Here is a 57,541-nt window from a genome sequence, read left to right on the forward strand (position 1 = left end):
GTCGCTGAAATCCGCGCACTGACCGCCGACCTCAAGAACCGGGGAATTGGCGTCCTGATCACCGATCACAACGTCCAAGAAACGCTGCAGATCGTTGACCGTGCGTATATCCTTCATGATGGACAAATTCTGATGTCTGGAACGGCCGAAGAAGTCGTAAAGGACGAAAATGTGCGCCGCGTCTATCTCGGGGATTCATTCCGCGTTTCGTGATCTTCTGACACAAAGCATTGACAGACACCCCCATTTTGTCGCCAACTAACAGGGATGACAGAATCCTTTTCCAGCGCGGTTCGGATCACGCCTTATGGGCGCAGTCGGCACACACGCAAGACGCTGTCATCAATCCTATCTTTTCAGGCGTAAATTCAACAAACCTTAACGGTTTGTGCGCCCGAATTGCATGCGTTGAATAATAAAGGAGATAAGATGCGCTATCAGATCACAGGAAAGCATATTGATATTGGCGAAGCTCTGCAGACACACGTGCAGACTGAGCTTGGCGAAGTTGTTGGCAAATATGCTGGCCGTCCAACCGACGCAAATGTCATCTTTTCAAAGAGCGGGCATGAATATGTCTGCGAAACTGTTGTCCATCTTTCTACGGGTTTGACCGCGCAAGCCAAAGGCCATGCTACTGAAATCTATGCAGCTTTTGATAGTGCTACCGAAAAAATGGACAAACAACTCAGGCGGTACAAACGACGCCTTAAGGACCACCATAAGGAACGTTCACAACCCGTTGAACTTTCAGACGCAGGGTCGTATATCCTCGCCTCAAATAGCGAGTCGGAAGACAGCGAGCCTGAGGGCGTGACTTCGATGATCGTGGCTGAAATGGAAACGAAGATTCCAGAACTCTCCGTCGGAGAAGCAGTCATGCAAATGGAAATTGCGAACTCGCCGGTCTTGGTCTTTCGAAATGAAGGACATAGCGGTGTCAACGTGGTATACCGCCGCGAAGACGGCAATATCGGTTGGATAGACCCGCGTAACACAGGCTGATTGGGCAAAGCCCGATTTGTATTCATTATGACCATTCAAGGTATCCTTCCTTTAGAAGGCATCAAAGTGATTGCTGCTGCCAGCAGCAAAAAGCGGCTGTTTCACGACATTGGAAACATGGCTGAGTCTTGTTTTGGTCTGGATCACACGATGGTCGTGGATGCATTGGTCGAACGCGAAGGCCTTGGCCCCACAGGTGTGGGCCAAGGTGTCGCCCTACCACACGCACGCCTGCCCGCTTTGGGTCAGGTTTGCGGGCTATTCGTACGGATCAAGAAACCGCTCGACTTTGATTCAGTCGATCGCCAACCTGTTGATCTGGCATTTGCCCTATTCGCGCCTGAAGATGCTGGCGTTGAACACCTAAAGGCACTGGCGCTTGTTTCTAGGACACTTCGTGATGAAAACATCCGCACCAAATTGCGGGCAAACGAAGACCCATCAACGATTTACACAATTCTGACTGAAGCAGTGACAGCGCAGGCCGCTTAAGCGTAGGGTCCAAACCCGAAGGCGTCATAATCGCGCTGGTAAACCTCTTTGACAGCCGCCTCGACCTCTGCGTCGTACATTCCGGCCAGCTTATCGGAATATGGATCAGTCTCCGAGATCACGGGCATGATGTCTTTCCCGATTTGCGCGGCGATAATGCCAAGGTCGTCTTGCAGCCGATCTTCCCTCAAAACCAGATCAGGGGTCACAAACTCGGCGAAGCCTTGCAGAGCATTCGCCTGAGTTGCCCAGTGCGAGTCCACACGGATCGCTGTTTGCCCGCCCAAATTGGACTTCACAAAACGCAAGAAACCCAAGAAGGCGGCCTTATGGTCGGATGGCGTATAGGAATCCTGGGAGGCGTCTTCGGGCAAGTTCCATTTGAACTGTTTCGACAAGGTCTGTCTGATGCCGACGTAAGTCCCTTCACCTGTCTGGAGGATCTTACTACAGAACGCTGCGTGAGCACGGGCAACCGGATGACGGACGACAGTAAAACTACGGTGCCCGATGTGCTGTCGCTTCCAATCGCGCAGCGATTTCTGCGTAAATCCTGTAATCAGACTGCTAAGGTTTGCATCATCAAGTTCGGACAGCCAATTGGTGACAGCACTTTCTGGCCCTGATCGGATCGGCATATACAGCAGGGGTGACATTGGCGCGGCAACGAATGTTGGCACAGACGGCCCACGGCGGGGTTCAAAATTTGGGGTACGGTTCAAGTTGAACCGGTCTAGACGCGCAAGCGCATCTTCCATTTCGTCAAAGTTAACGACTTTGTCCGACATCGGGCTTGGGTTTTGCTTTTTCAGCGACTTATCAAGTTCGCTGAGCCGTGCATCCGAGCCGAGGAATGCGGCAAGGCCATTCATAACGTCGACGTCCTGCAAGTCTTCGTAATCGATATAGAACGCTGTTTGGCCGGATCGCTGTAGCCCACCCATTAACCGCACCTGAAACGCCTGCATCTTGGCAACATGTTTTTCGAACTCCGGTGCGGAAAATTCGACCGTATCTTCCCGCAAGCGCTTCACGTCCATGAGCTTCCATTGACCCGTGGCCTTCGCGATTTTCCAACTCACGTAGCTTTCGATGGGATTACGCGTCAGGATAATTTTGGCGCAGCGCGGGTCATCCAGCATCGTGTCGCACACACGATCATCATGACTGTTAAAATAGCGAAAACCGTTCAGCCCATCCGCCGCCTTAACCCGGTCCAACAGGTCAGTCGGGTTGGTATCCCGGTCCTCTTGTGAAAGCCCAAGAACTTCATCGCGGCTCGGATAGCCAATAAAGTTCGGATTGAACGCTTCGCCGTGGCAGGTCATCCCTTCGAACGCGTTAATGTTTGCTTCTAGGAAATTGGACCCTGTGCGCATTTCAGCGAAGACAACAAAATAGTCAAACTCAGCCATAACTTATCTAACCAAATAGGGTTTTCGCCGCGATGGGCGGTCGTTGACAGGCGAGCTTTCGGTTGGAAAGTCCCCCATTAGGTACGGGTGCATCCCTTGGTTCTTAAGGTTCTGAAGGAATTGACCAAACCCATTAAGGTCCGCCATTTTTGGCGCTTCGGTCACGCGCCGCAGGTTCTTGGCGCCCATTTCATCCAGCACCGTCTGCAAGGCTTCCATCGGTGTCTCAATGAAGTCAGCCAATGTCCAAATCCTGATACGGGCCTTCGTCCAAGGCGATCGCAATGCATCCAGATGTTCGCTCTCGATTCGTTGCAACTCTGCGGCTTCTGCACGGATTTCTGCAAAGTTACGGTTCGACTGGAACAGCGGGATCGCCCATGCGCCAGAGATCACACTGATCTGCGCATTCGGGTCCTTGGCCAGATCCCAACTCACAAACTGACTGTCCGTCGGGCCAAACTGGAAACATTGGCGTTCCCCGCGCGTGTTCCAAATGAGGTTAATCAAGAACGACTGGGCATGGTGATCGCGCAGCTTGGCATTGCTGGACATAGCGCCGCTAAACGTCTTTTGTCGCCCTTCAAACTCAACCCCAGCCTTGGAATACAATCGCCCGTGAACACGCGTTCCCGTCATCCTTGCAAGCCATGGTTCAAAATCTTCAAACAGATCGGCAAAGCCTTCGAACACGGAATAAGGTGCCGAAGTGAACCCGTTTTCATGGCCGGCCCTTGGCAAGCGGCTTTGCATAAAGAGACCCGCACGCCCACGCGTTCGACGTTCAACAGCTTTGGCGAAGATACGGTCAATCTTGCCTGGGTTAGGCTCGGCACCTTTGAGAGGGTATTCTTCGTTTAGGAAGTTTTCATACAGCCGGTCAGCGTTGGGCCAGATCTTCCGCGCCACAAAGCAATCCGAACGACGCAGAAGCTGCAAGTGGTCATCGTAAAAGATATGCGGCTTACCTTGATAATCGAATTTAGACAGCGTCAATGACCGGCTTTCGATATTTTGCGAATACAGGCGAACGAGCGTCTGAAAATAGCTTTCATCCGGAATCCAAACTCGCCTGAAGTAGGCGTCATAAACGCCACGATCGGGGTCTTCGAGGATCGCGGATAAGGTTTGCCGCGTCAGGCACCACCACTGCGACCCCATGTGCGGCACGATGCCGTCGGGCACGCGGCGGTACATTTTGAAGCGCCGTTGAAATTCAACGTAGCGGTCAAAAAGAAAGCGGTGCTTGCGCCATGAAAACGGAAACCGCAGCGTGAAGCGTTCGAAATCGAGGCCGCCCTGGGTCCAGGGAACATCCGCTGTCGTCGCACTTTCGATGAAATCGGTGCGCGGGCGCTTGGCGAGATACTCTTGTAGGTCTTTGATAGGCCGCAACGGCAAACAGGACCCCGACGCCAGATAGACGTGGCGCACATCAGGGAACTTTTCCAGCATCAGGCTAGACGCGGACTGCGAGGCCGCGACAATGCCCCATGTCCCCCACTCACAGCGATGGCGTTTGGAAAACAAAACGTCGGGCAGGTCCGCAACACTGTTCACGAAGTCATCGTAAACAGCACGATCTACATTCTTGTCCACATGGATCACAACGGGACAGCCCGCCGCCGACCAATGACGGATCACCTGTTCAGCACGGTGCAATGCAGTGTGCACCAACATGACCACACCCACGCTCATGCCCAGTTGCCTTTCGACATGAGACCCAAGATTTCGAGCTGCCGCCAATTGATGTATTTTTCAGACCATTTGCACCACAGATCAGGATGCTGCGAGATACCTTCGGCGTAGGCTTTGTATTCTTGGGAACTGGCGTAGTGCTGGCCCCGAGACAATTCTTCTGCAGCCTTTTCGCCGAACGTGTCTAGGAACTTGGCGTGCAGTAGCATCCCTGACGCTTTCTCGCCGCCCCATTCATCATAGACGAGGTTTAAGCCGCGCGGCAAAACCATATGGGTCGAGCTCACGTATGCGTAGTTCTTGTCCCACTTTATCAGAGGTGTCTTGTTCAACGCAGGTGCACGCCACGGCTCATCCTTAAAAAACATACGAGCGCGCGGGCCACCTTGGATCCACAGATTGTAATACAGATGGTTTTTGGAGAACGTATAGTTCCCGCTATCGAACCAAGACGCGATCTCCATCGGGTCTTGGCCCTTTTTATAGGGCACCGCATCCAAACGGCCCTTTGGGTACATGTCCAATAGCATCGCGCCGAAACTGCGAATGTCGGACGCATCCAACCAGTCCGTTAACGCACGGATAGGGCGCGTGTCACAGAACGGGTAAACAAAAAACTCATCCGGATCGACAACGAGCGTCCAATGTCCATCGGCGTACTTGCGTTGCAAGTAGTTCAACCAGTCGACGCCAAATCTGGATTTGCGATAGCTGCCTTTGGCCGTCCACACGGACACATCAGGTTGTTTCGCGGCGTACTCGCCACCGCCATCGTCGCTTTCGTTATCAACCATGATGAAGTGGTCGACACCTAAGTCACGGTAATATTTGAAAAAGTACGGGAGACGGACATCTTCGTTGCGAAAGGTCGAGAACAACAAGATATCGCCGCGTTTGATTTGATCGGTGCGATCCTTATGGACCGTCAACTCACGACTTTTGCGCCGGGCACGGATATGCCAGCGCTTTCGCTGAATGCGAAGCCGATAAGATGTCCAAGCGCCCAAAATCATCCTTCCCGTAGCAGCGGTATTACGTGCCTATGTTACTAGCGACTTATGCTTAACACACCATTGAAAATATGGGGAATTATCGTTCATTGTTTCCATTCCTTAAACGACGATGAGAATTTGGCAACTGTTCTAAAGGTCAGCTGGCAGAGTTCCACGTCCCGCGTGACATCAGGCCCATAGCTTCCAGTTGAGCGGTCCCTTGGTATTTGATCGACGTTTCGACCCAGAGATCCGGGTCAGCGATCAAGGCGTTGTAGTAAGGTTGATACAATTCGCTGTTCTCGAAATGCTGTGCACGGACCAGCTCTTCTTCGGATTTTACAGCAATGTTTGGCAGAAACTTGGTGTGGAGCAAAACCCCGGACACCCGATCTCCCTGCCCCATGTCGAACACATCATTCAATCGCCTCGGCAATATTTGGTGAGTGGATGTGACATAGGCATATTTCCGACGCCATTTCACCAAGGGCGTCTTGTTCAATGTCGGAGATCTTTCTGGTTGGCCGCCAAAGAACAAGCGATCCCTAACGCCGCCCTGGATCCAGAGGTTTCCAAAGACCGGATGTAGTTTTGCGCGGTAATTGTCCCCGTCAAACCAAGGAAGCACTTGAATGGGGTCTTGCCCTTCTTTGAACGACACCTGCCCCAAAGGGCCCTTTGGGTACATGTCGAGCATTAGCGTGCCAAAGGCATCGTGTCCCGTTGCCTCAAGATGGTTTGTCAGGGCATCTAGGTCGCGTGTTGCACTATCGGGATAAACCAGTAATTCATCTGCATCGACCGTTAAGCACCAGCGTCCGGCACCGAAATTGATTTGCAAACATGTCAGCCAATCGACACCAAATCGCGATGCTTTATAGCTGTCAGTTGTGGACCAAACAGACACGTCAGGCTGTTGAGCTAAGTAGTCCTCAGTGCCATCATCACTGTTGTTGTCCACGATAAGAAAGTGTGTGGCGCCCAATTTTCGATAGTGCGACAGCCAATGTTCCAGTCGCAACATTTCATTGCGCATCGTTGAAAAGACCAAGACGCCATCAGATGGAACCTCACCGCCTGACACCTGCGACATCTCATGCCGACGTTTCCACGATCTCAACAAAAGCCGCCGGCGCTTCCAGCGCATCCGATACGCGAAGAGTGCTAGGGAAACCCGCGACCTCGACACACGACCCCCGCTGGCGTCAAATGGGAACATATGCTCGTTTACTGTGCTGCCTGCTGCATGGCCATCAGCTCGCTCAGATAAGAACCAAACTCATCTTTAAGTTCTTCCCGAGCGAGCCCGAAAGCAACCGTTGCTTGCAGGAAGCCCGCCTTGGAGCCGCAGTCAAACCGCTGACCGCGGAACCGGTAGCCGAATACATCGCGATCATTCTTAAGCTCAGCATCAATGGCATCTGTTAATTGAACTTCGCCGCCAGAACCCGTCTTCATCTTGTTGAGGTTTTGCATGATCTTCGGAGACAGAATGTAGCGCCCAATAACAGCAAGGTTTGAAGGAGCCTCTTCTGGTGTTGGCTTTTCAACCAGTCCTTTTACGGACACCATGGACCCGAAATCTTCTTTGATGTCGATGACACCATAAGATGACGCTTTGTCGGCTGGAACTTCCATCGCCGCGACCATACTTCCGCCGGTTTCTTCGTAGGCTTCAACCATCTGCTGAAGGCACGGCTTTTCTGCCGCAATAACGTCATCGGGCAGGATCACCGCAAAGGGTTCGTTGTGCACCAAACGTCGTGCGCACCAGACAGCGTGACCCAGACCAAGCGCGCGTTGCTGCCGGATATAGGCGATCGCGCCGCTGTCCATGTTTGTGGACTTCAAGACATCCAGAAGCTCAGTTTTGTCCTTCTTGCGCAACTCATTTTCTAGGTGAGGCGCAATGTCAAAGTAGTCTTCTAAAGCTGACTTTCCGCGAGACGTTACAAAGATAAACTCTTTGATCCCAGCGGCACGGGCTTCGTCAATCGCATATTGGATCAACGGGCGATCCACGAGCGTCATAATCTCTTTCGGGACGGACTTCGTGGCAGGAAGGAAGCGTGTGCCCAAACCAGCGACCGGAAAAATTGCTTTCGTTACTCGTTTCTTCATATCGAATCCATCATTTCCCCTCAGACCGAGGCTTAAACTTTATGCACATATTAACATCAAAAAACATGTCAACAAAGTGAACAAACCCTGACTTTACGGGGGGAATGTTTAATAAGAATCATCAAGAATGCCCCATCTCGGTCAGCATCGCCTCAATCTTAGGCACATCTTGGGGATTATTGAGTTCCCAAAACTGCCGCCCACGGGCTTCAACCTCGACACACAGCATGTGCGCGCCTCTCTCTAGGAAGCGCAATTGTTCGAGTCCTTCTAAGTGTTCCAGCGGACCGGACGCCCAGCGCGGATAAGCCGCCAACGCAGATGGACGGTAAGCATAGACACCGACGTGATGAAAAACGGGGGTTTCATCATCATCTGCGTAGGTTTTCCCCGTGAATGGTATCACTTCCTTAGAGAAGAACAATGCATTGTGATCCGCGCCAAATACTGCCGTTGTGCCACCAACACGGCCCTGTCGACGGTCCTCTAGTAAGCCGTTCAAAGCACGTCCATCGCACCGCAAGACAGGCGTGGCGACTTCTGCGACCGGATCCGCAGAAAGACCTGCGATCAACTCCTCAATAAACCAAGCAGGCGTGAGCGGTGCATCACCTTGTAGATTCACAACAATTTCATAGCCGCCGCCAAATGCGTCCAGTGCTTCGGCACAGCGTTCCGTACCGTTCTGACACTCAGTCGACGTCATCACGACCTCAGCCCCAAACGCCTCGGCTGCGTCTTTGATCCTGTCGTCATCCGTAGCAACCACAACTCGATCGACACCTTTGACCTCCATCGCTGCTTCCCATGAGCGACGGATCAGGCTTTTGCTATCACCGGTCGCGCCGCGCAATTCAACAAGCGGCTTTCCAGGGTATCGGGTCGATGCATATCGAGCCGGGATAACAACCAGAACAGCCACTATGGCAACTTCAGATCAACGCCTGGTGCATAGGCAATGAAGAATGGATTGGCGAAATCTTCTTTACCGTAAGACAATGGCATGTGGTCATCAAACCGCACGACATGGCCACCTGCCCCTGTCAAAACCGCATGTCCCGCAGCCGTGTCCCACTCCATCGTGCGACCCACGCGAGGGTAAATGTCGGCTTCTCCAGTAGCGACAAGACAGAACTTCAAGGACGACCCCGCGCTCTTCATGTCGTTGACCGAATACTTGTTGATATAGTCGTCCGTGGCCTGATCGCGGTGCGATTTTGACGCAACAACCATCAGCCCATTGTTGTTTGGATCACTGACGGAAATAGGGACTGTCGTGCCGATAGAAGCCTTGTCCAAATCACCAACCTCTTCGACGGAAACGCCCGCCGCGTTGGTGTAGAACAACCGGCCCTTGGCTGGTGCATAGACGACACCTCGCCGAGGCGCACCTTCTTCGACATAAGCGATATTCACCGTGAAATCGCCGCGACGGTGAATGAACTCTTTTGTGCCATCGAGGGGATCGACGATCAGGAAGGTGTTCGCGTCAACTGTATGGCTATCGGCCTGTTCTTCAGTGACCAAAGCCACATCCGGGAATTCAGCGCGCAACCCAGCGGAGATATGTGCGTCCGCAGCTTCGTCAGCAGCCGTAACAGGGCTGTCGTCACTCTTGGACTTCACATCAAAATCATCGGATTCATAAATTTCCATAATGATGTCGCCCGCTTCCAACGAAAGGCGCCGCATCACTTCAGCTAATTTATTAAAGTCCATCACACTCTTCCTCTAAAAATGGGCTTCACGGGTGTTTTAATTGATCCGTGGTAATAGGACCCTTATGCTGTGATGCTAAGAGATCGGCAAGATTAACGTGCCAAATAAGCGCCACGACCGACTGAGCAGACTTAAACCAACGACAGACAGGCAACCCATGTTTGAAGCAAGACGCCAAACGACACATTCGCGCACCGCATTCAACATGCTGGGGTTGATCTATCACTCCATCGTTCGGGAGGTCCGCAAGGATCACCGAAATGCAGTTGTCGGCCTTATCATGAACATGATGCAAACCATCGTGTTCGTCACAGCCTTTTACTTCATGTTCACAGTTCTCGGACTGAAGGGCACAGCAATCCGAGGTGACTTCCTGCTTTACATTATGTCGGGCATCTTCCTTTTCCTGACACATACAAAAGCGATGGGTTCCGTTCTAAAAGCAGAAGGTCCGGCGTCCGCGATGATGAAACATGCTCCGATGAACACCATCGTTGCAATTACGTCGTCAGCCCTAGCCTCCCTGTACATTCAACTTCTGTCGATGTCCGTGGTCCTTTACCTCTATCACGTCATATTCGGGCCGATAACGATCCATGATCCGATTGGTGCTTTTGGTATGGTTCTGTTGGCTTGGTTCTCGGGCGTGGCTGTCGGTATTATCTTCTCGTCCCTCAAGCCCTGGTTCCCGGGCTTCACGTCTATCGCGTCTTCGATTTATGCCCGCGCCAATATGATCGCGTCAGGCAAAATGTTTGTTGCAAACACGATGCCCGGTTTCTTGCTGGCTATGTTTGATTGGAACCCACTGTTTCATGCCATCGATCAGGCGCGCGGCTATGCCTTTATCAACTACAACCCACACTACAGTTCGATAAGTTACCCGATGAAGGTCAGTATTGTGCTGATCATGATTGGGTTGATGCTTGAATTCTACACCCGCAAGAATGCGTCTGTCAGCTGGAATGCCGCGCGATGAAATGGGTCTTCGCGGTACTTCTTTCGATAGTCGCCACGGTGGCGTTCGCAACCGTTGACGGATGGCCCGCGTTGTATGACGTCACTGGCGTCGCAGCTGACGACAACCTGAATGTCCGAGAGCAGCCCAACGCATCTTCTATCGTCATTTCCACCCTGCCGCCCATGGCCGAAAATATCGAAGTCATCGCCGTCAATGAAGATGAGACTTGGGGTCTCATTAACATAGACGGTGGCACCGGATGGGTTTCGCTCCGTTTCATGGCCCGCCAGCCAGAACAGTTTGCGGGCTATACCCCTGCGATCACGGTCTGCCACGGAACTGAGCCTTTTTGGGCGCTCGAAATAGAGGACGATAACTTTGCATTTTCAGCGCCCGATGTCACCGGCACCCCAACACCGCTCACCGTCCTGAGGTCCGCGAACAGGATTGATCGGTTCGCTTTGATTTCTGATGGGATAACTGGCGTCGTTTCAACACAAGCCTGCAACGACGGTATGTCCGAGATGCAGTTTGGGCTCTCAATTGATCTACTGGCACCGCTCTATGGCGAAACTCAATTACTATCCGGCTGCTGTTCGATCCAACCCTAGGTCACCACCCGCATCGTCAAGCTCAGCCGCCCACCGCCATCCAGTAGCGTCGACGACCCTGCCCGCGTCTTGTCGATTCCGTGATACACAAGACGCGCGTCCCCGCCCATGACCACAACATCCCCCGATTTCAGCCAGATCGACTCGGTCTTACCGCCGCGGGATAGGTTTCCAATGCGGAACAACCCCTCATCCCCCAGTGAAATGGAAACAACTGGGTAGGAAAAATTCGTTTCGTCGCGGTCTTGATGCAGTCCCATCTTTGCGGCCTCACGGTAAAGGTTCACCAAGCAACATTCTGGTGCGCGGTCCGATTCTGAAACGTCATCCCAAACGTTCAGGATCGAATCCGGGATGACAGGCCACGGTGTGCCCTTTGGGTGCGCTTCGGAATAACGATAACCAGATCGGTCCGACACCCAACCAAAACGCCCAGCGCTCGTCATCTTCACTGTCATCGGCTTGCCGTAAGGTGTCATCGGTGAGAACAAAGGTGCCTGCGCCACGACGCCCCGAATGTCATTCACAATTGCGTCCTGAGCAGCCCGATCGAGCAGTCCTTGCCAGACTCGAACGCCCCTTATCTCCATCGTCGGACGTAACTTAACCATTTCATCACCATTTTTGCGCATTCAGCGCCCTGTCACCGCTTGCAGGGCATGTTTTGCACACCTATATACCCTTCGATCCGAATGAGGCTTCTCATTCATACGTTAAACCATAGGCACGGGTGCCGGAACGGGTTCGTGCCGCCTCACATCGCCTGAAAGGGATTTGAAACATGGCAAAAGTAATTGGTATTGACCTCGGGACAACAAACTCCTGTGTCGCAATCATGGACGGCTCGCAACCACGCGTTATCGAAAACGCAGAGGGCGCGCGCACAACACCATCTATCGTAGCATTCACCGACGACGAACGTCTGGTGGGTCAGCCGGCAAAACGCCAGGCTGTTACGAACCCAGAAAACACAATATTCGGCATCAAGCGTCTTGTTGGTCGTCGCAACGACGACAAGCATCTTGCCAAAGACAAAAAGAACCTGCCGTTTGCTGTCATCGACGGCGGCAACGGTGACGCATGGGTTGAAGCCAAGGGTGAGAAATACTCCCCAGCGCAGATCTCTGCTGTCATCCTGCAGAAAATGAAAGAAACCGCTGAATCCTACCTTGGCGAAGAAGTAACACAGGCCGTTATTACGGTTCCTGCCTACTTCAACGATGCTCAGCGTCAGGCAACAAAAGATGCCGGTAAAATTGCTGGCCTCGAAGTTCTGCGTATCATCAACGAGCCGACAGCGGCTGCGTTGGCATATGGCCTCGACAAACAAGAAACACACACCATTGCGGTCTATGACCTCGGCGGCGGTACATTCGATGTAACGATCCTCGAAATCGACGATGGTCTCTTCGAAGTTAAATCCACCAACGGTGACACATTCCTTGGCGGTGAAGACTTTGACATGCGCATCGTTAACTACCTTGCGGATGAATTCAAAAAGGCCAACGGCGTTGACCTGACCAAAGACAAGATGGCGTTGCAGCGTCTGAAAGAAGCCGCTGAGAAAGCCAAGATTGAGCTTTCCTCTGCGTCCTCCACAGACATCAACCAGCCGTTTATCTCCATGGGGTCAGACGGCGCGCCACTTCACATGGCAATGAAACTGACACGTGCGAAGCTCGAAAGCCTCGTTGCTGACCTGATCAAAGCCTCCATGAAGCCTTGTGCAGCTGCATTGAAAGACGCTGGCCTGACAACAAACGACATCGACGAAGTCGTTCTTGTTGGTGGTATGACACGTATGCCGCGCGTCATCGAAGAAGTGTCCAAGTTCTTTGGCAAGGAGCCTCATAAGGGTGTGAACCCTGATGAAGTTGTTGCCATGGGTGCTGCCATTCAGGCGGGTGTTCTGCAGGGTGACGTTAAAGACGTTGTTCTTCTCGACGTTACACCACTGTCCTTGGGCATCGAAACACTCGGCGGCGTGTTCACACGTTTGATCGACCGCAACACAACGATCCCGACGAAGAAGTCGCAGATCTTCTCCACTGCGGAAGACAACCAGAATGCGGTAACCATTCGTGTGTTCCAGGGTGAACGCGAAATGGCTGCGGACAACAAGATCCTCGGCCAATTCAACCTCGAGAACATCCCACCGGCCCCGCGTGGCATGCCACAAATTGAAGTAACGTTCGACATCGACGCCAACGGCATCGTGTCCGTTCAGGCAACCGATAAGGGCACCGGTAAAGAACACAAGATCACAATCCAAGCGTCCGGTGGTCTGTCTGATGACGACATCGAGCAAATGGTTCGTGACGCGGAAGAAAACGCCGAAGCCGATAAGGACCGTAAGGAACTTGTCGAAGCGAACAACCAAGCGGAAAGCCTCATCCACTCGACTGAAAAGTCGATTGAAGAGCATTCCGACAAGGTTGACCCGACAACTGTCGAGGCAATCGAACTGGCAATCGCTGCGCTTAAGGATGATCTGGAAGGCGAAGACGCTGGCAAGATCAAGTCTGGCATCCAGAACGTAACCGAAGCAGCGATGAAGCTTGGCGAAGCCATCTACAAGGCCGCACAGGAAGAAGCAGGCGAAGTTGAGCCTGATGCTCCAGCAGCCGATGATGATATCGTCGATGCCGACTTCGAAGACCTCGACGACGACAAGCGCGGTTAATCTAGAACAGCACGTAGTGGATCGGCCCCTCCCTTTTGGGGTTGGGGCCGATCCTACATGCCCCAAAGGGAAACCTTGTCATGTCAAAACGCGATTATTACGAAACGCTTGGTATCGCCAAAGGCGCCAGCGCGGACGAAATCAAAAAGGCTTACCGCGTCAAAGTGAAAGAACTTCACCCTGACCGGAACTCCGATAACCCAAATGCAGAAGCCCAGTTCAAAGAAGTGGGTGAAGCCTACGATGTGCTGAAGGATGGCGATAAAAAAGCCGCCTATGATCGGTATGGTCATGCTGCATTCGAAGGTGGAATGGGCGGCGGCGGACGGCCTGGTGGCATGGGCGGTCAAGGTGACTTTGGTTCTGCCTTCTCTGATATTTTTGACGACCTGTTTGGCAACATGGGTGGTCAACGCGGCGGCGGTGCGCACACCCGCGCCCAACGAGGCAATGATCTACGCTACAACCTGCGCGTAACTCTGGAAGAAGCCTACGCCGGACTACAAAAAACAATCACTGTTCCCGCGGCATCTGCCTGTGGGTCCTGTAGTGGTACTGGCGCCGAGGGTGGTTCAGAACCACAGACGTGTCCGACATGTTCGGGCCTGGGTAAGGTCCGTGCTCAGCAAGGGTTCTTTACGGTCGAACGCACCTGCCCGACCTGTAATGGCATGGGTCAAACCATCAAAAATCCATGTAAGGAATGCCACGGCGCAGGCCGTGTCGAAAAAGAAAAATCGCTCTCGGTGAACATCCCTGCTGGCGTTGAAACTGGCACACGCATTCGCCTTGCTGGCGAAGGCGAAGCCGGTATGCGCGGCGGTCCGACCGGTGATCTCTATATCTTCATCGAAGTGCGTGACCACGACCTATTTGAACGCGAAAACAATCACCTGTTCTGCCGTGTACCCGTGTCCATGACAACTGCGGCGCTAGGTGGTGACATCGAGGTTCCAACGATCGACGGCGGTCGCAGCCGCGTGAAGATTCCCGCAGGATCACAATCCGGTCGCCAGATGCGTCTGAAATCAAAAGGCATGCCTGCCCTGCGTGGCGGCGGCGCCGGTGATATGTTCATTGAGATGGCCGTAGAAACGCCGGTCAACTTGACGTCCAAGCAGAAAGAACTGCTTCGCGAATTTGAAGACCTCGCCAGCGACAACAATCCGCAAACGTCGACGTTCTTTAAGTCGGTTAAGTCCTTTTGGGACTCGATGAAAAGCTAAAATCGACAGGGCAATCCCGACGTAGTTAACGGATCAGTAACGGAATCACTCCAGTCTGAGGGTATGAAACATGCACCCTCGGTCTTTGCCGAATCTCCGATGCTTCCGCTAACTGACGTGGCCCCTGTCACGCTTGATCGCGATGAGGTCGAAATCGTGGCCGCTAAACCCACATGCGGTCAGGGTAAGGTCCCGTCTTACTTGGCAGACCACAGGAAACGGCTCCGCCATCGCTTTCTGACCGGCGGGGCCGCCGCGATGCCGGATTACGAAATCCTTGAGCTGACTTTGTTCCGCGTTATCCCCCGGCAAGATGTCAAACCTCTCGCTCGGCAATTGATAGAAACATTTGGCGATCTAAACGGCGTGCTGGCTGCGCCCCTCGCACGGCTTCAACGCGTTGAGGGTGTCGGCCCAGCCGTTGCGCTGGAACTTAAAGTCATGGAAACGGTCACGCACCGAATGGCGCGCGCCAAAGTCATGCAACGTCATGTCATCAGCTCATGGGATGCTGTTCTCGACTATTGCCACACCGTTATGGCCCACCGCGATACCGAACAATTCCGCGTGCTGTTCCTGGACCGCAAAAACGTCCTGATTGTCGACGAAGAACAATCTGCTGGCACCGTCGATCATGTACCTGTCTACCCTCGAGAGGTCGTGAAACGCGCTCTAGAGGTAAATGCCTCGTCCTTGATTTTGGTTCACAACCACCCGTCCGGCGACCCTACTCCGTCCAACGAAGACATCGCTATGACCAATCAGATTGCAGATGCAGCCATGGCGTTGGGAATTACTTTGCACGATCACCTTATCATCGGCAGGTCCCGTGAATTGAGCTTCAAGGCTCAAGGGCTGATTTAGTCCGCGTCCTTAACCCATAATTCAACGCGACGATTGGTTTGTTGACCCCAGATCGTATCATCGCAAGCCATCGGCAGTGCCTCGCCGAAGGCTTCGGTGCCAATAACTACATTGCGTGGCAACTGCCCGCCCAGTGCGCGCTCTACGTCCCGACGAACCGCCTCGGCTCTTGCTGAAGAAAGATCTCTATTCGCATCCGCAGGACCACGCCCGTCACTAAATCCGACAAACAACAATTCGCGCCCTCCGAAACGGCCATCGTGAATCGCTTGCGCCAATTGCATCACGTTGGAACGTGATTGCCCATCCAATCGGGTCGACCCTGGCTCGAAACGAAACGTGCTCGACATCCGAACTCTCGGCTCAAGAAGCCGCACCATGCGTTGTAATTCCGTCAACGGAACTTCGGGGCCCGCATTAGTTATTGCGTTCGCCAACCTATCGCCTTGATCCGCCAACGGAATAGCAACGGCGGCAAGGTCCACGAAACCGGCCCTCCGAATTACGAGTTGCGCCGAAGGAGATCGTAACCAATCCAAAAAGTCATTAATCTGAGGATGTTGCGTTCGTTGCGGAAGATACAGAAACATCGGAAACGTAAGCGGGTAATCCTCCGTTTTCATCGTCAAAAACCGAGCGTCTGAAACCAGTCCACATGGCCCTGAAAGGGAAAGCGGCTGGGTGTTTCTTGTTTCACCGAACGGCAGGAGTGAAATCCCGTTAGCACCTGTTTCGACCGCTGATGTTAGCCCATTCCGATCCGCATGGCCCACATCGGGATTTGCCATTTGTAGCCCAAAAGGTCCCATAAAGCGGTCCTCAAAGCCCTGCAACTGGCCATCCAAATGCGCCGGTAGATGGACTTCGAGGTCAGATGATACACCCGCCAAAGTCGCCGTCAAATCCGCCAATGAAATAAACCGCAGGTCAGAGGTCGGGGATACCACCGGAACAAGAGCGTCCAAAGCAAGAATTCGGGCCTGTCGTGCAAGCGTCACACGTCCCAACCCCGCGTCGTATGCTGCTTCCACCTCAGAGGTTCGCAGCTCCCTCATGGACAAGAGAGCATCTGTGTCATGGGTCATGAACGTTTCAAACGCTTCATCCGGCGTGGCAACAAAAAGAGATACCTCAAATACGTCGTTGCCCGCGGAATCTGTCATCTTGAAGCCGTTCACATCCTCATGAACGGTCCAACCTTGGTCTCTCGCGTAGACGTCGATCAAGGCAGGCAGCAACACATCCGCCATTTGGCTGGCACCGGACATCTTGAGGGATGGAACGTATTCCGCAAGGTTGGGGCAGGCTTCCCCGACACAGATCAAACCTTCGGTCCGAAAGCTAACGAGGGCATCGTCGATGACCATCGTTGCCGACGTTCCGTCAAAGCTCACGAACCGGCCGGACAGCTCAACGTCATTACCATCACTGCTGAACGTCACATTTTGCGCCGAAGCTGCGCCAGCGCAAACGAAATATGCGACGAAACTCGCCGCATACCTCAAATCTATTCGTGTTTTGACAAACTTATACCACGTCATCTCATGGCGATTGTCAGGTCCTCAAACATGTTTTGCAAGATCAGAAAATCACCGACCGCATCGCATTCGGGCATAACCATACGTAAATCCAGCGCAGATGGCTGACCTGTTGGGGAAATCTGGATACTTTGGGCACTCAATTCCTGACCGCAGTTGGCGCCAGTGATCTCGGCTTCAGCGACGAGCATTACGTCAGACTCACCATTCATCATACCAGTCGGAAATGTATAAACCTCCGCGATCAGGGCATCTTCGATGGTGCTATCGCCAAGACGTTGCAAGTAGCCGCCTTCAGCATTGCTTACCCGCGAAACATCGCCGGGATTATCAACGTAAATATGACCAGAGTCGCCAAAGTCCGCACCACCTTCGTAGGCACTCAACATAACTGAGGTATCACCCTGCCATTGAAGGACTGCACGGTCATAGGATGCGAAATCAGGGATAACCACGGTCGCTACCGATCCTTCGCCTTCGTCAAATGCTGCGATAACGACCGCAACTTCGGCCAACGCAGGTACGGAAAGATCCGCGATGCCATCAATATCGGTGACTGCTGTGAACATCATTCCTTGATGGTGAACGGTGAATGCGGTCTCAGTGTAACAAGGTGCGATTACCGAAACTGCGACCGTTGCCGCGACGGATGCGGTTGCAGTCATCTGAGGTGCACAGCTCATTTCGCTTTCTAAGATCGTGTCAGAGTCGACCTCAACACTATCGTCAGGATCTAGGTTCGCAAGCTGCACAGGCGGGTCCTGGCGCGCAGGTACCTTAGCTGTCTCTGGTAGGATTACCGCGGCACGCGCTGCGTCGCTCGGCGATTCAATGCTAGGCGTTTGAAGAGCCACAACACCTGCTTGCGCAGTTTCAATTGGCGTTCCATCAGCCGCTATGGCTGTCACGCCTGCCTCAGTCTCTTGCGAGGCTGTGTCGACATTTGTAAATGGAGCAACTTCCTGTTGCCCGGTCTCCGCTCCAAAGCGGCTCGCTAATGCGTCGCCGTTTTGCATAACAAAGCCGATACCCAAGGCAACGCTGAACGTGCCTGCGGCCATGCCGATTTGTTTGATATTCGCCATTTCATCACTCCTTCCCTAAATAGGGTCAGAGCAGAACTTGCTTTACTCAAATGTCTTTAGCGGGGCGCGTGCAAGGAAACTTTCCGCCTGCAATGAGGCGAAAAGACGTCTTTTAGATCAACTTTTAGGTTGGTCGACCGTGGCAATGTTTGAATTTCTTGCCCGAACCACATGGGCAATCATCATTGCGACCGGGGTTGCCCCACGTGGATTCATCAGCCTCATCAAAGCCCGGTTTTGCTGCTGCGCTAGATGCAGTTGCAGCCACAGCCGGGGCGGCAACGCCTTGTTGTTGACGCTGATTCTCCATCGCTTGTGCGACCATGGCTTTTTGTTCTTCTTCGGACATTGGACGAATCTGGCCCAGCTTCTGGGTTACATCCGAACGAAGACCATCCAAGAGGCTTTCGAACAACTGGAACGATTCCGTTTTGTATTCGTTGAGAGGGTCACGCTGAGCATAGCCACGGAAACCAACAACCGAACGAAGGTGTTCAAGCGTCAACAAATGCTCACGCCACTTTGCATCAATCGTTTGCAACAGGATTTGCTTTTCAATGTTGCGCATGACCTCTGGACCAAAGGCGGCAGCCTTTTCGGCCATGTGCGCGTCTGCAGCTTCTTCAAGACGTTCGCGGATGTCTTCATCATCCACGCCTTCTTCCTGCGCCCACTCGATAACCGGCACATCTATTCCGAGATGTGCAATCACCTGCGCATAAAGACCTTCAGTATCCCATTGGTCCGCGTAGCTTTTGGCTGGAATATGTGCATCGACAAGATCATCAATGACTTGGCTGCGCATGTCTGCCGCGATTTCGGACAGGTCTTCGGCTTCCATGATTTCGCGGCGCTGGCTAAAGATCACCTTACGCTGATCGTTCATCACGTCATCGAACTTCAAAAGCTGCTTACGAATGTCAAAGTTGCGGCCCTCGACCTTGGCCTGTGCGCGCTCAAGGGATTTGTTCACCCATGGGTGTACGATCGCTTCGCCTTCTTTCATGCCAAGCGACGACAGCACTTTGTCCAAACGTTCGGATCCGAAAATGCGCATCAGGTCGTCTTCCAAGGACAAGAAGAACGAGGAACGACCAGGGTCACCCTGACGGCCAGACCGGCCACGCAACTGGTTATCAATCCGGCGCGATTCGTGACGCTCGGTCGCAAGAACGTAGAGACCACCAGCATCTTTAACCGCTTGCTCGTCTGCTTTGTGGGCTTCTTCGATCTGGGCGCGAAGCGCTTCGTGATCGCCTTCGGGATCGGCAGCAATCGCTTCCATGATCTTGAACTCAACGTTGCCGCCAAGCTTAATGTCCGTACCGCGACCCGCCATGTTGGTGGCAATAGTAACTGCGCCCAACTTACCTGCATCGGCAACAATCTGTGCTTCTTGCTCGTGCTGGCGCGCGTTCAATACGTTGTGCGGAATACCTTCTGCCGTCAAAAGCTGGCTTAGGACTTCGGACTTATCGATAGACGTTGTCCCGACCAATGTCGGCTGACCCTTTTCGTTCGCTTCTTTGATTGCAGCCACAACGCCATCAAATTTCTCTTGGGCCGTGCGATACACTTGGTCGTGTTCATCAACGCGCGCAATGGGACGGTTTGTTGGAACCTCAACAACGCCCAGTCCGTAAATCTCCATGAATTCTTCGGCTTCGGTCAGAGCCGTGCCGGTCATGCCACCAAGTTTTTCATACAGGCGGAAATAGTTCTGGAACGTCACAGACGCGAGCGTGACGTTTTCAGGCATGATCTTACAGCCCTCTTTCGCCTCAATTGCTTGGTGTAGTCCATCGGACAAACGACGACCGGACATCATACGGCCTGTGAATTCATCAATCAGGACAACTTCACCATCACGCACGATGTAATCTTTGTCTTTGGCGAACAGCTTATGCGCTCGCAGACCTTGGTTCACGTGGTGAACGATTGTGGTGCTTTCGGGATCATACAAGGATTGGTCTTCTGGCAAAATTCCTGCCGTCACCAAACGCACCTCGAGGAATTCGTTCCCCTCATCAGTGTAGTTCACGTTGCGGGTCTTTTCATCCAACGTGAAGTGTTCGTCCTGAATTTCCGGGATCAGTTTATCAACCGTGATATACATTTCGCTCCGGTCCTGTGCGGGGCCGGAAATGATCAAAGGCGTACGCGCCTCATCCACGAGGATCGAGTCCACCTCATCTACGATCGCATAATTGTGGTCACGTTGGTTCATCTGTGCCAGCTCGGATTTCATATTATCGCGCAGATAATCAAAGCCGAGCTCATTGTTTGTCGCATAGGTCACGTCACAACGGTAAGCCGCGTGTTTCTCTTCTTCGGGCTGCTGAGGGTAAACCACGCCAGTTGTCAGGCCCAAGGCTGTATAAACTTGTGCCATCCATTCCGCGTCACGTTTGGCGAGGTAATCGTTAACCGTAACAACATGGACACCTTTACCGGTCAGCGCGTTCAAATAAGCTGGGAAGGTCGCCACGAGGGTCTTACCCTCACCCGTCTTCATTTCAGAGATGTTGCCTTGATGCAGGAAGATGCCGCCCATGAGCTGCGTATCAAAAGCCCGCAGGCCCAGCGCCCGCTTAGCTGCCTCGCGACAGTTGGCGAATGCTTCCGGCAGGAGGGCATCCAAAGATTCACCATCCATGGCGCGTTTCGCCATTTCTTCTGTCTTAGCTTTGATACCATCATCGCTGAGCGCTTCGAATTCCGGCTCGAGTGCGTTGATCTTTTCAATCAAGGGGCGCGTAGCCTTTACCTTGCGATCATTCGGCGTGCCGAATACCTTCTTCGAAAGTGTTCCAAGACCGAGCATATTCTCTCCGCGCGCCAATTTCGGCGTCTCTGACATCAATGTGTGAGGAGGTTGGTTGTGCCTGTCGCGCACGACCCCTAGAAACAGGGCCAAGACCGGCCTCCTAAGGACCTTATGGGGATGTAAGGGGCCGCCATTGAGGTGTCAACGCCGCGACGCAACGCGGCTCATCAAGGAACTGTTAACATGCTATTTCGCACCAATTTGCTTGCTTCAGCAGCTATTTTCGCCATCACATCCAGTGTCGCGCTTGCAGACTCCCACTCAGAAATGACCGCCGAAACGGTTATTGCCTCTGTTGACGGGTCTGACATCACGCTTGGGCAGCTGATCATGTTGCGCGCTCAGCTGCCCGAACAATACCAACAACTGCCCGACGAAGTGATCTTCGATGGTTTAGTTGAACAATTGGTAAACCAACAACTTCTTGCGGATACGCTTGAAGTACAACCAAAACGCGTTGCGATTGCTCTGTCCAACGAAACGCGGTCTTTGCGTGCTGGTGAGGTGGTGAATGCACTGTCCGAAATGCCAATCACCGATGCCGATCTTCAAGCGGCCTATGATGCACGGTTTGAAGGCGTCGAACCGGAGCAGGAATTCAACGCATCCCACATTCTGGTGGAAACCGAAGAAGAGGCGACCGAAGTCAAAACCATGATCGACGATGGTGCCGATTTTGCTGAAACCGCTATGGAACGCTCAACTGGTCCGTCCGGCCCGTCCGGTGGTGAATTGGGTTGGTTCGGCGCTGGGATGATGGTCCCTGAATTCGAAGCTGCTGTTATTGATTTGGAAGTCGGCGAAGTGTCCGCTCCCGTGCAAACGCAATTCGGCTGGCATGTCGTCACTCTCAATGAGACACGCACACAGCCTTTGCCAACGCTCGATGATCTGCGTGGAGAACTTACAACACAGATCCAGCAGGAAGCCTTGAATGCACGTCTTACTGAACTAACCGAAGCTGCGGACATCACGCTGCCGGAAGAAGGTCAGTTTGATGCGTCAATGATCCAGAACCTAGACCTTCTTGAGGACTAATCATGACAGTTTCACCCCTAGCCCCAGACTGCTTTCCCGACTTACCCATCGTTGATGGCGTTCGGTTTGCCTCTGCCTCGGCGGGGGTGAAATACCAAGACCGCGACGACGTTATGTTGGCGGTCTTACAGCCAGGAACGTCAGTAGCGGGTGTGTTTACGCGCTCCGCTACTCGTTCGGCGCCCGTCCTAGATTGTCAGGCCAAACTTGGCAGCGACCAATCGGGCGGCGCGGGCATTCTTGTCAATTCTGGTAACGCGAATGCATTTACGGGATCAGCGGGCGAAGGTTCCGTCGCGCAGATCTGTGGTGCACTGGCGGAGGCTTTGGACCTGCCGAAAGAGCGCATCTTTACCGCGTCCACAGGTGTCATTGGCGAGAGGCTACCCCACGACAACATCATCGGCACTATGTCGAACCTGTCGTCAGCACTTTCCCCCGAAGGGATCGAACAAGCTGCCAACGCGATCATGACCACTGACACATTCCCCAAAGGGGCATCTGCAACCGTGAACATCAATGGCAAGCCCGTCACTATTGCTGGGATCGCCAAAGGATCAGGAATGATCGCGCCTGATATGGCGACGATGCTTGTTTATATTTTTACGGATGCGCTGATCGAACAACCTGCACTTCAGGCCTTGCTAGGTGCGCTGACAGATCAAACGTTCAATTGCATTACGGTCGACAGCGACACTTCGACGTCCGACAGCTTGATGATCGCAGCGACGGGTGCGTCAGGCGTCGATGTCACCGAAAGCGCGGGTTTTACCCAAGCGCTCCACGGCCTGATGCTGGACCTCGCGCATCAAGTTGTTCGCGATGGTGAAGGCGCCACTAAGTTTGTAGAAGTGCGTGTTACCGGTGCGGCATCGAACGAAGATGCCCACAAGGTCGGCCTCGCGATTGCAAATTCGCCGCTCGTTAAGACAGCGATTGCGGGCGAAGACCCGAATTGGGGGCGCATCGTCATGGCTGTCGGCAAGTCGGGCGCTCAGGCGGATCGCGATCGTCTCACAATTCGTTTTGGTGGTATAACAGTCGCAGAGAACGGTTGGGTTTCGCCCGATTACACCGAAGATGCTGGCGCGGCTTACATGAAAAATGAGTCATTAGTAATCGGCGTTGATCTTGGATTGGCTGGCGGTATGGGGACAATTTGGACCTGTGATTTGACTCACGGTTACATCTCGATCAACGCCGATTATCGGTCCTGATCGGTCATAGGATATCTGCTGATGAAAACCGTTCTTGTATCAGCCGTCGCGCTTATTGATGTAGACGGCCGCGTTCTTTTGGCCCAACGACCTGAAGGCAAGTCCATGGCTGGCCTTTGGGAATTCCCCGGTGGCAAAGTAGAGACCGGTGAAACGCCAGAGGTCGCATTGATCCGGGAACTGCAAGAGGAACTAGGGATTGATACTTGGCAGTCCTGTCTCGCCCCTCTCACATTCGCGAGCCACAGCTATGACGATTTCCACCTGCTGATGCCTCTGTTCGCCTGCCGAAAATGGGAGGGCACGCCGACCCCAAGAGAAGGGCAAACGCTCAAATGGGTGCACGCGAACCAGCTGCGGGATTACCCAATGCCCGCCGCGGATGTGCCACTGATCCCCATTTTACGGGATTGGCTTTAGCCCCATCCTTGTTTGAGACGGCCTATTATTTCAATTATGGCACTAATGAGGCAAATTTGAGGCTAATGTGCGCAAATATTAGGTGACAAAAAAACCTCTGTCAGTTTATTACTTAGGGTAAGCGCGGCAAAGAGGGATAACCATGCTTCAAACAATTACAGTAGGTACTCACGTACAAGTGCAAGGACTGTTCGTCCGTACCTTGGAGAACGGCAAAGTTATCGTGTCTGTCGATGACCGCGAGTTCGAAGGCAAACCAGTTTCAAGAACAAACTAGTTCGGTATCAGCTCCGAACGAGAAAGGGGACGCCACTATGGCGTCCCCTTTTTTGTCTGTTTGAACGGGTTGGCACTTAAAGAGTGCGCTCAACCTCTTCACGTTCAAAGATTTCGATCACGTCATCAGGACGGATGTCTTCGTAGTTTTCGAATGCCATGCCGCATTCCTGACCTGACTGGACCTCTTTGACCTCATCCTTGAAGCGCTTAAGCGTCTTGAGCGTACCTTCGTGGATCACAACATCATCCCGCAGCAAGCGAACACCGGCGGAACGGCGTGCAACGCCTTCGGTGACCAGACAACCGGCAATCTTACCAACGTTGGAGACTTTAAAGACCTCTTGGATCTTCGCGTAACCGATGAAGTTCTCACGAACCTCAGCAGACAACAGGCCAGATGCAGCAGCTTTCACGTCATCCACGAGATCGTAGATGATTGAATAATAGCGGATCTCAACGCCTTTTTGGTTCGCCGAGTTGCGGGCCGAAGCGTTTGCACGAACGTTAAAGCCAATCACTGGCGCACCGGATGCTTCAGCCAAACCGATATCAGATTCCGTGATCGCGCCTACACCGTGGTGCAGAACTCGAACGCGGACTTCATCGTTGCCGATTTTTTCCATAGCTTGAACGATCGCCTCGGCAGAACCCTGCACGTCGGCTTTTACCAGAATTGGCAGTTCAGAGACGTTTTCGTCGGCCTTGGCGTTCGCCATCAGCTGATCCAACGTAACCGCAGCACCAGCAGCAGCGCGTTTCTCTTTTGCAGCGTCAGCGCGGTATTCCGCAATCTCACGAGCTTGCGCTTCTGTTTCGGTGACGTTCAAAACATCGCCCGCCTCAGGTGTGCCGTTCAGGCCAAGAACCTCAACAGGGACAGATGGACCAGCTTCGTTTACGCGGTCACCCTTGTCGTCGATCAACGCGCGGACTTTACCCCACTGCTCACCCACAACGAAGATATCACCACGGCGCAATGTGCCCGTTTCAACCAGAACAGTCGCAACAGGACCACGGCCTACATCAAGCTGAGCTTCGATCACGGCACCTTGCGCGGCGCGATCTGGGTTCGCTTTCAGTTCCAGCAGTTCTGCTTGCAAAGCAATCGCTTCGAGAAGCTCATCAAGGCCTTGGCCAGTGATTGCGGAAACTTCAACGTCCTGCACTTCGCCGGACATCTTTTCGACGATGACTTCGTGCTGCAACAAATCGGTGCGTACTTTGTCAGGGTTGGCCGCTGGACGGTCAATCTTGTTGATCGCAACGATCATAGGAACGTTCGCCGCTTTGGCGTGATTAATTGCTTCGATTGTTTGTGGCATCACAGCGTCATCCGCCGCGACAACCAGAACAACAATGTCCGTAACCTGCGCACCACGAGCACGCATGGACGTAAACGCCGCGTGACCCGGAGTATCGAGGAAGGACAGAACCGCGCCAGTTTCGGTGGTAACCTGATAGGCACCGATGTGCTGCGTGATCCCGCCAGCTTCGCCAGCAACAACTTTCGCGTTCCGGATCGCATCCAACAAGGATGTTTTACCGTGGTCAACGTGGCCCATGATCGTGATGACCGGTGGGCGCGGTTTCAGGTCTTTCGGATCGTCCTCGATGATGTTGATCACATCCTCAACGTCAGCGTCAGAAACACGCACAACTTTGTGGCCGAATTCTTCGACGATCAGTTCCGCTGTATCCGCATCGATGGATTGGTTTTGAGTCGCCATGATACCGTTGGTCATCAGCGCCTTAACGACGTCTGACACTTTTTCAGACATACGGTTGGCAAGTTCGGACACCACAATTGCTTCTGGCAATTGCACGTCACGGATAACCTTTTCGCGCTCGACGCTCTGGCCCATTGCCTTTTGACGGGCACGGTCCTGCTTACGCTTCATTTGCGCCATGGACCGATGACGGCCACCTTCGCCACCTCGCAGCGCTTGGTTCAAAGTCAGCTTGCCACCCTTGCGGGCATCGGCTTGGTTTTTGTTTTTCCGCGTATCGCGGTCGTCTTCTTTTTTGCGTGGCGTAGCCGCGGGAGCACCACCACTTGGAGGTGCTCGGCGCTGTGCCGGTGCCAATTCTGGATCAACCGCAGCAGGTGCTGCTGCCGCTTGGGCTGCAGCTTCTGCTTCGCGCTTTTTGCGTTCTTCTTCGTCTTGCTTGGCTTTGACGGCTTCTTCACGCTCTTTTTCAGCGCGTTCCTTCGCCTCGATCTCAGCACGACGACGCTCACGCTCTTCTGCGCGCGCCTTTTCATCGGCTTCGCGTTTTGCCGCATCTTCGACTTCACGAGCTTTCGCCGCCTGAAGCGCCTTCATACGGCGTTCCATTTCGACATCGGAAATGCCCGCAGGACGTTTGGATGGATCGCCACCGAGCGGTGCTGATCCGCTCCCAGCAGGTTTGGATGCCCCGGGTTTAGGGACAACAACGCGCTTGCGTTTCGTCTCAACTACGACGCTCTTGGTGCGCCCGTGGCTAAAGCTTTGTTTCACGCTGCCGGGTCGTGCAATACCAAGTGGTTTTTTGCCGTCTGAATCGCTCATGTAGCTTCTATTCCTTCCGAGGCGATGCCTTCATCGCCGCCTATCTCGCGCAAGCCTTTCAGCTTTGTCGCTTCCTCTACAACACGGTCGCTGAGTCTACCAGAGGCGAGCGCCCCGTGTATCGCAGTCCCGCGCCCGAATGCCAAACCCAATTCTTGGGCCGTAAGGCATCCAAAATAACGCGCCCCTTCGGGCGTCCATAGTTTCGTCTTGCCGCGTTCCGATCCATCAGAGGCCTGCAACAAGGCGCGGACATTCTCGCCGCCACTTACCCAGCCTTTGACTTTTTCGAAGCCAGTCACAGCCAAACCCGCCTTACGGGCTAGTGCAATCAGGTCGACAACGCGGCGCACCATCTGGCGTTCCACCTCATCAACCAAACCATCCGGCACGCTTACAGGCGCTTTCGCAGACTTTGAAAACTGGCCCTTCTTAGCCTGCTCCAAAATCGCTCTGTCCGCCGTGACCCACATGCCCCGTCCTGGAAGCTTTTCCAGAATGTCGGGAACCACTGTATTATCTGGGCCCACAACGAAACGGATCAACCCCGACTTCGGCGAAGTTTCACCGGTGACGATGCACCGACGTTCTGAGACATCTCGGTCTTTGGTTCGCCCGCCGCGACCCATCAGGTTACCCGGAGGCCTGAGATCAGGCCTCCTGTTCCTCTTCAACGTCAGTGTCTTCTTCGTTCGATACGAGGTCATCAGGATCAACCCAACCCAGCATCACACGCGCAGTCATGATCATGGTTTGCGCGTCTTCAAGGCTCACTTCGAATGGTTCAAGAGAACCATCGTCCTTAGAACGCTCGCCATCAACAACTGTCCAGCCGCCAGCAAGTTCCCAGTCAGCACATGTCGCGAAGTCTTCAAGTGTTTTAACACCATCATTGGCCAGTGCTTCAACCATTTGAGGTGTCAGGCCTTCAAATGCGATCAAGCTATCTTCAACACCCAATGCACGGGCATTTTCCAATGCTTTTGCATTCTGCGCTTCGAGAACATCACGTGCACGCGCTTGCAGCTCACCAGCGGTTGCTTCGTCGACGCCGTCGATAACCAACAGTTCGTCAACTTCTACGTAGGCAACTTCTTCGAGAGTTGTGAACCCTTCGGAAACCAAAAGCTGTGCAAAGAATTCATCGAGATCTAGGTTGTCCATGAACAGCTTGGTACGTACTTCGAATTCTGCCTGACGACGCTTGGATTCTTCTTCTTCAGTAAGAATATCGATGTCCAAACCAGTCAACTGGGACGCCAAACGGACGTTCTGGCCACGACGACCAATTGCCAAGGATAGCTGTTCTTCTGGCACAACAACTTCGATGCGCTCTGCATCTTCGTCAAATACAACTTTGGAAACTTCAGCAGGCTGCAACGCGTTCACAAGGAACGTTGGCATGTCTTCATTCCAAGGAATGATGTCGATCTTCTCGCCCTGAAGTTCATTCACAACAGCCTGAACACGGGAACCGCGCATACCGACACAGGCGCCAACAGGGTCAATGGAACCGTCGTGAGAAATTACAGCGATCTTTGCGCGTGAGCCCGGATCGCGGGCGACCGCTTTGATCTGAATAATGCCTTCATAGATTTCCGGCACTTCCATTTTGAACAGTTCCGCCATGAACTGCGGGTCTGTACGGCTCAGGAAAATCTGTGGGCCGCGCTGCTCGCGACGGACTTCTTTGATGTAGCAGCGAATACGATCGTTCGGGCGGTAGCTTTCACGGCCGATTTTCTCGTTACGACGCAGAATGGCTTCGCCAGTGCCTACGTCGACGATGACATTTCCATACTCTTCGCGCTTCACTTGCGCGTTGATGATAGTACCAGCGCGATCTTTGAAGTCTTCGTATTGCTTGTCACGCTCTGCTTCGCGGACTTTCTGCAAGATCACCTGTTTGGCAGACTGCGCAGCAATTCGGCCCATTTCAACCGGTGGCACTTCTTCTATGAATTGCTGACCAATCTCTGGATTGTCCATGTAGTCGGATGCTTGATCGACGGTGAATTCAGCCTGATAGTTCTCGAGCTCTTCCTCGGCGACAACTGTACGGACCCGTGTGAAGGTCGCCTTACCGTTGCTGCGGTCGATGGACACGCGAATGTCCATTTCGGAACCGTAACGGGATTTCGCGGCACGGGCCAAAGACTCTTCCATCGCTTCGATAACCAACCCGGGGTCGATCATCTTTTCACGGGCCACAGCCTCGGCGGTTTGCAAAAGTTCCAGCTGGTTGGCAGATGTAATCGCCATCAGTTTTTCTCCTCGTCAGAGCCGTCCAACACGGTCTCAACTACGTCAAATTGTGTCTCATCTATTTGGCCCGCATCCTTGCGGCCCTTAAGAACGTCACGGATCAGCTCGTCCGTCAGGACAAGTTTGGCATCCGTGAGCCATTCAAACTTCAAACCGATCGTGATCGGCACGCCATTCTCTTCAATCTCGATCAGAACTTCATCGCCTTCAGTACCGCGCAGAATTCCTTTGAAACGGCGGCGGCCATCGATCAACTCTTCGGTTTCGATCTTGGCTTCATTGCCTTCCCATTGGTCGAAATCTTTCAACCGCGTGAGCGGGCGATCAATGCCGGGGGAAGAGACTTCAAGCGTATAGACGTCTGTGATCGGGTCTTCGACATCAAGCAGTGCGGATACCGCCGCGCTGATCTCACCGCAGTCATCAACCTCAATCGAACCATCGGGCTTTTGGGCCATGATCTGCAGGATGGATTCCTTACCTGTCATGAGACGAACGCGCACGACTTCATACCCCATGTCTTCGACAGTCGGGGTGATGATTTCTGTAATGCGGCGGTCCATTGCCGCGCGGGCGATCAGGTCAGACATTTGGGTCCTTAGCAGTAGGCATAAAAAAACGGGCGCGCGGCCCGTTGGTATTTCGGTGGGTTTCGGGGGTGGAGGCCGAAACGCCGCTGTTGGGAGGGATATACGGATGAATGCGTGAGTCTGCAAGGGGCTTGGTGTTTGCTGCAATATTATGGCTCATATCGGCCCGCTATAGGTCCAATTTCCGCCCTAATTTTTCATTAACCATGTTCTTGGTTAGATTTAAAAGGAGAGAACCCATGGAATTCGGAATTCTACTTGTCGCTTGTATTGGCGCATTTTTGAGCGGCGTTGCGCTGATGTATCTTGTGATGATGCGCACCATCAAGAAACGGGCTGCTGAAGCGGCAATGCTAGCATAAACCACCCCATTTTAACTGCAAAAAGCCCCGCCAATCTGGCGGGGCTTTCTATTTAGTAAGACCTAAATCTTACGCAACAGACCAACGTTCGGCCATACGTGCGTTGTCCATCTGCCAAAGGTTCCCGACTGTGTCAGGGGACACGATCCGGTTGTTAACGGCCTGCACGTAGTTGGCGAACATCGGGATAAGAACCCCGCCTTCGTCACGCAGAATTTGCTGCATTTCGAAGTACTGCGCACGACGTGTGTCGCTGTCGAGCTCGGCGCGGGCACTGAGCAGAAGCTCTTGGAAACGCGCGCTATCGTCGCCATCCCACTGGCTGTCGTTCCAAGGAACACCAGTTTCATAAGCAGTCGAGAACATCCAATCTTCGGTCGCACGGCCAGACCAGTAGCAAGCGCAGAATGGCTTGTTGAGCCAAACATTGGACCAGTAACCGTCAGAAGGCTCCTGAACTACGTTGATGTTGATTCCGCCACCTGCTGCAGATGCCTGCATCAACTGAGCCGCATCAACCGCACCTTCAAAGGCAGCATTCGACGCAGAAAGTTCAATGTCGAGTGAGTCCATACCCGCCTGCTGGAGGTAGTACTTCGCCTGATCCGGATCGTATTCCAGCTGCTCCATTTCGGTGTTGTAGTACTGGTTTGCTGGGCCGATCGGTGTGTCGTTACCAACCGCACCGTGACCGAGCAGGATCTTGTCGACCAATTCCTGACGGTTCACACCGTACTTGATCGCCTTACGAACGTTCGCGTCGTTGTATGGCGCCGAGTTGGTCAGCATTGGGAAGGAATAGTGCTGGTTGCCAGTAACTTCCTGAATGCGCAACGCAGGGTTGGCCTTCAGCAAGGCTTCGGTTTTGAAGTCGATCCGGTTAATCGTATCAACCTGACCGGTCATCAACGCGTTCATACGCGCTGTGTTGTCGTTGATCGCGATGTATTCAACTTCATCAAAGAAGCCCGCATCGTCACCTTTGTAGTGATCCGCGTAACGGCTGGCCGTCATACGCACACCTGGGTCAAAGGACGTAACCTGATAGAGGCCCGTACCAATACCCTGCGCGATCGCTTCTTCGATCTGGCCCGCTGGATACATGCAAATGTGATAATCAGACATCAGATACGGGAAGTCGGCGTTGCCGGAGGCAAGCACAAACTGGACCTGATGGTCTGTAACTTTAGTCATCTCGGTGATGGCTTCAACGATCGGCTTGGCCGCTGATTTCGACTCTTCGCCAAGGTGCATCTGAAGTGATTCAATCACATCATCTGCGCCAAAAGATTTGCCGTTGTGGAACGTTACGCCCTGGCGCAAGTTAAATGTCCATGTCTTGGCGTCTGCAGAGGCTTCCCAGCTTTCTGCCAGTTCACCAACCAACGATCCGTCTGCAGCGACTTCCGTCAAGCAGTCAAACACAGTCCCGTGGGCTGCAGCGATCATGAAGATGTCTGAGTGCGTACGCGCATCCCAGCTATCGGATGTGTTCGCGCCACCGAGGCCGGCGGTTAGTTTGCCACCGCGTGTTTGCGCCCGAAGCGGCAAACCAGTCGCTGCGAGAACGCCCGCTGCAACACCCGTTTGCAGCAATCCACGTCTGCTAATTCCATACATATTTTAGTACTCCCTGAAGTTATCTTCTTTTTCTACGATTACTCTACGCTGATTCGGTCACATCTTATCAACAGCTGCGTCACCAATATTGTCGACCCCTCGTTCTTGGAGAAGGTTGGTCAACCAATCTGGGTCCATTTCCGGCACCGAGCTCAACAATAAGTCAGTGTAGGCATGGTGCGGCGGCGTAAACATGTCCAGTTTCGGACCTTGCTCAATGACCTTACCGTCTTTCATTACCACGACTTCATCTGCGATCGCTTTCACAGTCGCGAGATCATGCGTGATAAACATATAAGACAGGCCCAATTTATCCTGCAATTCTCCGAGCAGCCGCAAGATGCCTTCGGCAACAAGTTGGTCTAGCGCAGACGTCACCTCATCACAGATGATGAACTTCGGCTCGGCTGCAAGTGCGCGCGCGATACCGATACGCTGCTTTTGACCGCCAGAAAGCTCTGATGGCAGACGGTTGAAATACTGGCTTGGCTCAAGTTCGATCTGTTCAAGCAGTTCGTTGACGCGTGCTCGGCGTGCTGACCCCGTCAAACCGCCATAGAACTGCACCGGACGTCCGATGATTTGACCGATGGTCTTGCGCGGGTTTAACGCGGTATCCGCCATCTGATAAATCATCTGCGCTTGGCGCAACTGATCTTTACTACGCTTGCGATAATCTGCGGGTAGAACTTCGCCATCAAAGGCGATCTCACCGATACGAGGAGGCAGGAGCCCAGTAATACACCGCGCCGTCGTCGACTTACCGGAGCCGGATTCACCAACAACCGCAACTGTGCGACCAGCATGCATGTCAAAACTCACATCGTGCAAAACGTCCGTCGTCCCGTAAGCAGCCGTTACATTTCGCACCGACACAACTGGAACAGCGCCTGTAGAAACAGCTGGTTTCGCCGGCCGTTCAAAGGCGCGTACAGCCCAAAGCGACTTCGTGTAGTCTTCTTTGGGAGATGACAGCATGGTGCGCGTGTCAGCCTCTTCGACTTCATCCCCGCGCAGCAAGACCTTGATCGTGTCCGCCATCTGCGCAACCACGGCGAGATCGTGTGTAATATAGATCGCGGCCGTATCGAACTCTTCGACGATCTCGCGGATCGAGGCGAGAACTTCGATTTGGGTCGTCACATCTAGAGCGGTCGTTGGTTCATCGAAAATGATCAGATCAGGACGGCAGGACATCGCCATCGCCGTCATTGCACGCTGCAACTGCCCACCTGAAACCTGGTGCGGATATCGAAACCCGATCTCGTCAGGATTAGGGAGCCGCAGTTTCCGGTAAAGTTCGATCCCGTCCTCAACACTTGATGCACGGTTATCGACGCCATGTTGAACCGGCGCTTCGGTGTGTTGGTCAATCAATTTATGCGCAGGGTTGAACGAAGCTGCAGCGGACTGCGCGACATAAGCGATCCGTTTTCCAAGCAAGCCACGCTTAACGGCCGCAGAGGCACGAACCAGATCAATCCCGTCGAACTCAACTGTACCTTCCGAAATACGAACACCGTCGCGGGTATAGCCCATCGCGGCAAGACCAATGGTGGATTTGCCGGCACCGGATTCCCCGATAAGGCCAAGGACCTCGCCCTTTTTCAGGTTCAGATCGACGCCGTTAATGATCGGATTCCAAGTCTCGTCAGAACGGCCTTCGATCTTGAGCCCGCGAATGGTGAGAAGATTGCTCATTCTTTTAGCCCCGAAGATTTGTGCAGCATCCAGTCGACAACGAAGTTTACAGCAACCGTCAGCAGCGCGATCGCGCCAGCCGCCAGAAGTGGTGTAACAGCTGCAGTCGGTGCAAATGCGGCAAAGTTAATGAACGGTGCAAGATCACGCACCATTGTACCCCAGTCTGCAAGCGGTGGCTGAATACCCACGCCCAGGAATGACAGGGCAGCAATCGTCAGGAACACGAAGCAGAAGCGAAGACCAAACTCGGCCAAGAGCGGTGCCATCGCGTTAGGTAGGATTTCTTTGAACACGAGGTAGCCGAGGCCTTCACCGCGCAATTTAGCCGCCTCGATGTAGTCCATTACCACGATGTTCAGGCCAACGGCTCGGGCAAGGCGGTACACTCTGGTGCTGTCGATCACCGCGATGATTAGGACCATAAATATCGTCAATGGCACACCCAATTCGACCGCCCAAACACTCGCGATAGTCATTAGCAGGAGAGCGAAGATCAGCGATGGGATTGCCATGAGAACGTCAACAGACCGAGACAGCAATTGGTCCAGCCAACCCTGCAACGTCGCTGCCAGAAACCCAAGTGAGCCGCCAATGAAGAAGGCAAGACAGGTCGTTACGAAAGCAATGCCAACCGTATTCTGAGCTCCGTAAATCAAACGGCTCAAGATATCGCGGCCAATTTGGTCAGTGCCAAGAGGGTACTCTGGATTGCCCCCCAATGCCGGATCGCCGCCAGCGGTCACGTTTGCAGCTCCGAGAATCTCGGCTTGTCCGTATGGAGCAATCGCACCGGCAAAAATCGCAACAATCGCATATAGCAGGATAACGAGTATGCCAAACGAGGCTGTCAAAGGCATGGAGCGGAACAACTTTCTGGTCCCAGCCGTGCCAACAAACTGGCCAAATAAGCGGAATAGGAATGCGGCGATAGCAGCGATAATGAAACCTTGAACGGCCCATCGGAAAAACTGGACCCCCGCGTTTTTCATGCCGGCGTCAGTTTCAAGCGGCTGAAGGTAGTACCAAACTGCCCATATCAGCAACGCCGCAGCCAGTACGTAGCCGAACGCGACACCATAACCCATGTCACGAAACATTGGCGCATTATTGGTGATCTTCTGCCCAGCGAACCGGAACACATATGCACCACCCAAAAGGACTGCCAAAATGATAGCCATAGTCAACAAACTGCTCATTTTGGGTGCCTCAGACGTGGGTTAGAGAGGATCGACAAGATGTCGGCCGTCAGATTCAATAGGATGTAGGCCGCCGCGAAGATCAGGCAGCAGGCCTGAACCACGGGAATGTCCCGGATTTTGACTGAGTCCACGAACAGCTGACCGATGCCTGGATAAACAAAGACCACTTCGACAACCACAACGCCTGTAATCAAATAGGCGAGGTTCAACGCAATCACGTTGATGATCGGTGCCAAGGCATTTGGCAGCGCGTGCTTTACGATCACTCGCATGGGCGACAGCCCCTTAAGCCGCGCCATCTCGATATACGGAGAAGCAAGCAGGTTAATAATCGCCGCACGGGTCATCCGCATCATATGTGCCGTCACAACAAGTGTCAGCGTAAGCGCAGGCAACATTGATTTCTCAAGCCGCTCACTGAATGGCATGCCGTCAAAGATGTTACTCAAACTTGGAAAGATCGGGTTCAGTACAGCAAGGAACAGGATCAGCACATAAGCCATGAAGAACTCAGGTGACGAAATCGAGCTCAGCGTGAACATGTTCGCTGCTTTGTCGAACGCCGTATTACGGTAGAGAGCAGCAAGAATGCCCAGCGTTACAGCCAATGGCACGGCGATGGCGGCCGTTACTGCCGCTAAGAACATCGTATTGGACAGGCGTGGCGCAATCTGTTCGGCAATGGTTGTCGTACCAGCACCGCCAAAGTTTGCAAAGTTCAACTGAGCGAAACTCGTGCCGAGATCGAGCGTCAGCATTCCTTTGAGCCATGTGAAGTAGCGCGTGATCATCGGTTGATCGAGGCCGAGGTCTTCTCTGATCTTGGCGACAGATTCCGGAGTCGCACCTTGTCCGAGGATCGCCTCAGCGAAGTCTCCCGGTAGCAAATTGACTGCGACGAAAATTACAATTGAAACGACGAACAAGGTAACGAGACCTAAGCCCAAACGTTGAAGAACAATCTTCAGTATCGATGACAAGCCGTCCACCCCCTTGTGGTTTCAGGTAGCGTAGCGCGTTTGACTGATCTTACAAGTGTTTAGTTTCGCAGTGTTTTCGAAGCTGCAATTGCATCCATAGTGCGGACCAGCTCAGTTGTTATGCCGGGCTCGGACAAGGCATGCCCGGCTTTTGCAATCATAGATAACCTGCTGACGGGCCATAATCGGGAAAGATCGTAAGCCGATTTCGGAGGGCAAATCATGTCAAATCGACCCTGCACGATAACGGCCGGAATATGCGCGATCTTATCCATGTTTTTCAAGATTTGCTGGTCTTCACTTAGAAAGCAGCCGTTCACAAAATAATGGTTCTCCAGCCGCGAAAATGCCCGTGCGAAATCCGAAGGCCCAGGCCCTCCAGCTCCATTACTTTCGATCGAGGCCAGCGCATTTTCCCACGCCGCCCAAGCACGAGCGTGGCGTGTTTCGTCAACTAAATCCCCAGAAAAGAGCCGGCGATGATAGGCGCCGATCATGTCGTGTCGCTCATTTTTTGGGATGAGAAATTCAAACTGTGCCCAAATTTCGGGCCAAAATGTACCGGCTCCGCCTTGATAGAACCAGTCGAGTTCCCTCTGCGTGCTGAGGAATACGCCGCGCAAAATCATATGAGTCACATGACTGGGGTGAGCTTGCGCATAAATCAAAGCAAGCGTAGCGCCCCAACTTCCGCCAAACACCAACCAGCGATCCACACCTAAAGTTTCTCGAATCAGTTCAATGTCACCGACCAGATGCCAAGTCGTATTGTTTTCTACGCTGGCATGAGGACGTGAGCGCCCACATCCTCGTTGATCAAACAAAATGATTCGATAGTAACTGGGGTCGAAATAGCGACGCATCATTGGGCTACATCCACCGCCTGGACCGCCGTGAAATACGACAACGGGCTCGCCTTCTGGATTGCCGCATTGCTCCACATAAATGCGGTGCCCATCTCCGACATCCAACATCTGCTGGTCGAACGGGTTAAGTGCGGGGTAAAGATGCCCAACCGTGCTTTTTTGTCCTGAGACTTTATCCATTCTCAAACTATATAGTGCGTCACGATAGATGCCCAGAAGCCTACCGCGCCGATTTGGCGTGCCGCACCAGTCAGGAGCCAAAATGTCTGCCGCCCAAACGACCGTAGACCCGAAAGAGATCGCCAAGTTCGAAGCAATGGCCGCGGACTGGTGGGATTTGGAAGGAAAGTTCAAACCGCTCCACATGCTGAATCCAACACGATTGGATTACATCACGCGCCAGATCGCCTCTGAGTATGATCGAGATCTCAGTGCCGATGCGCCGTTTGACGGACTTCGAATTCTCGACATTGGTTGTGGCGGCGGATTGCTGTGCGAACCGATGGCGCGGTTGGGGGCTACAATCGTTGGGGCTGATGCCGCGGCGGGAAATATCCCTGTCGCGCAAGTTCACGCGGAACAGTCAGGACTTAAGATAGATTACCGCCATACCACCGCCGAGGACATGGCCGCCGCCGGTGAGCAGTTTGATGTGGTTTTGAATATGGAAGTCGTCGAACATGTCGCCGACCCTCTTTCATATCTAACCGCCTGTCATGATTTGCTAAAGCCAAACGGATTGCACATCTGCTCAACCATCAACCGCAATCCAAAGAGTTTTGGCATGGCGATCATTGGCGCCGAATTCATTATGCGTTGGCTTCCTAAAGGCACACATGAATGGAACAAGTTCATTACACCGGATGAGCTGTTTGGCCTCTTGCAACAAGCGGGCCTAACGCCCGTCGATCGAAAAGGATTCAAGTTCGACTTTCTAGGATGGAGCTGGTCAATTTCCGACACCGATCTGTCAGTGAACTATGTAACGGCGTCTGTGAAACCCGCGTAGGGTCAGCCGTTCTCTTTCTCATCCAAGCTCAACCTCAGCTCTCTGAGGACAGCCAAGGCAGGGCGTACTTTTTCGTCCGTTACTCTTTCGACGGCTTCAGCAATAACGGGAGCGATTGCCGCGATCGCCTGATCGCGGGCGGCACGTCCTGTATTGCTGATCGTGACTAGCTTTCTGCGGGCATCATCCCAATCCGGTCGGATATGAATGAACCCTGACACTTCGAGCTTGCGCAATGTGTTGGTCATTGCGCCCCGTGTAAGGTGAAATGTCTCTGCGAGTTGAGCTGGTGTCTTTTCCGACTTCGAACGCGCCAAATGGTTCAGAACAGAAAAATGTGACAACTCCATTCCTTTAGGCAAGGCGCGCGTCATGTTGTTGCGCACCAATTGGTCAACAGTCAGGATCTCGCTAAAAAGAGCGACTGCTAGGCTGTCAGATTGAGTACTCATTTGGTTTACGGACCACTAAACTCTCTGTCGTGTAACAACGCGGGAATGCGCTCGCGCGACCTTGGCACGTCCGACAGCGTAAAATCAACGAGAGTCACACCAGGTGCGACACCAGCGTCAACCAAGACCTCACCCCACGGTGAAACAACTAACGAGTGCCCGTATGTTGTGCGTTGCTTACCAATTTGCGCAGCGTGTGTTCCTGTTTGGGCGGCAGCAATGACGAAACAGCCTGTCTCAATGGCGCGCGCACGAAGCAACGGTTCCCAGTGAGCCACGCCAGTAACAGGTGAAAACGCGGCCGGTACGAGCAGGATATCAGCGCCAGCCTTGGCTAAGGCGCGATGTAAATATGGGAACCGTAGATCATAGCAAATCGTCAAACCGACCTTGGCAGTGCCGATATCAGCAACGACAGCTTGATTCCCGGGGGCATAGCCAGACGATTCCGCGTAAGTTTCGGTTTCATTCACTTGCACATCAAACATATGAATTTTGTCGTATGTGGCGGTTATCTTTCCATCCGGTGCGATCAAGAATGATCGATTCACAAAACGATCCCCGTCGCCTCCCTTCAAGGCCAACGAACCGATCGACAACCAAATTCCGTGTTCCTTGGCTGACGTTTGTAAGCCGCTCAATGATGGATCGTCTTCTTGATAGGATAAGACGGACGCTTGATGCTTGCGATCAAGGCTGACGCAGTTTGTCACTTCGGGCGTACAGATGAACTCGGCGCCCTGACTGACCGCATCCGCAATCATGCCCTGCACCATCGCGAGGTTTTCTGCCGGATCGTCAGACGACGTCAGTTGGAGGATGGCAACCTTCACCCGTTCAGCAGAGCATCAAGTTTGCCGGCGCGTTCCAAAGCCTGCAATTCCGCATTGCCGCCGATGTGTGCCCCATCAATGAAAACTTGGGGTACGGTACGGCCGCCGTTCGCCCGTTGAGTCATTTCCGCGCGCCTTGATGGATCGGCCATGACGTCCACATCGGAATAGCTAACACCTTTGGAATCAAGCAACCGCTTGGTCGCATGACAAAAGCCGCAAATCGGAGTGGTATAAAGTTCAACAGTTGCCATCAGGGACGTCCTTTTATCGGTTTCTTCCTATCTAAGCGTCCTTGACCACGCGTGCCAGTGCTAGCACCTGAACATCTTTGGCTCCGGCTGCAAAACAAGCTTCTGTTGCAGCAGCGAAGGTTGCACCAGACGTCATGACGTCATCAATTAGAAGAATTCGTCGCCCACACAACGCCGTGCGACGTTTTGGGTGCGCCTGAATAGCGCCCTCTAAGGCGGCAAACCTTTCGTCTCGATTGTGCCCTTCAAGCGGCGCGGTTTTCTTGTTTCGGACAAGAGCATCTGGAATGCAGTCCATCGGACCGATCTGCGCGAGGTACTGTGCGAGCAAAGCCGCTTGGTTGAACTTTCGTCGTAAGAGCCGAAAGCGGTGAAGCGGAACGGGGATGATCAATGTATCGGGCGCACAAATCTCGTCCGCCTTTCGCGCGAGCCATGGTGCCACGGCTCGAGCAAGTTCTGTCCTATCCCCATGTTTCAGTGACAAAATCAACCGCCGCGCCTTGTCTCTATATACCAGGACAGCGCGCCCTTTGGTCCATGGTCTAGCGACAACCATGCAGTCGTCACACAGCAACCCGTCCACAGACGCATCATCCCCGGGCAATGGGGCGCCACAGGCATCACAACACAGCCCATCGATGAAGGGCGTATCAGCCCAACAAGACCCACATAGGGCGAAATCAATCTCGGTACGATCATCGCACATGACGCATTGAGGCGGGTAAAGAAGTTTGATGAGGCTTTGCATTCCTGCCGCTTTCTCCTAGATCAAAACCATGACAACGCCGCCCAAACTCACCGACCGATCAGCCCTGACCCGCAACCGCGGACGTGCTGACGCCATGTTTCTTCAAGCGGCAGCCGCCGATGATGTCCAAGAGAGACTGCAAGAGGTTAACAGAACCTTTACAACACCCGCGGTCGTGACAGGATTTCCGGCGACTTGGGCAGAATGGATGCCCAGCGCCAAAGTGGTTGAAGATACTGAAACGCTCGATCTTGAAGAAGGGGCCCATGATCTCGTGGTCCATGCACTGTCGCTGCATTGGGCTGACGACCCCATTGGCCAATTGGTTCAGTGTAGGCGCGCACTGCGTCCAGATGGGCTGTTTATTGCGACGCTATTTTCCGGCCAAACGCTTCATGAGCTGCGGTCCGTGCTGGCCGAAGCCGAAGTTGCTCAGACGGGTGGACTGTCACCACGGGTTTTACCAATGGCCGAGGTTCGCGACCTCGGAGGCATCTTGCAGCGCGCTGGCTTTGCATTGCCCGTCGCCGATATCCTGCCTTTGACCGTCACATACGACACGCCGATCCATTTAATGCGAGACTTGCGCGCAATGGGCGAAAGCAATGCGATGGCCGCTCGGCAGAAGACGCCGACACGTCGTACGATCTTCGCTCAAGCAATGGAACGCTATGCTGACGCGTTTGCGATGGAGGATGGCCGTATCCCCGCAACATTCGAGTTTACAACGCTTACCGGTTGGGCGCCGTCCGAAAGCCAGCCGAAACCCTTGCGCCCAGGCTCCGCAACGACGCGTCTATCTGACGCGTTGGGAACGGTAGAGACCCCCCTAGATCGATCCGATGAATAAACGTATCTATAAACACCGCGTCGCACGTCGTGGCCAATTCGAAGAAGAGTAGCCCTATGTCCAACCAGAACCAACAATGCCCGATGCATGCCCCTGCTGACCACCCCGAGGTCAAACCCGCCAAAGTCGGTGTTTTGCTTGCCAACCTCGGTACACCTGACGGCACAGATTACTGGAACATGCGCCGCTACCTCGGAGAATTCCTGAGCGACAAGCGGGTTGTCGATTACCCGTCTTGGAAATGGCAGCCGTTACTTCAATTGATCATCCTGACGAAGCGGCCCTTTTCTAGCGGTGCGGCCTACAAAAGCATTTGGAACACTGATGCTGATGAAAGCCCGTTGCTGACGATCACCAAACAGCAGACAGCCGCGATGAAAGCCCGTTTGGCTGAAATCTACGGTGACGACGTCGTTGTGGATTTCTGCATGCGGTACGGCAATCCGTCGACAAAATCCAAAGTGCAGGACCTCATTGCGCAGGGCTGCCAAAAGATCCTCTTCTTCCCGCTGTACCCACATTATGCTGGTGCGACTTCGGCTTCGGCGAACGATCAATTTTTTCGCGCGCTGATGAAAGAGAAGTGGCAGCCGACCGTTCGTGTCGTTGACCCGTATTTCGAAGAGCCTGCCTACATAGAGGCCCTCGCGCAATCCATCGAGACCGCCTACGCAGCAGCGGAAAAGAAACCCGAAATTCTCGTCTGTTCCTATCACGGCGTTCCGCAGCGCTACTTGATGGAGGGCGACCCCTACCACTGCCAGTGCCAGAAAACGACGCGGCTGCTGAAAGAACGGCTTGGCTGGGATGACACGCAAATCGTGACCACATTCCAAAGCCGGTTTGGCCCTGAAGAATGGTTGCAGCCTTATACAGTTGAAGAAGTTGCACGCCTTGCCGAAGCTGGCAAAAAAAACATCGCTGTTTGTGCACCTGCGTTTTCAGCTGACTGCATTGAGACCCTGGAAGAGATCAACGAAGAGATCAAAGAGAGTTTTGAGGAAGCTGGCGGCGAACACTTTACCTATATTCCTTGTCTGAACGATGATGCAGCCCACATGGATGCATTGGCAGGTATCGTTGAAAAGAACCTTGGTGGTTGGCTGTAGTACCCAGCACCGAACCTAGAAAGTAAAAAGGCCGCTCCAATATGGAGCGGCCTTCTTAATTAGTAATGCTTAGAAGCTAGGCTTAGTCAGCCAGAGCAACAGCAATCAAAGCAACCAGGATCAGTGGAACGATCAGACCAGCGCCAGAAGAAGAAGAAGCTGTTTCTTCCATTACGACAACAGGTGCCATTTCCATTACTGGCTCAGACATGTTGCCTGCGAAAGCAGTAGAAGCGGCGCCAGCGAATGCAGCAGCAAGTGCGAATTTTTTCATTTTAGTTCTCCAAGTTATTGCCCACGGCAAAATAATTGAGGTGTAAGCCATGGGCACCCAAGACTTCCCTCTAGACTCCCCAAACCATGAAAATGATCAGAATGCAAAGGCATTAGTCGTGCCATGGCCAACACTTCGACAAAATGTCGTCAAATCAGCAACACTTGTGTACCCACATTGGTCATCCCAAATAGCTCGGCGATGTGCTCATTGAACAAGCCGATACACCCGTTGGACGAACGACGGCCAATTTTGCGCGTGTCGTGCGTGCCGTGGATACGGTAATACGTCCAAGACAGGTAAAGCGCGTGAGTGCCCAATGGATTGTCTGGACCCGGACCTACAAACGCCGGCCATTCTGGATTCCGTGCGATCATTGATGGCGTCGGGCGCCAGCTTGGACCCTCAACTTTACGCACAACTGACGTACGACCGGTCCGCGTTAGATCGGCCGTCAATGGAACACTTGTTGGGTATAGCTTGTAGACCGACTGATCGGCGTTCCAAAAATGAAGCGCCCGTGATTGGATATCCACGAGAATTGCGCCGTTGTTCAGGTTGGTAAAGTAAGGGCGCCAATCAAGCGTCCGAAAGCTGGATATATTCCGCGAGATCGATTGAGAGATATCGTTTTCAATTTCTGTCGAGTTTTCGGTCTGCGCTGCAGCGCCTGTGCCCAAAGCTGCAGCTGAAGTGGCAAGAAACCCACGACGGCTCAAGTTCTTGAATGTCGAATCAGTCATCGGATGGGCTCCCACCGGTTACGTCTGCGTTAAGTGCTCTATTATGGCGCATTTACCGCGCTCGCAAATAAAACTGAGGGCTTTTCAGCGCCTTCACGCTGATGTGGGTTTGAAACGCAACGCTTGTCGGGGTATGGGATTCTAAATTGATAAGGGTTCTTACATGCATCGCCGTTCTTTTCTTTTGGGTGTTCTAGCAACTGGCTTAGCCGCTTGTGGGGCTCCACAGGCCTCAGTTGGCCCCGATGGTTTGCCTTTGCCGCAGGTCTACCGGATCGGAGCGCAAGATGCTGACAACATCCAATTTCGCATGCTCGACAGCCTGAATGCCTTGCGTCAAGCGTCTGGCGCGGGGGCAGTTCAGCTCAATTCGCAATTGAACGCTGCCGCGGCCACACATTCACGCGACATGTCCGTACAAAACCGCCCATGGCACTTTGGCTCTGACGGGTCTTCACCGCTCGATCGGTTGCGTCGCGTGGGATACGGCGGTTCGCTCACGGGTGAAACAATCTCCGAGACCTATGAGACAGAACTCGAAACTCTCGCAGCTTGGATGCGTGAACCCAACACACGTGCTGTATTGCTAGAAGCAGACGCTACAGAAATGGGTTTTGCGTGGTTCCAAGAAGGCAATGGTAAGATTTGGTGGACGTTGGTTCTCGCTGACGGGACAACACGCGGTGTTGTCGCACAGGCAAACCCCGTTCCCCTTCAGTAGTAGCTACGCATACAAGAAGATCGGCGTCCCGACATTTACCATCGCGTAGATATCTTCCATCTCACGATCCCGAACTGCAATGCAGCCCGCTGTCCAATCCTCTTCGCCACGCGCAGGACGCGGTGTGCCGTGAATGAAAATATCGCCCCCGGGGGATTTGCCTTGGGCGCGAGCGCGCGCTCGATCTTCAGCATTCGGGTACGATATCCCGATAGACAGATAAAAGTTGCTGTTGGGGTTCTTACGGTCGATGAAGTAGGCTCCTTCCGGTGTGCGGCCATCCCCCTCAACTGACTTGTGACCGACCGGCGCAAACCCGAGCTCGAACTTATAGTCTTTGAGGACTTCATTTCCGTGCATCAGGAACATCTGACGACGCGCTTTCTGAACAACAACGCTTGTAACCGGCGGCCCAGTATAAACACGAAACTTGTTCGAGCAGGCTGTCAGCGCAAACAATGCGGCGACACTACAGAAGGTACGACGGTTCATCATTAATACTGCCTCAAAGATTATTTTTTGAATAGTTAACGCAAACTGGCAGAATTTTCTAGGTATTCATAAGTCCAGGACGTCACTTACGTGTGAAATCGCCCACGACTTCGATGTGAGGCGACCAACGGAATTGATCCACAACGTCAATCCAATTTAGGTCAAACCCAGCAGCGATCAGGGCACCCGCATCCCGCGCAAATGTCACGGGATTACAAGACACCATTGCGACCCTTTTTAGATTGGATTGGCAAAGCGTAGCGATCTGCGCATCCGCGCCAGCACGAGGAGGATCAAGCACAGCAAGATCAAACTTATTCAGTTCATCCGGTTCAAGCGGGCGGCGAAATAGATCCCGAGCTTCGGTTGTGATTGTCCTAAGGCCAGAGGCATGCCGCCATCCACGATCCAATGTCTCAAGCATTTCTTCGCTGCTTTCTACGGCATGAACGCTTGTTTGACCCGCCAAGGGCAATGAAAACGTGCCCGCTCCCGAAAACAGATCTACAACCCGCTTCGCGCCCTTGCTCGACTCAAGAACTGCAGCCACCAAAGCCGCCTCGCCTTCTGGGGTCGCTTGTAAGAAAGCACCCGCCGGCGGCGCAACGCGGGCATTCCCGAAGGCTTGTTCGGGCGCCTTGCGTGTCACAACAACGTCTTCGTTCCAAGCCAAGCGAGCGAGGTTATGAGTCTCAGCCAAGCCCGCAAGCTCAATTCGCAACTGTCCAGTCAACTCGCGATCAGTTTCAGCCAAAACATCAAGACCACCCAGCGTATCAGTTACAGTCAAATTGACCTCTGACTTTCGAGAAGCTGCAATTGCTGTCAACGCTTCCAGCGCTGGGAAACCGTCCATGATTGCTTGTGTCAGAAGTTGGCAATCCGGCACGTCAATCAACGCATCAGAAGCCTTCGCGTGAAACCCAACCATCGCGCCCTTTTTTGTGCGACGCCCAGAAAGCCGCGCGCGTCGTCGGCTGTTTGGGGGCGACGTATGAAGCGTGCGAAACGGAAACGGTAAATCACGCGCTGTCATCGCTCGCTCAACAACACTCGCTTTCCAGCTCCCGACAAACGCATCCGATGCATGTTGCAACGAACAGCCACCGCAGCTTTTGAAATGACGGCATGGCGGTTTGACGCGGTCTACAACCGGAGTGACGATCCGGGCACTGCCATCGGCTTGCACTTCAACTTCTTCGCCAGGCAATACGCGCTCCAACAGCGTCCCGTCAGGCATTTGACCCATTCCTGCTAGCGTCAATCGTTCAACTTTTTCAATCATCTATTCCGCCGCATTCTGTCCTTGTTCGAAACCACCAGACTGACGATTCCAATACTTTGCATAAGTCCCGTTCTTGGCGAGCAGGTCTTCATGCCGTCCTTCTTCTACAATCGCGCCATGTTCCAGAACAATTATGCGATCCATACCAGAAATCGTAGATAGCCGGTGCGCGATTGCGACAACGGTCTTGCCGATCATGGCCCGCGAAAGCGCCGACTGGATCGAAGATTCAACCTCGCTATCCAAAGCCGATGTCGCCTCATCCAGCACAAGAATAGGGGCATCCTTCAACATTGCTCGCGCCAAAGCGATCCGTTGTCTTTGTCCGCCTGACAATTTCACACCGCGCTCACCAAGATGCGCGTCATAACCGGTACGGCCTTGGTTGTCGCAGAGGTCTTTGATGAACTCATGCGCCTCGGCTTTGCTTGCGGCGGCGATCATCTCATCGTCCGTAGCATCAGGGCGCCCGTAGGTGATGTTGTCTCGTGCGGAGCGGTTAAACATCGCCGTTTCTTGCGTGACCATTCCAATAGCATCACGAAGAGAATCTTGGGTTACAGTTGAGATCGTCTGGCCATCGATCAAAACTGCGCCGTCTTCGGGGTCATACAATCGCAAAAGCAGTGCAACGAGTGTGGATTTCCCTGCGCCCGACGCCCCCACAATCCCCAGCTTTTCGCCCGGTTCAATCGTTAGATTGATGTTGCCTATACCGCCAACCTCACCGCCATATTGGAACGACACATCGCGAAATTCGATTTGAGCTTTCGTAACCTCCAAGGGCGCGGCATCAGGATGATCCGTTAGTTGGTGCGCGGGCGTGAGGGTGCGCATCCCGTCTTCCACTTCCCCGATATGCGAGAAAATTCCCATGAGCACGAAGCTCACCCAACCTGTCATCTGGCTAAGGCGGATGGACACCGCACCCACTGCAGCCAAGTCACCAGGCGAAACACCAGAGTCCCTCATCGATAGGCCGAACCCGACCATCGCCAAAGGCAAGATGCCCGCAAGAGTGATGAGCCCAAATCGGAACAGCACTGCGACCTCACCGAAATCAAGCGCACGCGCGCGTAAGTCTTGCATCGCGTGTTGCGCGGCGTCTGTTTCATGTCGCGTGCCAGCGAACAGTTTCACCGTTTTGATATTGGTGATCGTATCAACAACCTGACCCGTCAACATCGCGGCGGCCCCTGCCCTCGCCTTTGACCGTTTGCGAATGCGCGGCAGGAACAGCCGCAAGAAAACAATGTAACTGGAGAGCCAGAGCAAAAGGATAATCAAAAGGCGGGCATCAATTCCAACAATCAAAACAGCCGTGCCTATGACAGTTGCAAGCGCGAAAAGGACAGCGTTAACTGTCTCGATCACCACTTCTGTCAGGGACCGCGCTACCTGCATTTGTTTTTGGGCAATGCGGCCGGCGAAATCATTGTCAAAGAATGTGACAGCCTGACCCAACGTCCAGCGGTGCAATCGCCCAACGACGAGAGTAAACAAGTTCGGCCCAATCACCACCGATTGAAACGACGCCGAAAACCCGAAAAGAGCCGGTCGTATGAACAGCAACAGAACAACAGCCGAAATCAAGACACCGACGCTATTCGAAAGGGGGTCAGAAGACACCGCGATATCGACAACGCGTCCGAGCAAGAACATCGCGAGCACTTCGCTGGCCCCGGCGATCGCGGATACGAAAGCTGCAAACGCAATGATCCGCCACGCACCCGACAAGGCCCATCTAAAGAATCGAGCAAGCGTTGATGGTGGTGGGCCCGATGCTGCCATCTGGCTGTCAATCAGTCCGCCCAGTCGTTTGATCCCGTCTTGATAGGCCTGCACGATCATAAATCGCCTCCGTCGGCGTCAATGAAGCCACCTGATTGTCTTGACCAGAATCCGGCGTAGGGTCCGCCTTGGTTGATCAAATCATTATGTGTTCCGTCTTCGACAATTCGACCCTCATCCAAGACGATAATCCGATCCATTCGCGCAATTGTGGATAGTCGATGAGCAATCGCGATCACGGTCTTGCCTTCCATCATATCGTAGAGCGTCGCCTGAATTGCGGCTTCGACCTCACTATCCAATGCGCTGGTCGCTTCATCTAACAACAGGATCGGTGCGTCCTTGAGTAGGACCCGCGAAAGAGTAATGCGCTGGCGTTGACCGCCTGACAACTTAACGCCACGCTCACCGACTTGGGCGTCGTAACCTGTCCGTCCCTGCCCGTCTTCGAGGTCGAGGATAAAGTCATGTGCCTCTGCCTGTTTTGCGGCCGCGATCATCTGTTCTTCGGTGGCAGTTGGCCGACCATAGAGGATGTTGTCACGAACAGATCGGTGCAAAAGGGAGCTGTCTTGTTGAACCATACCGATGGCTTGGCGCAGGCTGTCTTGTGACACGTCAGAGATGTCCTGATCATCGATCAAAATACGCCCGCTTTCCGCATCATAAAAACGCAGCAACAGCTTTACGAGCGTAGACTTCCCAGCCCCTGACCGCCCAACAAGTCCGACTTTTTGACCGGCCGGTATCGTTAGGTTTAACGTATCTAAACCGCCAGATGTTCGCCCATAATGGTGCGTTAATCCTTGTATCGTGATAGCACCTTCTGTGACGTCCAAATCAACCGCAGCTTCTGCATCGGTAAGCGTAATCGGTTGGGCAATGGTTTCCATGCCTTCCGAGATAACCCCAAGGTTTTGAAACAAGTTGGTGACCGCCCACATGATCCAACCCGTCATCGCGTTCAGCCGCAATGTGAGTGCAGCAGCAGCAGCGACGATACCTGCCGTTGCTAACCCACCAGACCAAAGCCAAAGCGCCCAACCAACAACCGCCACGATCAGGAAGCCGTTCAATAAAACCAAAGAGACGTCCATGATCGTATAAAGCCGCATTTCCCGCTGCAAAGCTTTGCGGGTCTTTTCAATCGCCTCACGGGCGTAACTGACTTCGTTGTCATGATGAGCAAACATTTTGACGGAATGAATGTTGGTGTAGCTGTCCACAACCCTGCCCGTGACTTCGGATCGCGCATCAGATGATGCCTTGGCAGCGGGTCCAACCCTAAGGATTGTCCAACGCATAAGCGCTACATAAAGAGCGAACCAAACCAACATCGGCAGCAGCAACCGGACATCCGCACCCATTAAAAGAACCGCTGCACCAATAATATACGCAAGCGAGAACGTGACCGCGTCAAACACCTGAAACGCAACTTCACCCGCCGCAGGTGGCGTTTGCATGATGCGGTTCGCAATGCGCCCGGCAAAGTCGTTCTCAAACCAGCCAACCGATTGCCGCAAGACATGACGATGCGCGCGCCAGCGAACGATTGTACCAAAATTCGGAATTATAGATTGGTTTAGCAATGCAACATCGATGACTTGCAGCAAAGGCCGCAGCGTCAGCAAAAACACCCCGACGATGATGAATTCCCATCCATAGTCCGCCCAAAACGACACCTCTCCACCCGGCGCAATGAGGTCTACCAGACGGCCCATATAGGCGATCAACCAAATCTCGATTGTCGCGACAACAACGGACATGATTCCTGCCGCCCAGAATACTCTTTTAAATGGTTTCACATAGGTTTTCAGGAACGGCCAAAGGCGCGTTGGCGGTATGTTGTCCTCAGCATAAGATTGGTAAGGATCAACGAGGTTTTCAAAGAAGCGGAACACGAGGAAGGTTTCCTTTCGCCCCTGAATAGATCGCAATCCCTACAGGAAAACCAGAGCAGAGAAACAAACCAAAGCCAGCGCCATTCCACGCATAAAGATCTGCCACTTTATTGGATCAACAAGAAGGGATTTCAGCAGGCTTCCTGCATAGGTCCAGAACAGGCAAACAAACAGATTGGTTACGCTGAACGTTATCGCCAAAATGCCCGCTTGAGCGATCAGAGAAAGGTCGGGAACGAGCACAGAGGCAGACAGTGCTACGGCCCAAATTTTTGGGTTCACCCATTGAAATAGAATTGCCTCGAGGAAACTAAAGGGTCGATCCGAGCCTTGCGTTTGAATTGGAGGCGCGTTCCATAATTTCCACGCCATCCAAAGTATCCAGCACGCGGCGATCACTGTCAGCGCAAACCGCAAACGCGGGGCGCCCTCAAGCAACGCACCGAGGCCTAGCGCTGTTACAAACGCGATGACGCCAACGCCAAGCGCGACCCCCAAGAGATGTGGTAACGTCGCGCGAAACCCGAAGCGCGCACCCGATGTCGTCAATAGGATTACGTTTGGCCCCGGTGAGAATAGGCCAAAGAACACAAACCCGACGAGCACTGTCATGGCGTGGCCAAAAGGTCCGCTTTGGAAACCTCAAACCGTGCGCGGATCCAAACGGTTTCAAGTTGTTTGAGTCGATCGCCCAGCGCCTTACCTTCAAACGCGGGCATCAGGTCTTGGGCTTTGATCGGAAACTCTGCGTTCGCCCCCATCGCAACATCAGCAAGAACAGAACTGTCAAATGGCAGCATCAACGACGCCCATCGCAAAAGAAGGCAATGCACTGCAGTCCAATACCCGTACCGATACCCAAGCTCGTGCGGTGGCGTCATCGATCCTGCTTCTGCGCGGACGAGGGCTAGTTTTTTGGCATCCACCTTAGAGAGCCGCAACCGATCCGAGATGTCTTCGCAACCCAGTGATGCAAGCCGCGTCGGAACATCCATAGGCGGAATCATGCGTCCTTCGATTGGGTAAGTTTCTTCAAGATCAATCAGCCGAGCGAGCGTCAAAACAGATGCACCCGGCAAGATACGATTCAAGACGCCAGACTGTTCCATCGATCCGACAATCGGCGCAACATCAAATTGTGCAATCAATCGGGTCATTTCCATGCCGATCCGTTCGAGGGAGACGCCCTCGAGCCCTTCGGCAAGCAGGGCGCAAGCCGAGAGCCCTTCTGCATCAATCCCGTCATTCCGTTTGCCGATAGACGCGGTAAACCGAAAGAACCTTAAGATCCTGAGGTAATCTTCTTCGATGCGTTTTAATGGGTCCCCGATAAAACGGACCCGTCGCGCCTTTAGATCGGTTGATCCACCGACAAGATCATGAACTTTGCCACGCCGGTCCGCATAAAAGGCGTTGATGGTGAAGTCGCGGCGCATCGCGTCGTCTTCTATGTCCTTAGAAAATGCGACCGTGGCGTGACGTCCATCGGTCTCAATGTCTTTTCGAAACGTCGTAATCTCAAAGGTCCCGGCTCCATCTGGAGCGACAGCGGTGATCGTTCCATGCTCAAGTCCGGTGGGGATCGCTTTCCACGAATTTTTTCGAGTCGCCAGTTCTTCAACGATCTTGGTTGTCACGTCCGGCAAAGCGTCCGTGCTTAGGTCAACATCCGAAACATCCCGTCCTAACACCGTGTCCCGAACACAGCCGCCAACCGCATAGATATGGTGACCTTGATCTTCGAATGCCACCATCAAAGTCTGCAAAGCTTCGTCCACCAACCAACGCGGCTGCCCAACGTTCGTTAATGCGCCAGAAGTGTCCCAAAACGATTGCACGGGATCGCTCATTTGGCCCCCTCCGCCAAGCCACGAAGAATGCGCGCGGTTGCGCCCCAGATGTAATATGGCCCGAAAGGCACAACGTAATACTGTCGTTTTTGCCCGCGCCACCAACGACCTTCGATTGCGTAGTTTTCGGTGTTCAAGACATGAGCCAACGGTACAGTAAATACCTCGGCGACTTCCCCGGGTTCTGCAACGAAGTCTAGGGCTGACGGAACCAAACCTACAACGGGTGTTACCGCATAATTGGTCACCGTCTCATGGTTTGGTAGTGTTCCAATCACTTGGACGGAGTCTGATCTTAGGCCAATTTCCTCATGAGCCTCCCGCAGAGCCGTATGAGCCAGGTCGCGATCGGTATCATCCTTACGCCCCCCCGCAAACGCAATCTGCCCAGCGTGATGTTTCAGCTGGGCAGATCGTTTTGTCAGAATGAGTTGGCCGTCCATGCTTACAGCAACCAAGACAGCGGCAGGTTTTAGTGTACGCTTCTCAGGCGACGCCAATTCCGGATTCAGATCAAAATCCGAAGACGCTTGCCGCACGTTTTGAACCGCGCGGCGAAGCGATTGTTCTAGGGCGTCAGGACTTAGCATCTGGGCCTTCGGTCGCCTCGAACCCCAGCGTGTTTGGCTGGAATTCGTAATGCGCACCGCAGAACTGGCAGTCGGCAGTAACGGTGTTCTCGTCCGTCGTCATATGAGCGATGTCTCGAGCCGAATAGATCGACAGTGATTGACGCACCTTTTCGGGCGAGCAGGAACATCCGAATTCAACGGGTTGCGCGTCAAAGACCCTTGGTTGATCTTCGTGAAACAAACGTACCAACAGCTCCGTGGGTTGAACGCTTGGGCCAATCAATTCCAGTTCTTCCGCGGTCCGCAGGTGGGCTGTCGCGCGGTTCCAGTTTTCGCCTTCATCTTCATCCAGAATGTCGGCGGGGCTCAACAACCCGTCTTCGCCGGTTGGCTCATCCGCGACCGATGGTGAAGCCTTGGGCATGGACTGCAGCATGATACCGCCCGCGCGCCAAGACTCTTGGCCGCCTGGCACGGAGGACTTGCCGTACGTTAGCTGAAATGCAGTCGGCAGTTGTTCACTTTGGGCGAAATAGGCTTCTGCACATGCAGATAGCGATCCGCCGGCGATTGGAGTGATTCCTTGGTAGGGCGTCGTCCCCTCGCCTTGGTCGATAAGAATCGCAAAGTAGCCCTTACCTATTTGCGGAAAGGGGTGGCCATTTGGATCAATCTTTTCTTCATCGTAACTTGCGTACGCACGAATTTTCCCAGGCTTCCCATCTGTTGTAGGGCCATAGTAATCCGTCGCGATTAATCGCGCTGGGCCATCTCCGCGAACTTGCAGTGAAAGCTTCCAGCGCAGTTTGATCGTTTGACCGATCAACGCCGTTAGCAAGGCCATTTCTGCAACCAAAGCCTCAACAGCCGCGGGATAGTTGTGCTGGGAAAGAACCTGATCCAGCACACCATCGAGACGGGCCACGCGACCCCGAATATCAGAGTCGTCAAGCTGGAATGGCAGGACGGTGTCGTCCCAAGCAATTTTAGATGCAGTGTTCATAGGGCTTTCCTAACAAGTCGAGGATTGGCATACCGCGTCCATATAGGTGCCACAAGACAGGGAAAAAGGGTAAGATGCGAAGATACGGCGATCGAGTTGACCCCGCTATGCGCTACACGCCGCGCCCCGGTGCCTATGCAATCCTCCAAAGAGGCCGAGATTTATTGCTTACTGTGCAAGACGGGCAGCGCCCCGAATTTCAATTGCCAGGTGGCGGAATTGATCCGGGGGAGCATATTATTCCAGCGTTGCATCGCGAAGTCATGGAAGAAACGGGCTGGCGCATTACACGGCCCATGCGGTTGGGAGCGTTCAAACGCTTTGTTTTCATGCCCGAATATGACATGTGGGCTGAGAAAATCTGCGCTATTTATTGGGCTGAACCGACGCTGTGCCTAGGCCCCCCTACCGAAGAATTGCACTCTGCAGTCTGGGTCCCAATGCACCAAGCACCCGCCTTGCTAGGCAACGACGGTGACGCAGCCTTCGTAGCCAGCTTGCTCTAGTCCAGAAATCGGAGTAACCCGCTGGCGATCAACGCTTAGGAGTTCTCCCATGTCTGCACCCAAAAAAGTCGTACTTGCCTATTCAGGTGGCTTGGACACGTCAATCATTCTGAAATGGCTGCAAACGGAATACGGCTGCGAAGTCGTAACATTTACCGCCGACCTCGGTCAGGGCGAAGAACTGGAACCCGCCCGCAAAAAAGCGTTGGACATGGGTATCCCTGAAAAAAATATCTACATCGAAGACGTCCGCGAAGAATTTGTACGCGATTTTGTCTTCCCTATGTTCCGTGCAAACGCAGTTTACGAAGGTCTTTACCTGTTGGGCACGTCCATTGCCCGCCCTTTGATTTCCAAACGACTGGTTGAGATCGCTGAAGAAGTTGGCGCAGACGCTGTTGCGCATGGCGCGACAGGTAAAGGCAACGACCAAGTTCGTTTTGAGCTGGCCGCATATGCGCTGAACCCAGATATCAAAGTAATTGCGCCGTGGCGTGAATGGGATTTGTCCAGCCGTACTAAGTTGTTGGAATTCGCAGAGGCCCACCAAATTCAAGTAGCCAAAGACAAACGCGGCGAAGCGCCGTTTTCCGTTGATGCAAATCTGTTGCACACGTCTTCCGAAGGCAAGGTTCTGGAAGATCCTGCTGAGATCGCGCCGGATTACGTCTATCAGCGCACCGTTGCGCCCGAAGATGCACCGAACGAACCTGAATTTGTCGAGATCGGTTTTGAAAAGGGCGACGCAGTTTCAATCAACGGCACTGACATGTCACCTGCCGAAGTCCTAACCAAACTTAACGAACTCGGCGGCAAGCACGGTTGTGGCAGACTTGATTTGGTTGAGGGCCGTTTCGTCGGCATGAAATCTCGCGGAGTTTATGAAACACCGGGCGGCACGCTGCTTTTGGAAGCACACCGTGGCATTGAATCGATCACGTTGGATCGCGGCGCGGCGCACCTGAAAGACGAGCTTATGCCTCGTTATGCCGAACTGATTTACAATGGCTTCTGGTATTCGCCGGAACGTGAAATGCTGCAGGCGGCAATCGACAAGTCACAAGAACATGTAACCGGCACAGTAACGTTGAAGCTCTACAAAGGTTCAGCAAAAACCGTCGCACGTGCATCTGATTTCAGCCTCTATTCCGAAGCCCATGTTACGTTCGAAGACGATGCAGGCGCTTATGACCAGAAAGATGCCGCAGGTTTCATTCAGTTGAACGCGCTTCGCCTGAAACTACTTGCAGCACGCGACAAGCGCACAAAATAAGCGCCAGCAGAGCGATCATCATTTGTTAGATCGCTCTGCTGAACCCTTTTCAGCACCGCTGGAAAGTTGCGATTGGTAAACTGCGCGTGAGCACACGCCGCAGTGAATTGCGCAACGTCACCTTTACCGCGATTGTTACGGACAAAGGAGATATTCCATGATGACGACGTCACGAAAATTAAAAACCATCGCCTTGGCGGCAGCAATCGGTGCTGCAACACTGATGCAAGCCGGCAGAGTCGAAGCACGCGACATGCAAACGATCACTGTCGCAGGCGGCTGTTTCTGGTGCGTCGAAAGCGACTTTGAAAAAGTTCGTGGCGTGGCAGAGGTGACATCAGGCTACACCGGCGGTTCGACAGCGAACCCAACATATCGACAGGTAACTGGTGGCGGAACCGGTCATTATGAGGCGGTCGAAATTCGCTATGACGCTGATCAGGTCAGCGCACGACAGATTTTCGATCTGTTCTTTCGGTCTGTGGATCCAACCGACGCGGGTGGGCAGTTTTGCGATCGCGGCGATAGCTATCGGACTGCTATTTTCGTCTCTAACACTGCAGAACAGCAGGTTGCAGAAGCCGCACTCGCGTCTGCTCAGTCAGCTCTTGGTCAGCGAATTGTGACCCCGATCCTGCCACTCTCAGCGTTCTATGATGCGGAAGAGTACCATCAGGATTACTACAAGGGCCAAGATCGAGTTATCACGCGCGGTGGCATAAAGACTGAGGCCGAAGCCTATGCATTCTACCGTGAAGCATGCGGCCGTGATGCGCGTGTTGAACAGCTTTGGGGCAGCAACGCGCCGTTTATCAACCACTAAACGCTTGGACATCCGCCAAGTCAGGGATCACGTCGGCAGTACCACGCCGCGTAACCATAATTGCTGCAGCCTTTGATGCGACCTGCATTGCTTGAAGGATGGGCTGACCGCGGTCCAGCCCCGCTAGAACATATCCAGTAAAGGTATCGCCTGCCCCAGTCGTATCGATAGGCGTTACTTCATAAGACGGGACATGAACGGAGTTGTCTTCGCCAAACCATGTCGCGCCCTGTGCGCCCAAAGTTACAATGATGTCTTTGACTGGAAGATCTTCTGGTCCCTGCCCTGTCGCATCCCGCAGCTGGCTGGCTTCGACTTCATTCAGAATGAGGAAATCAAGGTGTGGCAACAGCGATTTTGTAATGTCGGCATCAAAAGGCGCGGCAGCATAGGCCGTTTTCAGACCCATCTTTTTCGCTAACTTTGCGGCCTCCAATTGCATATTCACTTCGTTCTGCGTGACAAGCCAATCTCCGGTTTTGGCCCGTGTTAGAGCCTGTTTGAGCGATTTTTCGGGAATTTCGCGGTTCGCGCCCGGGTAGACAACAATCCCATTTTCGCCATCTGGTGCGACGAAGATCATCGCGTGAGCCGTCTCGGTTTCAATGGCTTCAATGGCGCGTGTATCAACCCCGTATTCCATCAACCGATCAACCGCCCAGCGCCCGTCGGGCCCAACGGCACCGATATGCGCAACATGTGCACCCGCTCGTGACGCCGCGACGGACATGTTAGCCCCCTTACCGCCCAAGAATACCTGTCGAGACGTGGCATCCAACGTTTCACCTGGCGCCGGTATATGTGGCACGCCATAGACGTTGTCCGCATTGATCCCGCCAAGGTTCCAAATGGTCATTGTTACGTCGCCGTGCTCGAGGCAAGGACAGCCATATTCAGAATGTCGTTCACCGTGCTACCAGTCGAACAGATCTGGATTGGCTTATCGATACCCGCCAAAATCGGGCCAATCACCGTCGCGCCAGCCATTTCTTGCATCAGTTTGACCGATATCGAAGCAGAGTGACGTGCTGGCACAACCAGAATGTTAGCAGGGCCAGTTAAGCGGCAAAACGGGTAGTGTTCCTGTGCCTTGGCATTCAACGCAACATCGACGGTCATCTCACCATCGTACTCAAAATCAACGCCGCGAGCGTCAAGCACGTCCGTCGCTAGGTGCATCTTCTCGGCTCTTTCAGAAACCGGATACCCGAACGTCGAGAAGGATGCGAATGCAACACGAGGTTCAAGTCCAAGACGTCGAGCAATATGCGCACTCTGCTCAGCAATGTCCGCAAGCCCATTTTCATCGGGCCATTCATGAACAAGCGTATCAGAGATAAGAACAATTCGGCCCTTGTTCAGAACTGCCGTCACACCGACTGCACCATCTTGGGGGCCTGCATCAAAGACGTGGTTAATCAACTCAAGAACATGGGCCGATTTGCGCGTTGCGCCAGTAACCATCCCGTCCGCATGCCCGTGGGCCAACATCAAAGACGCAAAGACGTGACGGTCACGGGATGCCAGACGATGAATATCGTGGCGATCATGCCCCTTCCGTTGCAAACGATCATAGAGGTACGACTTATAGCTATCGAGATGTTCTGTGTTTGCTGCGTTCACAACACGTAATTCGCGAACCGCATCACCCAACCCAGCCGCATTGAGCTTTTCTTTCACGTCGTCTTCTCGTCCAACCACCAGTGCGCGCCCAAAACCCGCACGTTGATACTGAACGGCCGCTCGAAGAACGCGTGGATCGTCTCCTTCTGCAAAGACAATCGTATGTTGGTTCGCGCGAGCACGAGTGTTGATCCCACGCAGAATGCTTGCCGTTGGGTCCATGCGGGTCTTGAGAGATTCCTCATATCCGTCAATGTCGACGATAGGGCGTCGTGCAACACCTGTATCCATTCCAGCACGTGCAACGGCTGGCGGGACAACGTGGATTAGACGAGGATCAAAAGGCGTCGGGATGATATAATCTCGTCCAAAGGTCAGTTTCTTACCATACGCCATCGCCACTTCGTCTGGTACGTCTTCACGGGCAAGCTGGGCAAGCGCATGAGCGCACGCAATCTTCATTTCATCATTGATCGCGCGTGCGTGGATATCGAGAGCACCGCGGAACAAATACGGAAAGCCCAGCACGTTATTCACTTGGTTGGGGTAATCGCTGCGACCTGTCGCGACGATTGCATCGACACGAACGGCGTGGGCCTCTTCCGGCGTAATTTCAGGATCAGGGTTCGCCATTGCGAAAATGACTGGATTGTCAGCCATATCGGCAACCATTTCAGGCGTAACAGCACCTTTGGCAGAAACGCCCAGAAATACATCGGCACCCTTCATCGCATCTTCAAGGCTGCGCAATTCTGTGTTGATGGCATGTGCAGACTTCCATTGGTTCATGCCCTCAGTACGACCCTGATAGATCACCCCCTTGGTGTCACAAACGATACAATGCTCGTGTTTTGCGCCCATGGATTTCAACAGCTCGATGCATGCAATACCCGCAGCCCCTGCCCCGTTGAGCACGATTTTAACGTCCTCAATTTTCTTGCCAGAGATATGCAAGGCGTTGATCAAGCCGGCGGCGCAAATCACAGCCGTTCCGTGTTGGTCATCATGAAAGACCGGAATATCCATTTCTTCCTTGAGCCGTTGTTCGATGATGAAACATTCAGGCGCTTTGATGTCCTCGAGGTTGATGCCACCAA

55 protein-coding genes (2 of these 55 cut by a window edge) are annotated in these 57,541 nt (G+C 53.4%); 19 read left to right on the top strand and 36 right to left on the bottom strand.

Annotated features, from left to right (window positions below; genetic code table 11):
* The 3 genes from lptB to KO486_RS03400 all read left to right on the top strand — a co-directional run.
* Window positions 1–213, top strand: partial view of an LPS export ABC transporter ATP-binding protein gene (lptB, locus tag KO486_RS03390; RefSeq protein WP_216035834.1) — the end only. 540 nt of this gene lie to the left of the window's left edge; only the last 213 of its 753 coding nucleotides appear in the window; its start codon lies off the left edge, out of view; its stop codon occupies window positions 211–213.
* A 216-nt stretch (window positions 214–429) separates the two neighbouring features.
* Window positions 430–1,005: a ribosome-associated translation inhibitor RaiA gene (raiA, locus tag KO486_RS03395; protein WP_216035835.1), complete on the top strand. Its 576-nt coding sequence runs from the start codon at window positions 430–432 to the stop codon at window positions 1,003–1,005.
* A 27-nt stretch (window positions 1,006–1,032) separates the two neighbouring features.
* Entirely contained in the window at window positions 1,033–1,497 is a 465-nt protein-coding gene (locus tag KO486_RS03400; protein ID WP_216035836.1) for a PTS sugar transporter subunit IIA, read from the top strand.
* Here the strand turns inward: KO486_RS03400 and KO486_RS03405 are convergent.
* The 7 genes from KO486_RS03405 to cysQ all read right to left on the bottom strand — a co-directional run bounded on the left by KO486_RS03405 (window position 1,494) and on the right by cysQ (window position 9,442).
* Window positions 1,494–2,912 (bottom strand): sulfotransferase family 2 domain-containing protein, encoded by a 1,419-nt coding sequence (locus KO486_RS03405; RefSeq protein ID WP_216035837.1) that lies wholly within the window; start codon window positions 2,910–2,912, stop codon window positions 1,494–1,496. The genes KO486_RS03400 and KO486_RS03405 overlap by 4 nt on opposite strands.
* Before the next feature lie 3 nt (window positions 2,913–2,915).
* Window positions 2,916–4,610, bottom strand: coding sequence for a beta-1,6-N-acetylglucosaminyltransferase (locus KO486_RS03410; RefSeq protein ID WP_216035838.1), 1,695 nt, complete (start codon window positions 4,608–4,610; stop codon window positions 2,916–2,918).
* Window positions 4,607–5,623 carry a glycosyltransferase family 2 protein gene (locus KO486_RS03415; protein WP_216035839.1) on the bottom strand — a complete coding sequence of 339 codons (1,017 nt, stop codon included), beginning with the start codon at window positions 5,621–5,623 and terminating at the stop codon, window positions 4,607–4,609. The genes KO486_RS03410 and KO486_RS03415 overlap by 4 nt, the downstream gene beginning before the upstream one ends.
* A 136-nt stretch (window positions 5,624–5,759) precedes the next feature.
* Complete coding sequence (locus KO486_RS03420; protein ID WP_303435461.1) at window positions 5,760–6,695, bottom strand: glycosyltransferase family 2 protein; 936 nt, start codon at window positions 6,693–6,695, stop codon at window positions 5,760–5,762.
* Between the two features lie 134 nt (window positions 6,696–6,829).
* Window positions 6,830–7,723, bottom strand: a complete 894-nt coding sequence (gene galU, locus KO486_RS03425; RefSeq protein ID WP_216035841.1) for a UTP--glucose-1-phosphate uridylyltransferase GalU — start codon at window positions 7,721–7,723, stop codon at window positions 6,830–6,832.
* A 121-nt stretch (window positions 7,724–7,844) separates the two neighbouring features.
* Window positions 7,845–8,645, bottom strand: a complete 801-nt coding sequence (locus tag KO486_RS03430; RefSeq protein WP_216035842.1) for a manno-octulosonate cytidylyltransferase — start codon at window positions 8,643–8,645, stop codon at window positions 7,845–7,847.
* A complete protein-coding gene (cysQ, locus tag KO486_RS03435) occupies window positions 8,645–9,442 on the bottom strand; it encodes a 3'(2'),5'-bisphosphate nucleotidase CysQ (protein ID WP_216035843.1) in 798 nt (265 codons plus the stop codon). The genes KO486_RS03430 and cysQ overlap by 1 nt, the downstream gene beginning before the upstream one ends.
* A gap of 157 nt (window positions 9,443–9,599) precedes the next feature.
* On the opposite strand from cysQ, the gene KO486_RS03440 reads away from it, so the two are divergent.
* Both KO486_RS03440 and KO486_RS03445 read left to right on the top strand, forming a co-directional pair.
* Window positions 9,600–10,421, top strand: a complete 822-nt coding sequence (locus KO486_RS03440; protein WP_216035844.1) for an ABC transporter permease — start codon at window positions 9,600–9,602, stop codon at window positions 10,419–10,421.
* A complete protein-coding gene (locus tag KO486_RS03445) occupies window positions 10,418–11,014 on the top strand; it encodes an SH3 domain-containing protein (RefSeq protein WP_216035845.1) in 597 nt (198 codons plus the stop codon). The genes KO486_RS03440 and KO486_RS03445 overlap by 4 nt, the downstream gene beginning before the upstream one ends.
* Here the strand turns inward: KO486_RS03445 and KO486_RS03450 are convergent.
* Window positions 11,011–11,646 carry an alpha-ketoglutarate-dependent dioxygenase AlkB gene (locus tag KO486_RS03450; RefSeq protein WP_252734547.1) on the bottom strand — a complete coding sequence of 212 codons (636 nt, stop codon included), beginning with the start codon at window positions 11,644–11,646 and terminating at the stop codon, window positions 11,011–11,013. The genes KO486_RS03445 and KO486_RS03450 overlap by 4 nt on opposite strands.
* A 149-nt stretch (window positions 11,647–11,795) precedes the next feature.
* On the opposite strand from KO486_RS03450, the gene dnaK reads away from it, so the two are divergent.
* From dnaK to radC, 3 genes are all read left to right on the top strand, one after another.
* Window positions 11,796–13,697 carry a molecular chaperone DnaK gene (dnaK, locus tag KO486_RS03455; protein WP_216035846.1) on the top strand — a complete coding sequence of 634 codons (1,902 nt, stop codon included), beginning with the start codon at window positions 11,796–11,798 and terminating at the stop codon, window positions 13,695–13,697.
* An 80-nt stretch (window positions 13,698–13,777) separates the two neighbouring features.
* Entirely contained in the window at window positions 13,778–14,923 is a 1,146-nt protein-coding gene (dnaJ, locus tag KO486_RS03460; protein ID WP_216035847.1) for a molecular chaperone DnaJ, read from the top strand.
* 63 nt (window positions 14,924–14,986) lie between these two features.
* Window positions 14,987–15,787, top strand: coding sequence for a DNA repair protein RadC (radC, locus tag KO486_RS03465; RefSeq protein ID WP_216035848.1), 801 nt, complete (start codon window positions 14,987–14,989; stop codon window positions 15,785–15,787).
* Here the strand turns inward: radC and KO486_RS03470 are convergent.
* From KO486_RS03470 to secA, 3 genes are all read right to left on the bottom strand, one after another.
* Entirely contained in the window at window positions 15,784–17,328 is a 1,545-nt protein-coding gene (locus KO486_RS03470) for a phosphate ABC transporter substrate-binding/OmpA family protein (protein ID WP_216035849.1), read from the bottom strand. The genes radC and KO486_RS03470 overlap by 4 nt on opposite strands.
* Entirely contained in the window at window positions 17,325–18,410 is a 1,086-nt protein-coding gene (locus KO486_RS03475) for a hypothetical protein (RefSeq protein WP_216035850.1), read from the bottom strand. Before KO486_RS03475 ends, KO486_RS03470 begins: the two co-directional genes overlap by 4 nt.
* A 124-nt stretch (window positions 18,411–18,534) precedes the next feature.
* Complete coding sequence (gene secA, locus KO486_RS03480) at window positions 18,535–21,234, bottom strand: preprotein translocase subunit SecA (protein WP_216036216.1); 2,700 nt, start codon at window positions 21,232–21,234, stop codon at window positions 18,535–18,537.
* 186 nt (window positions 21,235–21,420) lie between these two features.
* Between secA and KO486_RS03485 the strand changes: the two genes are divergently transcribed.
* Genes KO486_RS03485 through mutT form a run of 3 tightly spaced genes read left to right on the top strand, consistent with a single transcriptional unit; the run spans window position 21,421 to window position 23,912 of the window.
* Entirely contained in the window at window positions 21,421–22,275 is an 855-nt protein-coding gene (locus tag KO486_RS03485; protein WP_216035851.1) for a peptidylprolyl isomerase, read from the top strand.
* 2 nt (window positions 22,276–22,277) lie between these two features.
* Entirely contained in the window at window positions 22,278–23,492 is a 1,215-nt protein-coding gene (argJ, locus tag KO486_RS03490) for a bifunctional glutamate N-acetyltransferase/amino-acid acetyltransferase ArgJ (RefSeq protein ID WP_216035852.1), read from the top strand.
* Window positions 23,493–23,513: 21 nt separating this feature from the next.
* Window positions 23,514–23,912: an 8-oxo-dGTP diphosphatase MutT gene (gene mutT, locus KO486_RS03495; protein ID WP_216035853.1), complete on the top strand. Its 399-nt coding sequence runs from the start codon at window positions 23,514–23,516 to the stop codon at window positions 23,910–23,912.
* Window positions 23,913–24,265: 353 nt separating this feature from the next.
* On the opposite strand, the gene infB is transcribed toward mutT, so the two are convergent.
* From infB to rimP, 4 genes are read right to left on the bottom strand one after another with little or no spacing between them, the layout of a single operon-like run.
* Window positions 24,266–26,743: a translation initiation factor IF-2 gene (infB, locus tag KO486_RS03500; protein ID WP_216035854.1), complete on the bottom strand. Its 2,478-nt coding sequence runs from the start codon at window positions 26,741–26,743 to the stop codon at window positions 24,266–24,268.
* On the bottom strand, window positions 26,740–27,372 hold the full coding sequence (locus KO486_RS03505) for an RNA-binding protein (RefSeq protein ID WP_216035855.1): 633 nt from the start codon (window positions 27,370–27,372) through the stop codon (window positions 26,740–26,742). Before KO486_RS03505 ends, infB begins: the two co-directional genes overlap by 4 nt.
* Window positions 27,373–27,394: 22 nt before the next feature.
* A complete protein-coding gene (gene nusA / locus KO486_RS03510; protein ID WP_216035856.1) occupies window positions 27,395–29,005 on the bottom strand; it encodes a transcription termination factor NusA in 1,611 nt (536 codons plus the stop codon).
* On the bottom strand, window positions 29,005–29,598 hold the full coding sequence (gene rimP / locus KO486_RS03515; protein WP_216035857.1) for a ribosome maturation factor RimP: 594 nt from the start codon (window positions 29,596–29,598) through the stop codon (window positions 29,005–29,007). The genes nusA and rimP overlap by 1 nt, the downstream gene beginning before the upstream one ends.
* 239 nt (window positions 29,599–29,837) lie before the next feature.
* Here rimP and KO486_RS16515 point away from each other — a divergent pair, with 239 nt between their 5' ends.
* Window positions 29,838–29,960: a hypothetical protein gene (locus tag KO486_RS16515; RefSeq protein WP_289847958.1), complete on the top strand. Its 123-nt coding sequence runs from the start codon at window positions 29,838–29,840 to the stop codon at window positions 29,958–29,960.
* 69 nt (window positions 29,961–30,029) lie between these two features.
* Here KO486_RS16515 and KO486_RS03520 read toward each other — a convergent pair whose 3' ends face one another.
* The 5 genes from KO486_RS03520 to pip are packed head-to-tail and all read right to left on the bottom strand — an operon-like array spanning window position 30,030 to window position 36,509.
* Entirely contained in the window at window positions 30,030–31,580 is a 1,551-nt protein-coding gene (locus tag KO486_RS03520) for an ABC transporter substrate-binding protein (protein WP_216035858.1), read from the bottom strand.
* 57 nt (window positions 31,581–31,637) lie between these two features.
* Window positions 31,638–33,281 carry an ABC transporter ATP-binding protein gene (locus KO486_RS03525; RefSeq protein WP_216035859.1) on the bottom strand — a complete coding sequence of 548 codons (1,644 nt, stop codon included), beginning with the start codon at window positions 33,279–33,281 and terminating at the stop codon, window positions 31,638–31,640.
* The gene (locus KO486_RS03530) at window positions 33,278–34,480 is read right to left on the bottom strand and encodes an ABC transporter permease (RefSeq protein ID WP_216035860.1); all 1,203 of its coding nucleotides are present in this window, start codon (window positions 34,478–34,480) and stop codon (window positions 33,278–33,280) included. Before KO486_RS03530 ends, KO486_RS03525 begins: the two co-directional genes overlap by 4 nt.
* Window positions 34,477–35,463, bottom strand: a complete 987-nt coding sequence (locus KO486_RS03535) for an ABC transporter permease (RefSeq protein ID WP_216035861.1) — start codon at window positions 35,461–35,463, stop codon at window positions 34,477–34,479. The genes KO486_RS03530 and KO486_RS03535 overlap by 4 nt, the downstream gene beginning before the upstream one ends.
* A 59-nt stretch (window positions 35,464–35,522) precedes the next feature.
* The gene (gene pip, locus KO486_RS03540; RefSeq protein WP_216035862.1) at window positions 35,523–36,509 is read right to left on the bottom strand and encodes a prolyl aminopeptidase; all 987 of its coding nucleotides are present in this window, start codon (window positions 36,507–36,509) and stop codon (window positions 35,523–35,525) included.
* An 82-nt stretch (window positions 36,510–36,591) separates the two neighbouring features.
* Between pip and ubiG the strand changes: the two genes are divergently transcribed.
* Window positions 36,592–37,338, top strand: a complete 747-nt coding sequence (gene ubiG / locus KO486_RS03545) for a bifunctional 2-polyprenyl-6-hydroxyphenol methylase/3-demethylubiquinol 3-O-methyltransferase UbiG (protein ID WP_216035863.1) — start codon at window positions 36,592–36,594, stop codon at window positions 37,336–37,338.
* A gap of 2 nt (window positions 37,339–37,340) precedes the next feature.
* Here the strand turns inward: ubiG and KO486_RS03550 are convergent, their stop codons facing one another.
* The 4 genes from KO486_RS03550 to KO486_RS03565 are packed head-to-tail and all read right to left on the bottom strand — an operon-like array spanning window position 37,341 to window position 39,628.
* Window positions 37,341–37,790 carry a MarR family transcriptional regulator gene (locus KO486_RS03550; RefSeq protein ID WP_216035864.1) on the bottom strand — a complete coding sequence of 150 codons (450 nt, stop codon included), beginning with the start codon at window positions 37,788–37,790 and terminating at the stop codon, window positions 37,341–37,343.
* 5 nt (window positions 37,791–37,795) lie between these two features.
* Entirely contained in the window at window positions 37,796–38,623 is an 828-nt protein-coding gene (locus KO486_RS03555; protein WP_216035865.1) for a carbon-nitrogen hydrolase family protein, read from the bottom strand.
* A complete protein-coding gene (gene grxC, locus KO486_RS03560; protein WP_216035866.1) occupies window positions 38,620–38,877 on the bottom strand; it encodes a glutaredoxin 3 in 258 nt (85 codons plus the stop codon). The genes KO486_RS03555 and grxC overlap by 4 nt, the downstream gene beginning before the upstream one ends.
* Before the next feature lie 31 nt (window positions 38,878–38,908).
* Complete coding sequence (locus KO486_RS03565; RefSeq protein WP_216035867.1) at window positions 38,909–39,628, bottom strand: ComF family protein; 720 nt, start codon at window positions 39,626–39,628, stop codon at window positions 38,909–38,911.
* A gap of 28 nt (window positions 39,629–39,656) precedes the next feature.
* On the opposite strand from KO486_RS03565, the gene KO486_RS03570 reads away from it, so the two are divergent.
* Both KO486_RS03570 and hemH read left to right on the top strand, forming a co-directional pair.
* Complete coding sequence (locus KO486_RS03570) at window positions 39,657–40,478, top strand: methyltransferase domain-containing protein (protein ID WP_216035868.1); 822 nt, start codon at window positions 39,657–39,659, stop codon at window positions 40,476–40,478.
* 56 nt (window positions 40,479–40,534) lie between these two features.
* Complete coding sequence (hemH, locus tag KO486_RS03575) at window positions 40,535–41,587, top strand: ferrochelatase (protein WP_216035869.1); 1,053 nt, start codon at window positions 40,535–40,537, stop codon at window positions 41,585–41,587.
* 82 nt (window positions 41,588–41,669) lie between these two features.
* Here the strand turns inward: hemH and KO486_RS03580 are convergent, their stop codons facing one another.
* On the bottom strand, window positions 41,670–41,861 hold the full coding sequence (locus KO486_RS03580; protein WP_216035870.1) for a hypothetical protein: 192 nt from the start codon (window positions 41,859–41,861) through the stop codon (window positions 41,670–41,672).
* 149 nt (window positions 41,862–42,010) lie between these two features.
* Complete coding sequence (locus KO486_RS03585) at window positions 42,011–42,604, bottom strand: L,D-transpeptidase (protein ID WP_216035871.1); 594 nt, start codon at window positions 42,602–42,604, stop codon at window positions 42,011–42,013.
* 163 nt (window positions 42,605–42,767) lie between these two features.
* Here KO486_RS03585 and KO486_RS03590 point away from each other — a divergent pair, with 163 nt between their 5' ends.
* Window positions 42,768–43,325 (top strand): CAP domain-containing protein, encoded by a 558-nt coding sequence (locus tag KO486_RS03590; protein ID WP_216035872.1) that lies wholly within the window; start codon window positions 42,768–42,770, stop codon window positions 43,323–43,325.
* 3 nt (window positions 43,326–43,328) lie between these two features.
* Here KO486_RS03590 and KO486_RS03595 read toward each other — a convergent pair whose 3' ends face one another.
* From KO486_RS03595 to KO486_RS03630, 8 genes are all read right to left on the bottom strand, one after another.
* Window positions 43,329–43,820, bottom strand: coding sequence for a L,D-transpeptidase family protein (locus tag KO486_RS03595; RefSeq protein WP_216035873.1), 492 nt, complete (start codon window positions 43,818–43,820; stop codon window positions 43,329–43,331).
* 79 nt (window positions 43,821–43,899) lie between these two features.
* Complete coding sequence (locus tag KO486_RS03600; RefSeq protein WP_216035874.1) at window positions 43,900–45,102, bottom strand: RsmD family RNA methyltransferase; 1,203 nt, start codon at window positions 45,100–45,102, stop codon at window positions 43,900–43,902.
* On the bottom strand, window positions 45,103–46,953 hold the full coding sequence (locus KO486_RS03605; protein ID WP_216035875.1) for an ABC transporter ATP-binding protein: 1,851 nt from the start codon (window positions 46,951–46,953) through the stop codon (window positions 45,103–45,105). It lies immediately after the preceding gene.
* Entirely contained in the window at window positions 46,950–48,794 is a 1,845-nt protein-coding gene (locus KO486_RS03610; RefSeq protein ID WP_216035876.1) for an ABC transporter ATP-binding protein, read from the bottom strand. The genes KO486_RS03605 and KO486_RS03610 overlap by 4 nt, the downstream gene beginning before the upstream one ends.
* A 39-nt stretch (window positions 48,795–48,833) precedes the next feature.
* Window positions 48,834–49,406: a LysE family translocator gene (locus KO486_RS03615; RefSeq protein WP_216035877.1), complete on the bottom strand. Its 573-nt coding sequence runs from the start codon at window positions 49,404–49,406 to the stop codon at window positions 48,834–48,836.
* Window positions 49,403–50,644, bottom strand: coding sequence for a CCA tRNA nucleotidyltransferase (locus KO486_RS03620; protein WP_216035878.1), 1,242 nt, complete (start codon window positions 50,642–50,644; stop codon window positions 49,403–49,405). The genes KO486_RS03615 and KO486_RS03620 overlap by 4 nt, the downstream gene beginning before the upstream one ends.
* Window positions 50,641–51,234: a CoA pyrophosphatase gene (locus KO486_RS03625; protein WP_216035879.1), complete on the bottom strand. Its 594-nt coding sequence runs from the start codon at window positions 51,232–51,234 to the stop codon at window positions 50,641–50,643. Before KO486_RS03625 ends, KO486_RS03620 begins: the two co-directional genes overlap by 4 nt.
* Window positions 51,221–52,219, bottom strand: coding sequence for an Hsp33 family molecular chaperone HslO (locus KO486_RS03630; protein WP_216035880.1), 999 nt, complete (start codon window positions 52,217–52,219; stop codon window positions 51,221–51,223). Before KO486_RS03630 ends, KO486_RS03625 begins: the two co-directional genes overlap by 14 nt.
* A 107-nt stretch (window positions 52,220–52,326) precedes the next feature.
* Here KO486_RS03630 and KO486_RS03635 point away from each other — a divergent pair, with 107 nt between their 5' ends.
* The 3 genes from KO486_RS03635 (at window position 52,327) to msrA (ending at window position 54,821) form a co-directional block, all read left to right on the top strand.
* On the top strand, window positions 52,327–52,725 hold the full coding sequence (locus KO486_RS03635; RefSeq protein WP_252734550.1) for an NUDIX hydrolase: 399 nt from the start codon (window positions 52,327–52,329) through the stop codon (window positions 52,723–52,725).
* 49 nt (window positions 52,726–52,774) lie between these two features.
* Window positions 52,775–53,998 (top strand): argininosuccinate synthase, encoded by a 1,224-nt coding sequence (locus KO486_RS03640; RefSeq protein ID WP_216035882.1) that lies wholly within the window; start codon window positions 52,775–52,777, stop codon window positions 53,996–53,998.
* 157 nt (window positions 53,999–54,155) lie between these two features.
* The gene (gene msrA, locus KO486_RS03645; RefSeq protein ID WP_216035883.1) at window positions 54,156–54,821 is read left to right on the top strand and encodes a peptide-methionine (S)-S-oxide reductase MsrA; all 666 of its coding nucleotides are present in this window, start codon (window positions 54,156–54,158) and stop codon (window positions 54,819–54,821) included.
* On the opposite strand, the gene KO486_RS03650 is transcribed toward msrA, so the two are convergent.
* The gene (locus KO486_RS03650) at window positions 54,811–55,677 is read right to left on the bottom strand and encodes a ribokinase (RefSeq protein WP_216035884.1); all 867 of its coding nucleotides are present in this window, start codon (window positions 55,675–55,677) and stop codon (window positions 54,811–54,813) included. The two genes, msrA and KO486_RS03650, sit on opposite strands and share 11 nt — an antisense overlap.
* 2 nt (window positions 55,678–55,679) lie before the next feature.
* Window positions 55,680–57,541, bottom strand: partial view of an NADP-dependent malic enzyme gene (locus KO486_RS03655; RefSeq protein ID WP_216035885.1) — the 3' portion only. Its footprint extends 394 nt past the window's final position; only the last 1,862 of its 2,256 coding nucleotides appear in the window; the start codon falls outside the window, past its right edge; the stop codon is at window positions 55,680–55,682.

The sequence above is a fragment of the Octadecabacter sp. B2R22 genome (assembly GCF_018861045.1).
Taxonomy (GTDB): domain Bacteria; phylum Pseudomonadota; class Alphaproteobacteria; order Rhodobacterales; family Rhodobacteraceae; genus Octadecabacter.

Excerpts from the sequence above, each read along its gene's own strand:
- raiA (WP_216035835.1), top strand. The coding sequence starts at position 430 with ATGCGCTATCAGATCACAGGAAAGCATATTGATATTGGCGAAGCTCTG.
- KO486_RS03400 (WP_216035836.1), top strand. The coding sequence starts at position 1,033 with ATGACCATTCAAGGTATCCTTCCTTTAGAAGGCATCAAAGTGATTGCT.
- KO486_RS03405 (WP_216035837.1), bottom strand. The coding sequence starts at position 2,912 with ATGGCTGAGTTTGACTATTTTGTTGTCTTCGCTGAAATGCGCACAGGG.
- KO486_RS03410 (WP_216035838.1), bottom strand. The coding sequence starts at position 4,610 with ATGAGCGTGGGTGTGGTCATGTTGGTGCACACTGCATTGCACCGTGCT.
- KO486_RS03415 (WP_216035839.1), bottom strand. The coding sequence starts at position 5,623 with ATGATTTTGGGCGCTTGGACATCTTATCGGCTTCGCATTCAGCGAAAG.
- KO486_RS03420 (WP_303435461.1), bottom strand. The coding sequence starts at position 6,695 with ATGTCGCAGGTGTCAGGCGGTGAGGTTCCATCTGATGGCGTCTTGGTC.
- galU (WP_216035841.1), bottom strand. The coding sequence starts at position 7,723 with ATGAAGAAACGAGTAACGAAAGCAATTTTTCCGGTCGCTGGTTTGGGC.
- cysQ (WP_216035843.1), bottom strand. The coding sequence starts at position 9,442 with ATGGACTTTAATAAATTAGCTGAAGTGATGCGGCGCCTTTCGTTGGAA.
- KO486_RS03440 (WP_216035844.1), top strand. The coding sequence starts at position 9,600 with ATGTTTGAAGCAAGACGCCAAACGACACATTCGCGCACCGCATTCAAC.
- KO486_RS03445 (WP_216035845.1), top strand. The coding sequence starts at position 10,418 with ATGAAATGGGTCTTCGCGGTACTTCTTTCGATAGTCGCCACGGTGGCG.
- KO486_RS03450 (WP_252734547.1), bottom strand. The coding sequence starts at position 11,646 with ATGCGCAAAAATGGTGATGAAATGGTTAAGTTACGTCCGACGATGGAG.
- dnaK (WP_216035846.1), top strand. The coding sequence starts at position 11,796 with ATGGCAAAAGTAATTGGTATTGACCTCGGGACAACAAACTCCTGTGTC.
- dnaJ (WP_216035847.1), top strand. The coding sequence starts at position 13,778 with ATGTCAAAACGCGATTATTACGAAACGCTTGGTATCGCCAAAGGCGCC.
- radC (WP_216035848.1), top strand. The coding sequence starts at position 14,987 with ATGAAACATGCACCCTCGGTCTTTGCCGAATCTCCGATGCTTCCGCTA.
- KO486_RS03470 (WP_216035849.1), bottom strand. The coding sequence starts at position 17,328 with ATGACGTGGTATAAGTTTGTCAAAACACGAATAGATTTGAGGTATGCG.
- KO486_RS03475 (WP_216035850.1), bottom strand. The coding sequence starts at position 18,410 with ATGGCGAATATCAAACAAATCGGCATGGCCGCAGGCACGTTCAGCGTT.
- secA (WP_216036216.1), bottom strand. The coding sequence starts at position 21,234 with ATGCTCGGTCTTGGAACACTTTCGAAGAAGGTATTCGGCACGCCGAAT.
- KO486_RS03485 (WP_216035851.1), top strand. The coding sequence starts at position 21,421 with ATGCTATTTCGCACCAATTTGCTTGCTTCAGCAGCTATTTTCGCCATC.
- argJ (WP_216035852.1), top strand. The coding sequence starts at position 22,278 with ATGACAGTTTCACCCCTAGCCCCAGACTGCTTTCCCGACTTACCCATC.
- mutT (WP_216035853.1), top strand. The coding sequence starts at position 23,514 with ATGAAAACCGTTCTTGTATCAGCCGTCGCGCTTATTGATGTAGACGGC.
- infB (WP_216035854.1), bottom strand. The coding sequence starts at position 26,743 with ATGAGCGATTCAGACGGCAAAAAACCACTTGGTATTGCACGACCCGGC.
- KO486_RS03505 (WP_216035855.1), bottom strand. The coding sequence starts at position 27,372 with ATGGGTCGCGGCGGGCGAACCAAAGACCGAGATGTCTCAGAACGTCGG.
- nusA (WP_216035856.1), bottom strand. The coding sequence starts at position 29,005 with ATGGCGATTACATCTGCCAACCAGCTGGAACTTTTGCAAACCGCCGAG.
- rimP (WP_216035857.1), bottom strand. The coding sequence starts at position 29,598 with ATGTCTGACCTGATCGCCCGCGCGGCAATGGACCGCCGCATTACAGAA.
- KO486_RS16515 (WP_289847958.1), top strand. The coding sequence starts at position 29,838 with ATGGAATTCGGAATTCTACTTGTCGCTTGTATTGGCGCATTTTTGAGC.
- KO486_RS03520 (WP_216035858.1), bottom strand. The coding sequence starts at position 31,580 with ATGTATGGAATTAGCAGACGTGGATTGCTGCAAACGGGTGTTGCAGCG.
- KO486_RS03525 (WP_216035859.1), bottom strand. The coding sequence starts at position 33,281 with ATGAGCAATCTTCTCACCATTCGCGGGCTCAAGATCGAAGGCCGTTCT.
- KO486_RS03530 (WP_216035860.1), bottom strand. The coding sequence starts at position 34,480 with ATGAGCAGTTTGTTGACTATGGCTATCATTTTGGCAGTCCTTTTGGGT.
- pip (WP_216035862.1), bottom strand. The coding sequence starts at position 36,509 with ATGGATAAAGTCTCAGGACAAAAAAGCACGGTTGGGCATCTTTACCCC.
- ubiG (WP_216035863.1), top strand. The coding sequence starts at position 36,592 with ATGTCTGCCGCCCAAACGACCGTAGACCCGAAAGAGATCGCCAAGTTC.
- KO486_RS03550 (WP_216035864.1), bottom strand. The coding sequence starts at position 37,790 with ATGAGTACTCAATCTGACAGCCTAGCAGTCGCTCTTTTTAGCGAGATC.
- grxC (WP_216035866.1), bottom strand. The coding sequence starts at position 38,877 with ATGGCAACTGTTGAACTTTATACCACTCCGATTTGCGGCTTTTGTCAT.
- KO486_RS03565 (WP_216035867.1), bottom strand. The coding sequence starts at position 39,628 with ATGCAAAGCCTCATCAAACTTCTTTACCCGCCTCAATGCGTCATGTGC.
- KO486_RS03570 (WP_216035868.1), top strand. The coding sequence starts at position 39,657 with ATGACAACGCCGCCCAAACTCACCGACCGATCAGCCCTGACCCGCAAC.
- hemH (WP_216035869.1), top strand. The coding sequence starts at position 40,535 with ATGTCCAACCAGAACCAACAATGCCCGATGCATGCCCCTGCTGACCAC.
- KO486_RS03580 (WP_216035870.1), bottom strand. The coding sequence starts at position 41,861 with ATGAAAAAATTCGCACTTGCTGCTGCATTCGCTGGCGCCGCTTCTACT.
- KO486_RS03585 (WP_216035871.1), bottom strand. The coding sequence starts at position 42,604 with ATGACTGATTCGACATTCAAGAACTTGAGCCGTCGTGGGTTTCTTGCC.
- KO486_RS03590 (WP_216035872.1), top strand. The coding sequence starts at position 42,768 with ATGCATCGCCGTTCTTTTCTTTTGGGTGTTCTAGCAACTGGCTTAGCC.
- KO486_RS03595 (WP_216035873.1), bottom strand. The coding sequence starts at position 43,820 with ATGATGAACCGTCGTACCTTCTGTAGTGTCGCCGCATTGTTTGCGCTG.
- KO486_RS03600 (WP_216035874.1), bottom strand. The coding sequence starts at position 45,102 with ATGATTGAAAAAGTTGAACGATTGACGCTAGCAGGAATGGGTCAAATG.
- KO486_RS03605 (WP_216035875.1), bottom strand. The coding sequence starts at position 46,953 with ATGATCGTGCAGGCCTATCAAGACGGGATCAAACGACTGGGCGGACTG.
- KO486_RS03615 (WP_216035877.1), bottom strand. The coding sequence starts at position 49,406 with ATGACAGTGCTCGTCGGGTTTGTGTTCTTTGGCCTATTCTCACCGGGG.
- KO486_RS03620 (WP_216035878.1), bottom strand. The coding sequence starts at position 50,644 with ATGAGCGATCCCGTGCAATCGTTTTGGGACACTTCTGGCGCATTAACG.
- KO486_RS03625 (WP_216035879.1), bottom strand. The coding sequence starts at position 51,234 with ATGCTAAGTCCTGACGCCCTAGAACAATCGCTTCGCCGCGCGGTTCAA.
- KO486_RS03630 (WP_216035880.1), bottom strand. The coding sequence starts at position 52,219 with ATGAACACTGCATCTAAAATTGCTTGGGACGACACCGTCCTGCCATTC.
- KO486_RS03635 (WP_252734550.1), top strand. The coding sequence starts at position 52,327 with ATGCGCTACACGCCGCGCCCCGGTGCCTATGCAATCCTCCAAAGAGGC.
- KO486_RS03640 (WP_216035882.1), top strand. The coding sequence starts at position 52,775 with ATGTCTGCACCCAAAAAAGTCGTACTTGCCTATTCAGGTGGCTTGGAC.
- msrA (WP_216035883.1), top strand. The coding sequence starts at position 54,156 with ATGATGACGACGTCACGAAAATTAAAAACCATCGCCTTGGCGGCAGCA.
- KO486_RS03650 (WP_216035884.1), bottom strand. The coding sequence starts at position 55,677 with ATGACCATTTGGAACCTTGGCGGGATCAATGCGGACAACGTCTATGGC.